Genomic DNA, 57,671 nt, shown 5'->3' with positions numbered 1-57,671 from the left:
CAGGATGTAGGTGTCATCGACCTTATCGCACTTGAGCTCCGGCATCTTCACCGGGTCCATCTTCGGCGGCGCCGCTTCACCGCTTTTCAGCAGCTTGCGGGTGTTCTTGCAGTTGGTGCAGCCGAAAAACTTGCCGAAACGACCGGTCTTGAGCTGCATTTCGCCGCCGCACTTGTCGCACTCGACGCTCGGGCCTTCGTAGCCCTTGATGCGATACGTGCCCTCTTCGATCTCGTAACCCGAGCAATCCGGGTTGTTGCCGCAGATGTGCAGCTTGTGCTTCTCATCCAGGAGGTACGCATCCATCGCGGTGCTGCAAATCGGGCAGCGATGCTTGCCACGCAATACGCGGGATTCGGACTCGCCCTCATCGTCGTCGGCAATTTCGTCGCCCGGCGTGAGGTTGACCGTGGCCTTGCAGCGCTCTTTCGGCGGCAGGCTGTAGCCCGAGCACCCGAGGAACACGCCGGTGGACGCGGTACGAATCTGCATCGGGCGGCCGCAGACCTTGCACGGGATGTCAGTCATCACCGGCTGGTTGGCGCGCATGCCGCTGTCAGGTGCTTCGGCCACTTCGAGTTTCTTTTTGAAGTCGCCGTAGAACTCGTCAAGAACGTTCTTCCAGTCGCGTTGGCCGTGGGCCACGTCGTCGAGGTTCTCTTCCATGCCGGCGGTAAAGCCGTAGTCCATCAGGTTCGAGAAGCTTTCGGACAGACGCTCGGTGACGATGTCACCCATCTTTTCGGAATAGAAACGACGGTTGTGCAGAGCCACATAACCGCGGTCCTGAATCGTCGAGATGATCGCCGCATAGGTCGATGGACGACCGATGCCGCGTTTTTCCATTTCCTTGACCAGGCTCGCTTCCGAGTAACGCGCAGGCGGCTTGGTGAAATGCTGGCTTGGATCGAGCTTGATCAGCTTCAGCTTATCGCCCTGAGCCATGTCCGGCAGTACGTCGTCATCGCCCGGCTTGCTCATTTGTGGCAGCACGCGGGTGTAACCGTCGAACTTCAGGATGCGGCCCTTGGCGCGCAGCTCGAAGTCACCGGCCGCGACGCTGACAGTGGTCGACAGGTATTGCGCAGGCGGCATCTGGCAGGCCACGAACTGGCGCCAGATCAGCTCGTACAGACGCTCGGCGTCACGCTCCATGCCGGTAAGCTTGCTTGGGTGCGTGTTGACATCGGACGGACGAATCGCTTCGTGAGCCTCTTGCGCGCCTTCCTTGCTGCTGTAGACGATCGGCGATTCCGGCAGGTACTTCTTGCCGAACTCGGTTTCGATGTAGGTGCGGGCCATGGCCACGGCGTCAGCCGACAGATTGGTCGAGTCCGTACGCATGTAGGTGATGTAGCCGGCTTCGTACAGACGCTGGGCCATCATCATGGTTTTCTTCACGCCGTAGCCCAGGCGGTTGCTCGCGGCCTGTTGCAGTGTGGACGTGATGAACGGCGCAGACGGCTTGCTGCTGGTGGGTTTGTCTTCACGCTTGCTGATGCTGTAGGCCGAGGCCTTGAGCTTCTCCAGCGCCGCCATGGCGGTCGCCTCGTTCAGCGGCTTGAAAGCTTCGCCTTTTTCACGGGCGACTTCGAAGCGAACGTTGGCGCCTTTGGCGGTGCCGAGGTCCGCGTGGATCTCCCAGTACTCTTCCGGATTGAACGCGCGGATTTCACGCTCGCGCTCTACAACGAGTTTCACTGCCACGGACTGCACACGGCCGGCCGACAGACCACGAGCGATCTTCTGCCACAGCAGCGGCGACACCATGTAGCCGACGACGCGGTCGAGGAAACGGCGTGCCTGCTGGGCATTGACACGGTCGATGTCGAGCTCGCCCGGTTTGGAGAAGGCTTCCTGAATGGCTTTCTTGGTGATCTCGTTGAAGACCACGCGCTTGTAGCGCGCATCGTCGCCACCAATGGCTTCGCGCAGGTGCCAGGCAATGGCTTCCCCTTCGCGGTCCAAGTCCGTCGCGAGATAGATGGTGTCGGCGTCTTTGGCCAGGCGGCGCAATTCGTCGATCACCTTCTCTTTGCCGGGAAGGATTTCGTACTTGGCTTTCCAGCCGTGCTCCGGATCGACACCCATGCGCGCCACGAGCTGGCGCTTGGCCTTTTCCTTGGGCGACAGCGCGGGCGCTTCGGCCACGGCCTTGCCCCGCTTCGCAGCAGGCTCTTTGGAGGCGCTAGCCGAACCGCTGGTGGGCAGGTCTCGGATATGGCCGATACTCGACTTCACCACGTACTGGTTGCCCAGGTACTTGTTGATGGTCTTGGCCTTAGCCGGGGATTCCACAATGACCAGCGATTTGCCCATGGATCGGAAAATTCCTAATGCAAGTAAAAAAGACGTCAGAGCCGTCGAGGCCCCGCTATATATAGTGGCTGAAAGGTGAGGTCAAGCAATGCTGCTGCCAGGTCCTGCTTCAGGGCCGGGGAAAAAGATCCGGTTCGGCCTGAACCAAAGCAAAGCGCGGCACTTGCTCGCCGTCAACCTCAACTGACTGCAGAAACATGCTCAAAGGGCGTACCCACAGGCCGTATTCGCCGTACAGCGCTTGATAGCACACCACTTCTTCTTCGGTCTCCGAATGCCGCGCGACACCGATAACACGGTATTCAGGGCCTTTGTAGTGACGGTAGAGACCTGGCTGTAGCGGCATGCGGGAAACCTCGGGTGTGACTGGAAAAAAAGTGGCGAAAATACATTTCCGGAAAAAAACAAAAGCCGGGGCACCAGGCCCCGGCTCGCACACTGACACCGTTAAAACTAAACGCGTTCGAACACGGTGGTGATGCCCTGACCCAGACCGATGCACATGGTGGCAACACCCAGGGTGCCGCCATTCTGCTTCATCACGTTGAGCAAGGTGCCGGAAATCCGCGCCCCGGAGCAACCGAACGGGTGACCCAAGGCGATGGCGCCGCCGTGCAGGTTAACCTTCTCGTCCATCTTGTCGAGTACTTTCAAATCTTTCAGCACCGGCAGGGCCTGTGCAGCGAAAGCTTCGTTGAGCTCGAAGTAGTCGATATCGGCGATGCTCAGCCCTGCACGCTTGAGCGCTTTCTGGGTCGCCGGAACCGGCCCGTAACCCATGATTGCGGGGTCGACACCGGCTACTGCCATCGAGCGGATCACCGCCAGCGGCTGGATGCCGAGGTCCATGGCGCGCTGGCCGGACATGACAATCATGCACGAAGCACCGTCGGTGATTTGTGACGAGGTGCCGGCCGTGACCGTACCGCCCTTGGGGTTGAACGCAGGCTTGAGGGCGGCCAGGCTTTCCAGCGTCGTCTCCGGACGAATGGTCTCGTCGAAGTCGAACATCTTCAGGAAACCGTTCTCGTCGTAGCCCTGCATCGGGATGATTTCGTCTTTGAACTTCCCTTCCAGCGTGGCTTTCTGCGCCAGCTTGTGGGAGCGCACACCGAACGCATCCTGAGCCTCACGGGTGATGCCGTGCATTTTGCCCAGCATTTCGGCGGTCAGGCCCATCATCCCGGAGGCTTTGGCGGCGTACAGCGACATGTGCGGGTTCGGGTCGACACCGTGCATCATGCCGACGTGACCCATGTGCTCGACACCGCCGATGACGAAAACGTCACCGTTGTTGCTCATGATGGCCTGCGCCGCAGTGTGCAACGCGCTCATGGAGGAACCGCACAGGCGGCTGACCGTCTGCGCAGCGGAGGTGTGCGGAATCTGCGTCATCAGCGACGCCATGCGCGCGATGTTCCAGCCCTGCTCCAGGGTCTGGTTGACGCAACCCCAGATCACATCCTCGACTTCCGCCGGATCGACCTTGTTATTGCGTTCCAGCAGTTTGCTGATCAGGTGCGCCGACATGTCTTCGGCGCGGGTATTGCGGTGCATGCCACCCTTGGAGCGGCCCATCGGTGTGCGACCGAAGTCGACAATCACGACGTCTCTCGGATTCAAGCTCATATCTTCACCTGTTCGTTGGGCACTTAGCCAAAGAAGCGTTGGCCGGTCTTGGCCATTTCACGCAGCTTCGCAGTGGGGTGGTACAGAGCGCCCAGATCAGCGTATTGGTCAGCCAGGGCAACGAATTCAGCGACACCGATCGAGTCGATGTAGCGCAGAGCGCCACCACGGAACGGAGGGAAGCCGATGCCGTAGATCAGGCCCATGTCGGCCTCGGCCGCCGTGTCGACGATGCCGTCTTCCAGGCAACGCACGGTCTCAAGGCAGAGCGGGATCATCATCCAGTTGATGATGTCTTCGTCGCTGACTTCACGCTGCTCGTAGATCACCGGCTTGAGCACTTCCAGCACGGAAGCGTCGACCACTTTCTTCGGCTTGCCCTGCTTGTCGGTCTCGTAGACGTAGAAGCCCTTGCCGTTCTTCTGGCCGAGGCGATTGGCGTCGTACAAGGCGTCGACGGCGGTGCGGCGATCGTCCTTCATGCGGTCAGGGAAGCCTTCAGCCATGACGTCGCGACCGTGGTGGCCGGTGTCGATGCCGACCACGTCCATCAGGTAAGCCGGGCCCATTGGCCAGCCGAATTTTTCCATGACCTTGTCGATGCGCACGAAGTCCACACCGGCGCTGACCAGCTTGGCGAAACCGCCGAAGTACGGGAACAGGATGCGGTTGACCAGGAAGCCCGGGCAGTCGTTGACCACGATCGGGTTCTTGCCCATCTTCTTGGCGTAAGCCACGGTGGTCGCCACGGCGACTTCGCTGGACTTCTCGCCACGAATGACTTCGACCAGCGGCATCATGTGCACCGGGTTGAAGAAGTGCATGCCGACGAAGTTTTCCGGGCGCTTGAGGGCCTTGGCCAGCAAGCTGATGGAGATCGTCGAGGTGTTGGAAGCGAGGATAGTGTCTTCACCCACCTGCCCTTCCACTTCGGCCAGCACGGCCTGCTTGACCTTCGGGTTCTCGACCACGGCTTCGACAACCAGGTCGACAGTGCCGAAATCGCCGTAGGACAGCGTAGGACGAATCGCATTGAGCGCTTCAGCCATCTTCGCGGTGGTCAAACGGCCTTTTTCGACGCGCTTGCCCAACAGCTTCGATGCTTCGCCCAAGCCCAGTGCGATGGCTTCTTCACGGATGTCCTTCATCAGGATCGGCGTGCCTTTGACCGCCGACTGATAAGCGATGCCGCCGCCCATGATGCCGGCGCCCAATACGGCAGCCTGCTTCACGTCCTTGGCGACCTGGTCGTAGACCTTGGCTTTCTTTTTCAGCTCCTGATCGTTCAGGAACAGACCGATCAGGCTCGCAGCGGCCGAGGTCTTGGCCATCTTCACGAAACCGGCCGCTTCCACTTCCAGCGCTTTATCGCGACCGAAATTGGCGGCTTTCTGGATGGTCTTGATCGCTTCGACCGGCGCCGGGTAGTTCGGGCCGGCCTGGCCTGCCACGAAACCCTTGGCGGTTTCGAAAGCCATCATTTGCTCGATGGCGTTGAGCTTGAGCTTGTCCAGCTTGGGCTGGCGCCTGGCCTTGAAATCGAACTCGCCGGAGATGGCGCGTTTGATCAGGTCCAGTGCCGCTTCCTGCAGTTTGCCCGGAGCAACCACTGCGTCGACGGCGCCCACTTTCAGTGCGTCTTCGGCGCTGTTGTCTTTGCCGGACGCGATCCACTCGACGGCGTTATCGACACCGATCAGACGCGGCAGGCGGACCGTGCCGCCGAAGCCAGGATAGATGCCGAGTTTGACTTCAGGCAGGCCAACCTTGGCGGTGGCGGACATCACGCGGAAGTCAGCAGCCAGGCACATTTCCAGACCGCCGCCCAGCGCGATGCCGTTGATGGCAGCGAGGGTCGGTACGTTGAGGTCTTCGAAGGCGCTGAAGATTTTGTTGGCTTCGAGGTTGCCGGCGACGAGTTCAGCGTCCGGCAGCTTGAAGTTATCGACGAACTCGGTGATGTCGGCGCCGACGATGAACACGTCCTTGGCGCTGGTGACGATAACGCCCTTGATCGAGCTGTCGGCCTTGATGGCTTCGATGGCCTGACTGAGGTCGTTGAGGGTGAGACGATTGAACTTGTTGACGGACTCACCCTTGAGGTCGAACTGAAGTTCGACGATGCCACTTTCAAGAGCCTTAACCGTGATGGCTTTACCTTCGTAAATCATCAACTGATCTCCACGATATGGAAGCTGAACAATACGCGTCAGACGCTGAGATCCGGCGCTATGCACGACGTTGCCGTCGAGGCGAAAACACCAAACGCCAGTCACCCCGTCGACGCGATTCGAGCGTCTGTCAGAGCGTTCCTGCGGCAAACGCTCAATTCATACGCCCGTTTGATTTGGGTGCGGCTACCTTCTGCCATATTCCAGCAATTGTCAATTCAGCAGACAGCGGGCAAAACCGGCAAATCGCAGGTAAAAGGCGCGCCTGATGCAGGGCCATTCAAGACAATGATTGCCTTGCTGATAGCCGCCACTGATCAGGGACTGGCGCCTGGAGGGGCTTGGCATGAGGGGAATAAAAAGCAACGTGCCAGCAGACAAATGCACCATTAAGGTCTACATTCAGCGCAATGCGCATCAAGACGGGTCGTTAGACCGCTGTCAGACTGGCGCGATTGACCCGGTCGCGGCATTGCACCGCCCGCACCTGAATTACGGCCTGCCTGGCCAACCCCGGCCCGATGTTGTTATCGGGCTTTTTAATGCCCGCGATTCGGGCACAGGGATGGGTTACGCCAAAGCCTTCAGCACTGCTGCAATGTGCTGCAATACTTCTGGCTCGCCACGCTCGGCCCAGTACACCGCAATCAGCTGCTTGCCCGCTTCGACCTTGTAGACGTCGGCCGGCAGCTTCATGAACTGCTCGAGCAGACGCGGGTCCTCACACGGCTCGCGCCATTGATTGACCCACACGCCCGCCTCCATCTGCCAGTACACCCAGACATCGGGCGCCCGCGCGGTACGTGGACGGTGATACTGCGGGCACGGACTCGGTGGCTCGGTGGGCAACCAATGCGGCCACTCCTGGGGGATCAGCTGCATGGCCAGGCCCATGCGCCGCGCCTGCATGCGCATGGCCATTCTGCCGCTCTGCGAGCGCGAGGGACGCAGCCAGACCAGCGGACTTAAAACCACCGCAATGATTGACAGGATGATCCACACCGTCATATTTGTACGCCCCCCGCAGCGGCCAGTGGCGGGTGAACCACATCGGCGTGCCAGAGGCGCGTGAAAAGAGACATAATCAAAACCATCGCAAACCTCAGAAGGAACACCCCATGTCCTATGAACATATCCTGGTAGCCGTGGACCTCACTGAAGAGTGCGATCCGGTCATCAAACGAGCCATGGCGCTGGCGCTGGCCGGCGGCTCGAAGCTTTCCCTGGTGCACATCGTCGAACCCATGGCAATGGCCTTCGGGGGCGACGTTCCGATGGACCTGTCGCAACTGCAGCAACAGCAGTTCGATCAGGCCAAGGAAAAGCTGGAAAAGCTAAAACTGAAATACCCTGACGTAAAAACCGGCGACAGTCATCTGACCTATGGACAGCCGCGTCAGGAAATTCACAACCTGGCGAAGGAACACCACGTCGACCTGATCGTTGTCGGCAGCCATGGCCGCCACGGCCTCTCGCTGCTGCTCGGCTCGACCGCCAACGACGTGCTGCACGGCGCACCGTGCGACGTGCTGGCCGTACGACTGGCCAAGCGCGTGGACTGATCCAGGCCTGAAAACAAAAGCCCGGCCCTTGAAAAGGACCGGGCTTTTTTATTGCCGCAGGTGACCGATCACTCGTCCAGCTCGGCCCAACGCTCGAGCAGTGCGTCCAGCTCGCCTTGCAGGCTTTCCAGCTGCGCCATTACGGCCGTGGTTTGCTCCGCAGGACGCTGATAGAAACCGGCCTCGGCCATTTCGGCAGTGAGGGCGGCCATTTGCGCTTCCACACCGTCGATTTGCGCAGGCAGTGCTTCCAGCTCGCGTTGCAGCTTATAGCTGAGCTTCTTTTTCGCGACCGGCATTTCTGCCGCTGCGACGGGTGCTGCCTGAACCACAGCAGTAGCCAGTTCGGACTTGCCAGATTTGCTGTCGGTGACGCCCAGCAGACGCGGCGAGCCGCCCTGACGAATCCAGTCCTGATAGCCACCGACGAATTCGCGGACCTTGCCCTCGCCTTCGAACACCAGGGTGCTGGTGACGACGTTGTCGAGGAATGCCCGGTCGTGGCTGACCATCAGCACGGTGCCCTTGAAGGTCAACAGCACTTCTTCAAGGAGTTCGAGGGTCTCGACGTCCAGATCGTTGGTCGGTTCGTCGAGGACCAGCAGGTTGGCCGGCTTGCTGAACAGTTTGGCAAGCAGCAGACGCGCGCGCTCACCACCCGACAACGCCTTGACCGGCGTGCGAGCCCGCTGTGGGCTGAACAGGAAATCGCCGAGGTAGCTGAGTACGTGGCGGCTCTGGCCGTCGATGTCGATGAAGTCGCGCCCTTCGGCCACGTTGTCGATCACGGTCTTTTCCAGATCGAGCTGGTGACGCAACTGGTCGAAATAGGCGACGTCCAGACGGGTGCCGACTTCCACTTTGCCGCTGGTGGGCTGAAGGTTATCGAGCATCAGCTTGAGCAGCGTGGTCTTGCCGGTACCGTTGGCGCCGAGCAGACCGATGCGGTCTTCGCGCTGCAGGACCATGGAGAAGTCCTTGATCAGCATCGGGCCGCCCGGGTGAGCGAAGCTGACGTTGTCGAGCACCATCACCTGCTTGCCGGATTTGTCCGCCGTGTCGAGCTGGATATTGGCCTTGCCGGTGCGTTCGCGACGGTCGCTGCGCTCAACGCGCAATGCCTTCAGGGCACGCACGCGGCCTTCGTTACGGGTACGACGGGCCTTGATGCCCTGACGAATCCATACTTCTTCCTGGGCCAGACGCTTGTCGAACAGCGCGTTGGCGGTTTCTTCCGCCGCGAGCATGGCTTCCTTGTGCACCAGGAAGCTGGCGTAGTCGCCGTCCCAGTCGATCAGGCCGCCACGGTCGAGTTCGAGAATGCGCGTGGCAAGGTTTTGCAGGAAGGAACGGTCGTGGGTGATGAACAACACCGCGCCCTGGAATTCCTTCAATGCTTCTTCGAGCCAGGCAATCGCGCCGATGTCGAGGTGGTTGGTCGGTTCGTCGAGCATCAGCAGATCAGGCTCGGAAACCAGCGCCTGGGCCAGCAACACGCGACGACGCCAGCCACCGGACAGTTCGGCGAGGGTCTTGTCGGCCGGCAGTTGCAGACGGCTGAGGGTGCTGTCCACCAACTGCTGCAGGCGCCAGCCGTCACGGGCTTCGAGGTCCGACTGCACGTGCATCAGCTTGTCGAGGTCTTCGGCGGTGACGATGTTCTGGCTCAGGTGGTGGTATTGAGCGAGCAGCTCGCCCACGCCATCCAGGCCTTCGGCAACGACATCAAAAACGGTACGGCCGTCAGCGACCGGCAACTCTTGGGGCAGCTCGCCGATCTTGAGGCCCGGCGCACGCCAGACATTGCCGTCGTCGGGCATCTGAATGCCTTTGACGAGCTTCAACATGCTGGACTTGCCAGTGCCGTTGCGGCCAATGATGCAGACCCGCTCACCACGGGCGATCTGCCAGGACACCTTGTCCAACAACGGCATGGCGCCGAACGCAAGGGACACATCGCTGAATTTGAGCAGGGTCATGAGCTTCTCCAAAAACCGGGCGCGCATTCTACCTGAGATAACCCGGCACAGGGGCGGCTAATCGATGACAGGAACTCGTCCGGACCCCGTGGTCGGCCGATTGCAGGCCTCGGTTTGTTTCCATCTATCACGACGGGCGAGGCAGCGCTTCAACCCGCGCGGGCAACAGGCTAAGCTAGCCGCACTTTTCACGATGCATCTGCACGGAAGTCTCATGCGCAGTCGTTTCTTCAGCCTTTTGTCCTGCCTGCTTCTGTCGGCCACCGCCGCCCAGTCCGTCCAAGCGGTCGATCTCACCACCCAGCGTCAGTATTACGATGAAGCCAAACGTGCGTTGGCCAAGGGCGACGGCGGCCCTTATCGGACGTATGCCGCGGCGCTGGCGGATTACCCCCTCGAGCCTTACCTGGCGTACGACGAACTCACCGCACGCCTGAACAGCGCGAGCAACGAGGAAATCGAAAAGTTCTTCGCCGAGCATGGCGACCTGCCGCAAGCGAACTATATGAAGCTGCGCTGGCTGCGACTGCTGGCTTCACGCGGTGACTGGCAGCCCTTCGTCAAGTATTACGACCCCAAGCTGAATTTCGTCGAGCTCGACTGTCTTTATGGCTCTTATCAGCTCGGTCACAACCAGCGCGCTGAGGGCTATGCCAACGCCGAGAAAACCTGGATGACAGGCAAGACGCTGCCAGCGGCCTGCGACACGTTCTTCACCCAGTGGGCGGTCGAAGGACAGCTCACCGAGCAGAAAAGGTGGCAGCGCGCCAAGCTCGCCGCCCAAGGGCGCAACTACGCACTGGCCAATCAACTGGTCAACAGCATGACCACCCTCGCGCCCCAGGGCCGTTTGCTGATCGCCGTGGCGCAGAAGCCGGAAATGGTCAATAACCAGGGCCAGTTCATGCCCGCCGACGAGGCGATGTCCGATGTGGTCGGCCTGGGCCTGCGTCGCCTCGCCAAGCAGGACCCGCAGCGGGCGATGGAGCTGCTCGACAGTTACGCGCCGGTGCTGCATTTCTCCCACGAAGAACAGGTTCAGATCGCCAAGGAAATCGGCCTGACGCTGGCTCGCAGTTACGACGGTCGCGCCCTTGAGGTCATGACCAAATACGACCCCGACCTGCGCGACAACACTGTTACCGAATGGCGCCTGCGCCTGTTGCTGCGGCTCGGTCGCTGGAGTGACGCCTATGAGCTGACCCGCCGTCTGCCCCAGGACCTCGCCACCACGAATCGCTGGCGTTACTGGCAGGCCCGCTCCCTGGAACTGGCCCAGCCCAACAGCCCGCTGCTGCCGGGGTTGTACAAGGCGGTGGCGAAGGAGCGTGATTTCTATGGCTTCCTTGCCGCCGACCGCACCCAGACGCCGTACATGCTCAACAACAAGCCGCTGGTGCTGAGTCAGGCGCTCATGACCAAGGTGCGAAACACCCCGGGCGTGCGCCGTGCACTGGAGTTCTATGATCGCGGGCAGATCGTCGACGGCCGCCGCGAGTGGTACCACGTCACCCGTCGCTTCAGCCGGGACGAAATGGTTGCCCAGGCCAGGCTGGCGTACGACATGCACTGGTACTTCCCGGCCATCCGCACCATCAGCCAGGCGCAGTACTGGGACGACCTCGACATCCGTTTCCCGATGGCCCACCGCGACACCCTGGTGCGTGAAGCGCAGGTCCGCGGGTTGCATTCGAGCTGGGTGTTTGCGATCACGCGACAGGAAAGTGCCTTCATGGACGATGCCCGCTCCGGCGTCGGTGCCGCAGGCTTGATGCAACTGATGCCTGCCACCGCCAAAGAGACCGCTCGCAAATTCAGTATTCCCCTGGCCTCGCCGGCGCAGGTGCTTGATCCGGACAAGAACATCCAGCTCGGCGCCGCCTACCTGAGCCAGGTCCATGCGCAGTTCAACGGCAACCGGGTGCTGGCTTCGGCAGCTTATAACGCGGGCCCTGGTCGTGTACGTCAGTGGTTGCGAGGCGCCAATCACCTGGCCTTTGACGTCTGGGTCGAGAGCATTCCGTTCGACGAGACCCGCCAGTACGTGCAGAACGTGCTGTCGTACGCGGTGATCTACGGCCAGAAGCTCAACTCACCGCAGCCGCTGGTGGACTGGCATGAACGGTTTTTTGATGATTTGTAAAAGACGGGAGTCGGGCTGGGGTTGCAGCCCATTGCACTGGCCATCGGGGCCAGATGAACCCGTAGGAGCGTCAGCAACGGTCGTGTTGTCTGAGCCGGCGCATTCGCGGGCAAGCGCGCTCCTACAATGAGTAGGCGTTAAACCCCGAGTTTGTGCTGTATGTAAATCTGTAGGAGCCGGCTTGCTGGCGAATGCGTTGGGTCAGGCGCTGCAGCAGTGAATGTTCAACCGCGTTCGCCAGCAAGCCGGCTCCTACGGTGAAATTGCCTATTCCCCGTAGGACCCGCTTTAGCCGGGAAGGCGTACGAGCAAGCGCTCGACTACTCCAGCACCTCAACCTCCATCCCCACCTCGACCCGCCCTGGTCCGTCACTCACCAGGTTCTGCCCAAACCAGATCTGACCCTCCCGCTCCCGATACGTCTTCAGCGTCGTCATCGGTTCACGGTCCGCGCTACGTTCGCCGGTTGCCGGATCTATCGTCGTCAGGATGCAGCGCGAGCAGGGCTTCAACACCCGCAATTCAACGCCGCCAATTCGAATGCGCTTCCAGCCATCCTCGGCAAACGCCTCGGAGCCGGTTACGACCAGATTCGGGCGAAACCGCAGCATCTCCAGCGAGCGACCCACCTTCTGCGACAAATCATCCAGCGACGACTGGCCGATCAACAACAGCGGGAAACCGTCAGCAAATCCGACCTTGTCTTCTATCGCGCCGTAGCCGGAAGGCAACCCGCGAGCGCGCTCTTTCGGTACATGCACCAGCCGTGTCGGCTTGCCCACCAACGCAGTCACCCAGCGCGCCGCGTCCTCCCCTGCATCCGGCACACGAAAACTGTCGCGCCAGATCGTGATGCCGCGCAGATTGGCCTCCTCATCCGCCGGCACCGGCACATCCAGACTGCCCAGACCGGGGGCCGACAACGTCACGCCGTCGGCATTCCACAGCACCGACAGCTGCGACATCTGCGGCAGCACGCGCTGGCTGTAAAACCGCCCGGTGGCCTCATCCACCAGCATCCAGCGGCGATCACCACTCATGCCCAATTCATCGAAACTGGCATGCTGCAATGACTCCGCCATGCAGGATTTGAGGGGGTACCGATAGAGTGCGCTGAGGTGAAACATGTACGCGTCCTTATGCCAGAGCGGAAAGCCACCACTCTATACGAGACGCCGTAAAACCAAGCGGTACAGATGCAAAAAAGCCCCTCCATACAGCAAGGGGCTTGAAACAGAACCGGATCAGTTGTCGAGCATGAGCCGCTCGCGGACCACATCGACCAGCTTGTCCGGCTGGAATTTGGAGAGGAAGTTATCGCAGCCGACCTTCTTGACCATGGACTCGTTGAAGCTCCCGGACAGCGAGGTATGCAGCACCACATAGAGGCCACGCAGACGAGGGTCGTTACGGATTTCCGTGGTCAGGCGGTAACCGTCCATTTCCGGCATCTCGGCGTCGGTGAAGACCATCAACAGCTTGTCGGTCATCACCTCGCCGGTGTCCGCCCAGCCCTTGAGCATGTTCAGCGCTTTCAAACCGTCACGGGCGACGTGCATCTTCACGCCAAGCTGCCCCAGGGTGTCGCGCAACTGCGAGAGCGCCACGTTGGAATCGTCCACCAGCAGCACTTCGCGGCCAATGGCGCGTGAGAGGACCGGATCGTCCAGCTTGTCGCGGGAGACCTTGGCACTGTACGGCACGATCTCGGCGAGGACTTTCTCCACGTCGATGATCTCCACCAACTGGTCATCCACCTTGCTGATGGCGGTCAGGTAGTGCTGACGCCCGGCGCTGGTCGGTGGCGGCAGGATTGCCTCCCAGTTCATATTGACGATGCGGTCGACGCCGCCCACCAGAAACGCCTGAACCGAGCGGTTGTATTCGGTGACGATGATCGTGCTCGAAGGCCCCGGCACCAGCGGACGCATGCCGATGGCCTGGGACAGGTCGATGACCGGCAATGTCTGGCCGCGCAGGTTGACCACACCGCACACGAACGGATGACGCTGGGGCATCAGTGTCAGCTTGGGCAGTTGCAGGACTTCCTGAACCTTGAATACGTTGATCGCGAACAACTGCCGGCCAGCCAGGCGGAACATGAGGATTTCCAGGCGGTTCTCACCTACCAGCTGTGTACGTTGGTCTACTGTGTCGAGAATGCCAGCCATCTGTTGCTCCTGGAGCAGGGTTCAAGTAAGTCCGCCTAATCTTTATCGGCAGCCCCATGACAGACCTTAATCGGAATAGAGCGCAAACCCAGAATTTGATATCACATTAACATCACATCTGGACGCACGACTCACCTGAACGCTGGCAGGCCGGCCAACGGCGCGGTTTTCGGACGCGCGGGCCGACCATTCGCAACAATCGGAAACGCCCTACAGACTTTCCCGTGCCTTCGACATTAACTTTGGGCCACTCGCCCCACGCGACCTGAGGTCGCCATTTGAGAAGAGTGGAGATTGCACATGCTGAACGGCAATGAATGGCAGCAGTTGCATGCAGAGTTTCTCAGCGATACCCAGACACTCATGTGCCGCGCCGATGAATGCCTCAGCCATCTGGAACTGATCAGTGATGATGGTGACGCGATGGAATGTCTGCTCAGCACATTGCACCAACTTGCCGGCAAGGCAGACACGCATGGGGTCGAAACGGTCTCTGGTTTCGCCCGGCAGTTGCGTTATCTCCTTGACTTCGCCAACGCGGCCGGCCAGTGGCAGCCAAAGGCATTGCACGCGCTCAAACGCTGCTTTGAGCTGATGGCCTGGCAGCTTGAGCTCATCGACCCCCACACCGGATCGCTGGCGCTGGACGACAGCGAGCAGCGCGCTTTGCTCGAGGCATTCGCCTGCCAGTGCGGGATCGGCACGCGGGAGCACGACGTCGCCGTCAACAAGGGCTGGTCGGTCAGTGCCGGGCAGTGGGGCGTGCTCGCATCCGAGTCGCTGGACGTCAGATGAGCGCGCGGTCGCGGCTCATCTGAGGGTTGTCGATACTCAGGCGAGCTGTCGCGTCTGACCCAGCAACGGCGAATGCGACGGCAGGTGCACGCGCAACGCACCGGCGCGCGCTTCGAAACGGGTTGCTTCGCCGCTCAGCGGTTCGCCGTCGAGGTTGATATTCAGCCCTTGGGCTGACTTGAGCTCCACCCACGGCAGCCGCGCGCGGACGAACATGTTGTCGAGACCCAGACCGCCTTCGAGCAGGCTCTTGAGCGTGCTCACCACCTCCTGGGGCGCAGGCAGAATGCTGATGTCCAACAGGCCGTCATCGGCGAGGGCTTCCGGGCACAACGGATGACCGCCACCCGCCTGACGACCATTGCCGATCCCCAGCGCCAGCATCTCGCCCTTCCAGTGAAAGTCCGGGCCGGTGAATTCGCCGTACGCGGCTTTCAGCTCGCTGAAACGGCTAAGGCCGGTGAACAGATAGGCCGCACCGCCGAGGATCTTTTTCAAGTCTTCTGAGGTGTTGGCGGTGACCTGGCTGCCAAACCCGCCGGTCGCCATATTGAGGAACATCTGTCCGCCCACTTCCCCCATGTCGACTGCCCGCGCCGGTACGTCCAACAGGTCGAGGGCCTGATCGGGTTCCAGCGGCACGCCCGCCGAACGGGCAAAATCGTTGGCGGTGCCCAATGGCATGATCACCAGACTGGCGTCGACGTCAGACAGCGCCAGCGCCTCCGCCACATCCCGCAACGTGCCATCGCCGCCACCGGCAATGATCTGCCGATGACCAGCCTCCAGCCCCTCACGTACCAGGCGCTGGGCATCGCCCGCTTCCCAGGTCACGCGAACGTCCAGTTCCCAGCCATGTTTGCGCTTGCGCTCCACCGCCTCGCGGACATCCTCGTTGAGCGCCTGCTTGCCGTGAAGAATCAGTAATGCCCTGCGCGCTGTCATATCCCTTCCTTCTGCCTGTACGAATTGATGCGTGATGTGTTGACCGCACGCGCTGCAAAAAAAGCCCGTAGGGGGGAAATCTTTTAGACCGCAGTGCTCGACAGCAAACGCATTACGAATGGCTGCAAGCCGGGCTGAAACCGGAGTTCCGGGCATCCCGTGATGGCAAAAAGCCTTGAAGGGCGGGGACTTACGCGTGCTTTCTCCGCTACGACCCTGCGTCAGCGCCAGATCGCATTGGGTTCTGCCCCCGCAAATAAAGGACGAGAGGCGTTAATTCTGCGTTACAGCCCCTTGAAATGCATCGGCGGAAAGCGCCTAATCGACAATTAATTGGCTAATTTGACCGATAACCACTGAATAGTCAGTAAATTGACTTTTGCCGTGGCGACCCGGGATGCAGCCCACTCATTCATTCATGGATCGAAGAGGCGAGAAACCCATGCAACTGATTCCCTGCATTATTGCTGGCGGCGCCGGCACCCGGTTGTGGCCTGTTTCACGGGAGGCGATGCCCAAACCCTTCATGCGTCTGCCGGACGGCGAAAGCCTGCTGCAGAAGACGTTCAACCGCGCCAGCCAGCTGGACGGTGTGGAAAGCGTACTGACCGTCACGAATCGGGAAGTGTATTTCCGCACCGTCGATGACTATCGGCTGCTGAACAAGCAGCAGCTGGCGCTCGAGTTTCTGCTCGAACCGTTCGGCCGCAACACCGCCCCTGCCATCGCCGCCGCAGCGCTGCACGTGCAGGCGCGCTACGGTGATGCCGCACAGCTGCTGATTTTGCCGGCGGACCAACTCATCAGTGACGTTGCCGCGTTCGAGGCGGCCGTGCAGAGCGCACGTAAACTGGCCGACGAGGGCTGGCTGGTGACGTTCGGGCTGATCCCCTCCCGCGCAGAGACCGGCTTCGGTTACATCGAGAAAGGCCAGGCCCTCAGTGGTGAGGCCTATCAGGTCGCACGCTTCGTTGAGAAACCCGATGCCGTCACCGCCCAGGACTATCTCGCAGGCGGTCTGCATTTGTGGAATGCCGGGATGTTCTGCATGCGCGTCGATGTGCTGCTGGGCGAACTGGAAGTTCACGCGCCGGACGTGCTGGCCGCCGTGCGCCATTGCCTGGCGCAGTGCAACAGCAAGGAAGGCCGCAACGAGTTGCAGATCGAGCTGGACAGCACGACCTTCGCCCTGGCGCCGGACATCTCCATCGATTACGCGTTGATGGAACGTTCGCAGAAGGTCGCGGTGGTGCCGTGCGAGATGGGCTGGAGCGATATCGGTTCGTGGCAGGCCATTCGCGAGCTGAGTCCGGGCGATGAAAATGGCAACCGATGCAACGGCGAGGTGGTGTTGCACGACGTGACCAACTGCTACATCGACTCGAAGAAGCGACTGGTGGGCGCGGTGGGTCTGGATAACCTGATCATCATCGACACCCCCGACGCTTTGTTGATCGCCGACGCCGATCGCAGTCAGGAGGTCAAGATCATCGCCCAGGAGCTCAAGCGTCAGGGGCATCCGGCGTACTTGTTGCACAACACCGTGACCCGTCCGTGGGGCACTTACACGGTGCTGGAAGAAGGCAAGCGCTTCAAGATCAAGCGCATCGTGGTGAAACCGCAGGCGTCTTTGTCGCTGCAGATGCATCACCACCGCAGTGAGCACTGGATCGTGGTCAGCGGTATGGCGCGCGTTACCAATGGCGAAGACGAGTTTATGCTCGATACCAATGAGTCGACGTTCATCAAACCGGGGCACACCCATCGGCTGGTCAACCCGGGGGTGATTGATCTGGTGATGATCGAGGTGCAAAGCGGCGAGTATCTGGGGGAAGACGATATCGTGCGGTTTACCGATGTGTATGGGCGGGTTCCGGAAGCTGCGAAAGCTTAGGCCGTTGTTTGTGGAGATCTAGAGCAAGATCAAGATCAAGGGCATCTGCCTGGGGGCAGACTGTTTCGCCTTCGGCGAGTTACTTGGAAAAGCACCCCAAGTAACCAAGGGTGCTTGCTCTTGGTTGGGCCCGACTTCGTCGGGTTCCCTCACTCCGACGACGCTCCGTGGGCCCTCGCCGAACGGACATCCATGTCCTAGCGGCGCTCTCGCGGCATCCATGCCGCTCGGCCCACTCCGCGTCGTCTGCGTTCGGCCTGCACCCAAGTCGCGATTTGTGTCGTCTGGGCGTTATGTGTTTGAAAATCAAGATCAAAAGCAGATCAAAAGCTTCCCGGCTAAAGCCAGTCCTAGAGGACACCGCGTGCATTCAGTGGGACCGGCTTCAGCCGGGAAAGCGTCAGTGGGCGCGCCGCGAAATTGATCGTTCCCACGCTCCGCGTGGGCATGCATCCCGTGACGCTCCGCGTCACTTCCCCAGGCCTGAATGCGCTTCGTCTGCGGGACGCAGAGCGTCCGGGGCTGCGTTACCACGCGGAGCGTGGGAACGATCAGAGATAGTGGCGGGGACCTCGACTGTAGGACCGGCTTCAGCCCGGAAGCTTCTGATCTGCTTTTGATCTTCGTACGCAAGAAGACCAGACACCACAAATCGCGACTTGGGTGCAGGCTGAACGCAGGTCTCGCGCAGTGGGCCGAGCCGCATGGATGCGGCGAGAGCGCCGTCAGGACATGGATGTCCGTTCGGCGCGGGCCCACGGAGCTAGACCGGAGTGAGGGTACTCCGACGCAGGAGGAGCCAAACCAGGAGCAAGCACCCTTGGTTACTTGGGGTGCTTTTCCAAGTAACTCGCCGAAGGCGAAATGTCTGCCGTTAGGCAGACGCCCTTGATCTTCATACGCCCTTGACGTACTCAACAAACCTAACCACCGCCGGGGCCTTCTCGTGGCGTCGGTGGATCAGCGACAACGACGAGCTCGGCTGGCAATCCTCGATCCGGCGATACACCACATTCGGCAAACGAATGTGATCAACCACCGACTCGGGCACCACCGCCACACCCTGCCCCAGACTCACCAGCGCAACCACCGACACCAGCCCTCCCGGCTGCGGACCCAGCGTCGGCGCGAAACCGCCGTGGGCCGCGACTTCCAGCGTGCCGGAAATCTGCTCGGGGAGGATGAACGTCTCGTTCTGCAGGTTCACCGTGTTGATCACCTTCAGTTTGCAAAGCCACGAACTGTCCGACAGTGCCAGGGCAAAGCCCTCCGTCAGCAACGACACGGCGCTCAAGGCATCGGGCAACTGCATGGGAGAACGGATAAAGCCCACGTCCAGCCGCCCCTCCTCAATAAGACGCGGCAGCGTAGGCATCAGGTGCTCGTTGATGCTGAACTCGACCTCCCCATAACGCTGCCGAAACTGACTGACGTGTTGCTGCAACACGCCGGAAAACACCGCGGAGGCGACGTAGCCCAATTCGATCCTGCCGGCCTCGCCACGGCCGGCGCGCTGGACGTTGTACTGCGCAGTCTCGAACTGCCGCACCGCCAGTTCGGCCTCGATCTGCAACGCGCGCCCCGCATCCGTCAGCCTCACCTCCCGTTGTTCACGGAGAAACAGTCGAGTGCCCAAGGCATTTTCCAGGTCCTGAATCTGCCGCGTCAGCGTAGGTGGTGCGATGCCCAACTGCTCGGCCGCGCGGGTGAAATGCCGATGACGGGCGACGGCCAGAAAGTAGCGAAAGTGGCGGATTTCCATGGAGCGTTACCTGACAGGTAATGAAAACGCGAGTGACGGGTAACAGAGCATAGGGCATATCCGCTTACTCTGTTCCGGCGAAGCACCACCCCGCCGCCTTTCGTAACCACCGACGTTAGCCCGCACCTAACAGACTACGGAGCACCCGAACATGTCTCGACCCAGCCCCCGCGCGACCCTGCTCACGGCCTCCGGCGTGTGCGCGTTGATCGTGCTCGACACGAACATTGTCGCTGTGACCCTGCCGAGCATCGCGCGAGACCTGGGTGCCGGGTTTGCCGACATCGAGTGGGTGGTCAGCGCCTACATGCTGGCCTTCGCCGCGCTGTTGCTGCCGGCGGGCAGCCTGGCCGATCGTTTTGGGCGCAAGCGCATGCTGATCACCGGGCTGGTGTTGTTCATTCTGGCGTCGCTGGGTTGTGGCGCGGCGCCGGACATTCTGTTCCTCGACATTGCCCGGGCGATCAAGGGCGTGGGCGCAGCGCTGCTCCTGACCTCCGCGCTGGCAACCATCGGCCACGTCTTCCACGATGAAGCCGAGCGCGCCAAGGCCTGGGCGTTCTGGGGCGCCTGCATGGGCGTGGCCATGACCGCAGCGCCCACAGTGGGCGGACTGATCGCCGACCTGATCGGCTGGCGCTGGATTTTCTACCTCAACCTGCCGGTGGGGTTGGGCTTGCTGCTGATGGTGTTGCGTAACATCGAGGAGTCGCGCAACGAGCAGTCGGCGCGTCTGGATCCCTGGGGCAGTCTGTTTTTCAGCGCCAGCCTACTGAGCCTGATCTGGGGACTGATCGAAGCCAACCGCATCGGCTGGGACCACCCGCTTACGGCCATGCGCCTGGCAGCGGGGGCCGTGCTCCTCGTGCTGTTCGTCATCGCCGAGCGCCTGCAAAAGCGGCCGATGGTCGATTTGCAGCTGTTCAACTACCCGCGCTTCATCGGCGCCCTGCTCGGCATGTTCGCCTACGCTGGCTGCGCCCAGGTGATGATGACGCTGCTGCCGTTTTATCTGCAGAACGGCCTGGGCTTCAGCGCCATTGATTCGGGGCTGGGGATGCTGCCGTTCGCGATCACCATGCTGCTGTTGCCGCGCTTCGGGCCGACCCTGTCACGCCATCTCTCGCCGGCCGCCATGATGGCCCTCGGCCTGACCCTCGTAGGCATCGGCAACCTGCTGTGCGCCTGGGCCACCGGGATTGGCGGCTACCCGGCGTTCGCCGCGGCAATGGCGGTAACCGGCGCGGGCGCAGGTTTGCTCAACGGCGACACGCAGAAAAACATCATGGCCTGCGTGCCCCGCGAACGCACCGGCATGGCGTCGGGGATGAGCACAACCATGCGTTTCAGCGCGATCATGCTGGCGATCGGCGTCTACGGGGCGCTGCTCGCCAGCCATACGCTCGGTTCGTTGAAAGACACACTGGCGACCGTCGCGCCCCACCTCCTCGATCAGGCCGAGCACATCGCCTCACGGGTGGTGGCCGGCGACATGCACGCTGCGCTGCAAACCGTCGATGCCAGCGCGCGGGGACTGATTCAGCCACTGGCCCGGGATGCCTTCGTCTCGGGCTTTGGCTCCGTGCTGTGGGTGGCAGGCTTTATAGCCCTGTTCGCGGCGATGCTGGTGGGCACGTTGATGCGCAGGCCGATTCCGCTGATGCACCTGAAAACCGCCTGATCGACGGGACTGATCAGGCCAGATTCAGCGGGCAGCAAGTGCCCACACCCGGGCCAGATCCCGAGCGCGATCATGAAGCAACGTCGCGGCGTTGGCGCAGGCGAATTCCAGCGTCATCGGCCCGCTGGTCACGGCGAAGGCGGCGCTGATGCCGTGGGCATACAGGTCGGCATAGCCCTCCCCCAGTGTCCCGGCCAGCACGATGACCGGCAGGTTGTTGCGCCGAGCCATCCGGGCGACGCCGAAGGGGGTTTTGCCGCGCAGGGTCTGGGCATCGAAGCGGCCTTCGCCGGTGATCACCAGGTCTGCGCCCTCCAGTGCCTCGGCCAGCCCGGTCAGGTCGGCAACCACCTCCACGCCAGGACGGAACGATGCATTCAGATAGGCCTTGGCCGCGAAGCCCATGCCGCCTGCCGCGCCGCTGCCGGGGTACTCGCTTTCATCGCGGCCCAGCGCCTGGGCCGAATGCTCGGCGAAATGCCCCAGCGCCGCGTCCAGCGCCAGCACCTGTTCAGGGGAGGCGCCCTTCTGCGGGCCGAAGATGTGCGAGGCGCCATGGATACCGCAGAGGGGATTGTTGACGTCGGCGGCCACTTCGAACTGCACGCTGTTCAAGCGCGGGTCGAGTCCGGTCAGGTCGATGCGTGCCAGTTGTGCCAGGGCCAGGCCACCGGGAGCGAGGGGCTGGTCGTCGTGGTCAAGGAAGCGCGCGCCCAGCGCCGACAGCATGCCGGTGCCGGCATCATTGGTCGCGCTGCCGCCAATGGCCAGAATCACTCGCTCGGCGCCAGCATCCAGCGCGGCCTTGACCAGCTCGCCGGTGCCGAACGTGCTGGTGACCGTCGCGTCGCGCTGTTCCAGGCTGAGCAGTTGCAAGCCGCTGGCCATGGCCATTTCGATGATCGCCGTGCGCGTTTCCGCCAGCCAGCCCCACTGCGCCTGCACTGGCTGAGTAAGCGGTCCGCTGACCTGATTGCTCATCCACTCACCGTCGCAGGCCGCCAATACCGCTTCAATGGTGCCCTCCCCGCCATCGGCCATCGGACACTCGACCAGTTGGGCGTCCGGCCAGACCTCGCTAAGCCCGCCGGCGATGGCACGAGCAACGCTCTGGGCGCTGAGGCTGTCTTTGAACGAGTCCGGGGCGATGACGATTTTCATTTTATTATCCTTGTCTGAAGGCCGATCTGCGCCCCGATGTTCGCACCCCTGCGCCCTATTGCCGCCTAACGTTTGCACAACGCGGAGTGGCATCCGTTGGTCATACGAACAAAGGCTGGCGCCGGGCTACCTCGACACCATCTGCGCCCCGAGGTACAGGCGCAACAGGTCTTCGGTTCGGTAGGGATCACAGCCGGTGAGTTCGGTGATTTTCTCGAGTCGGTAACGCAGGCTGTTGCGATGGATGCCGAGCGCGTCGGCGCAGGCCTGGCTTTCGCCGCTGTAATCGAACCAGGCGCGCAGGGTGTCGAGCAGCAATGTGTTCTCGTGCAAACGCTTGATGGGTTCGGCGATGCCTTCTGCCAGCCAGTCGTGGCGGTTGCGCCAGAACAGCAGCGCAACGCGATGGCTGGCCAGACGCAGCAGTTTGACGGCGGGCCGCAGGTGACGTGCGTAATCGAGCAGGTCGCGGGCGGCGGTGCAGGCGGCGCGCAGGGAGGCAAGGTCCGACGAAGGTTCGACGGTCGCCATGCGCTGCACGGGCCAGCCCTGCTCGTCGAACAGCTCCAGCAGCAAGGCGTCGTCACGGTCCCTCCCCAGCCCGCGGCACCAGTAAACCAGCCCCGGCTCGCACGGCAGGCACCAACTGTTGGCGTAACGCCCCGACAGCCACGCACTTATCGCACCGGCACAGGTCGCGCCTTCAGGCAGTTCGAGCAACACGGCCTGGCGCGGCAAATGCGGCTGCAAGCCCAACTGCTCAGCTTCGGCGACCAGATGGGCTGCGCTGTCGCCGATCAACAGGCGCGACAGCAAGTCTTCACTGCGTTGATGCCGCCACTGCTGATCAGCCTGCTGACGCTGGTGCTGCATGAGCATCTCGGCGGTCATCTTCACCAGCTCCGCGTAGACCCGCACCTCATCGGGCTCGCCGGTGATACCGAGCACGCCGATCAGTTGCTGATCCAGCAGCAACGGCAAATTGACCCCCGGACGCACGCCGTCGAGCTGCAGAGCGGTGTGCGAGTCGATCTCCACCACGCGGCGGTTGGCAAGGACTAGCTGCGCGCCCTCATGCCGGGTGTACAACCGCTCCGCCTCGCCGCTGCCAATGATGATGCCCAGGTAATCCATGACATTGACGTTGCACGGCAAAATCGCCATCGCCCGGTCGACGATGTCCTGGGCCAGGGCGTGGTCAAGGGCGAACATGAGGGATGTCTGCACAGCGAAGGGATTGAGGGTTCATACACATCAGGTCTTGTTTTTGTGGGTGGTAGGAGTCTGCCTGAATTTTTCCAAGACTTCTCGCGCCAGTCCTGAGTGCATCGATATCCAACAGCGAGAGGCCGTGGCAGAGTGCGACCGTACCTTTATGGCCCTATCGAGTAATGCCTATTTATGTTGAGAACCGCCGTCAAAAAGCTGCACCGCCTCACCCTCCTCCTCTGCGCCCTGACCCTTCAGGCCTGCGCCTCCACCGAGGTGCCTTTGGGGCAGGCGAGTTTTGCCGAGTATCGCCAGCAGACCATTGCCTGGATGGAGCAGAACCGGACCTTTCAGACGACCGATCACCCTGCCGAGCTAGAGTGGAATGCGCCTCGGGAATGGCGACCCAAAGCGCCAGCCACACGGGGGATTCTGTTGGTCCATGGCTTGGGCGACTCCCCCTGGTCGTTCAATGACGTCGGCGAGGCGCTCGCCGCGCAGGGGTTTCTGGTGCGCACAGTGTTGTTGCCGGGGCATGGCAGCAAGCCGGCGGACATGCTGGATGTGACGCTCAAGCAGTGGCAGCAGGTGGTGCGCGAGCAGACGCAGCTTCTTGAGCGGGAGGTGCCGACGGTGTATCTGGGCGGGTTTTCGACCGGGGCGAATCTGGTGCTGGATTACGCGTACGAGCACCCGAATATCGCTGGTCTGGTGCTGTTCTCTCCGGCGTTCAAACCGGCGAACACCTACGCCTGGGTCACTCAATACATCGGCTGGTTTCGGCCCTGGCTGGCGAAACCCGATGATGGCGTGCGTCCGATGCAGACGCCGGTCCGCTACCTGAACGTGCCCACCAACGGTTTCGCCCAGTTCTATCGCAGCGCGCTGCTGGCGCAGAAGCACCTCGACAAAGCGGCCTACGACAAGCCGGTCTTCGTCGCCATCACCGAGCACGATTCGGTGCTGGACACCGGTTACGTGCTGGACACCTTCAACGCGCGCTTCACCCACCCACTCAGCCGACTGATCTGGTACGGCAACGAACCGGCATCGGGGCAGAAAAACCCGAAGGTAGTGGTGCGCAACGACTTCCTGCCCGAATACCGCATCGCCCGGTTCTCGCACATGGGGCTGATGTTCTCCCCGGCAAATCCGCTGTATGGGGTAAATGGCACTCAGCGGATCTGCTGGAACGGCCAGTCATCCGCCGACATGCAAAAATGCCTGAAAGGCGAGCCGGTCTGGTATTCCGATTGGGGCCATCGGGAACCGGGCAAGGTGTTCGCACGGCTGACGTTCAATCCCTATTTCGAGTGGCAGTCGGGGGTGATGATGGAGGTTCTGGCGTACCCATAGTGGGACCGCGCACGCTTCGTAGGACCGGCTTCAGCCGGGAAGAGGCCGGTGTGAACACCACGAATTTTGCGGTGTGGCGCCCGACGCTTTCCCGGCTAAAGCCAGTCCTACAGGATGACCGCGTTCAAATAGTGGGACCGGCTTCAGCCGGGAAGAGGCCGGTGTGAGCGCCACGAATTTTGCGGTGTGACGTCCGACGCATTCCCGGCTAAAGCCGGTCCCACAGGATGACCGCGCTCACATAGTGGGACCGGCTTCAGCCGGGAAGAGGCCGGTGTAAGCGCCACGAATTTTGCGGTGTGACGCCCGACGCATTCCCGGCTGAAGCCGGTCCCACAGGATGACCGCGCTCAAATAGTGGGACCGGCTTTAGCCGGGAAGAGGCCGGTGTGAGCGCCACGAATTTTGCGGTGTGGCGCCCGACGCATTCCCGGCTAAAGCCGGTCCCACAGGACGACCGCGCTCAAATAGTAGGACCGGCTTCAGCCGGGAAGAGGCCGGTGTGAGCGCCACGAATTTTGCGGTGTGACGCCCGACGCATTCCCGGCTGAAGCCGGTCCCACAGGGTAACCGCGTTCAAACAGTGGGACCGGCTTCAGCCGGGAAGAGGCCGGTGTGAACACAACGAATTTTGCAGTGTGACGCCCGACGCATTCCCGGCTAAAGCAGGTCCCACAGGATGACCGCGTTCAAACAGTGGGACCGGCTTCAGCCGGGAAGAGGCCAGCTTGGGCGCCCTCAGATTTGCAGTGTGACGCCCGACGCATTCCCGGCTAAAGCAGGTCCCACAGGATGACCGCGCTCAAATAGTAGGACCGGCTTTAGCCGGGAAGAGGCCAGTTTGGGCACCCTCAGATTTGCAGTGTGACGGCCGACGCCTTCCCGGCTGAAGCCGGTCCCACGACGACCGCGTTCATTCAGTAAGACATAAATTTCCTTCACTCCACCGGCGCCAGTCGCTCGCGGCTGTTGCTCAGGTGAGTCCACATCGCGGCGCGGGCGGCGTCGGGGTCCTGGCGGCGGATGGCGACGAGAATGGCTTCGTGTTCGAGGTTGGCCAGATACGCGCTGTGCGTAAGGCTCGCCCCCGCCCGTTCACTGGAGGCGATGCGGCTGCGAGGGATCACGGCGATACCGAGGTTCTGCAGGATCTCCACGAAATAAGGATTGCCGGTGGCTTCCGCGATCAGCAGATGAAAGCGCCGGTCTGCCTCAACGCAGCTGTCTTCCTTGGCCAGCAGGTCCTGATAATCATCCAGCGCGGCGCGCATCGCCGTCAGTTGGGCGTGACTCCGGCGTTGCGCGGCCAGGGCGACGGCCTGGGTTTCCAGGCCCATGCGCAGCTCGATGATGTGTCGCACGCTGAACGCCGTTTCCACTTTCAGGTGCAGCCCACTCTGCTCGGAGCGCGCCAGCACGTAGGTGCCTTTGCCCTGATGGGTTTCGACCAGCCCGGACGCCTGCAATTTGGAAATCGCCTCGCGCACCACCGTACGGCTCACGCCATGCTCGCGGACGATCTCACTCTCGGACGGCAACTTCGCACCGGGCGCAATGGTGCCCATGAGAATCCGCTGACTCAGGTCGGTGACCAGGTCCGTCGCGAGGCTGTGCTGGCGTCGCTTGGCCGGCAAGGGTCCAGTGCTGTTCAAAAGAGGTCATCCTATAAGTGCTGAACAGAACGGCGCCGCCAAGGCCTGCCGTCCACTTGTATTTTCCTGACAGCCCACGCTCAAAACATGGATCAAACCACCCGCGGGAAACTCATCGCGAAACCGCCAGCCCCTATGAAAACAGAGCCACTCAGCAATGCGCGGCCACTTATCCAACTTGTCAGACAGGCCAGCCTAGCCCGACGAAATACTTCAGGCAACCCCCGCAAATCCGGTTGCCATGGCGACCATTACTTGTATGATGACTGGCAACAGGGCTGCATACCTTGTCACACACAACGTGCTTAACCACCCGCATAAAAATAATCAGTGGGAGTTACCAGAGTGAACACATCCTCATCACGGGCGGATGACGCCACCGATTCCGTCCTGCAATCGGCGGTCTCGAAAGTCAAACGACACATCCTGCCGCTGTTCGTCATCATGTTCATCGTCAACTACATCGACCGGGTCAACATCGGCTTCGTGCGTAGTCACATGGAAAATGACCTGGGTATCGGCGCGGCCGCTTACGGCTTTGGTGCCGGCCTGTTCTTCATCGCGTATGCGATGTTCGAAGTCCCCTCCAACATCCTCCTGCAGAAAGTCGGCGCCCGCATCTGGCTGACCCGCATCATGCTGACCTGGGGCATCGTCGCCGCCTGCATGGCCTTTATTCAGACCGAAACCCACTTCTATATCCTGCGCTTTTTGCTCGGCGTGGCCGAAGCCGGGTTCTTCCCGGGCGTGATCTACTACTTCACCCGCTGGTTGCCCGGCGTCGAGCGTGGCAAGGCCATCGCCATCTTCCTCAGCGGCTCGGCGTTCGCGTCGGTGATCTCCGGCCCGCTCTCCGGTCTGCTGCTGCAGATCGACGCCTTGGGCTACCACGGCTGGCAGTGGATGTACTTCATCGAAGGCATGTTCTCCGTCGGCCTGTGCTTCTTCGTCTGGTTCTGGCTCGACTCCAAACCCCATGACGCCAAATGGCTGACCGAGGCCGAGAAGGACGCGCTGGTCAACACCATTGACGCTGAACAGAAAGCTCGCGAAGCGGCCAACCCGGTCAAGCTGTCCATCGGCAAACTGCTCAAAGACCCGCAGATCATCCTGTTCTGCCTGATGTACTTCTTCATCCAGCTGACGATCTACGCGGCGACGTTCTGGCTGCCGAGCATCATCAAGAAGATGGGCGACCTCACCGACTTTCAGGTGGGGATGTTCAACTCGATCCCGTGGTTCATCGCCATCGTCTGCATGTACGGCTTCGCCTCGCTCTCGGCCAAGTGGAAACACCAGCAGGCGTGGGTCGCGGTGGCTCTGTTGATCGCAGCAGCCGGGATGTTCATGTCGACCACGGGCGGTCCGGTGTTCGCCTTCGTTGCCATCTGCTTCGCGGCGATGGGCTTCAAGTCGGCATCATCGCTGTTCTGGCCGATCCCCCAGGGCTATCTGGATGCACGGATCGCTGCGGGCGTCATCGCCTTGATCAACTCGGTGGGCAACCTCGGCGGCTTCGTTGCGCCGACCACCTTCGGCATCCTTGAACAGCAGACCGGTTCGATCCAGGGCGGCCTGTATGGCCTGACCGTCACCTCGATCATCGCCGCGATTCTGGTGTTCACCGTGCGCACCACGCCCAAGCCCGGCGCGGTGCCAGTGGCCAAGGTCGACGTGACGCCCAGCCACACCTGAGCCAGGCGATCTGAACCCTGAGCTCTGAACCCGTAAAGACGGCGCCCTCGCCGCGCCTGGTATTACCAAGGATTTAGCCATGAACACACAGACTTCCGGCAGCACCCCCGTCATCACCGACATGCAGATCATTCCGGTGGCCGGCCACGACGACATGCTGCTCAACCTCAGCGGCGCCCACGGCCCGTATTTCACCCGCAACATTGTCATCCTCAAAGACAACGCCGGGCACACCGGCGTGGGTGAAATCCCCGGCGGCGAAAAAATCCGCCAGACCCTCGAAGACGCCCGTTCCCTGGTGGTCGGCAGCAGCATCGGCAATTATCAGAAGATCCTCAACGACGTGCGCCGTACCTTCGCCGAGCGTGATGCCGGCGGGCGCGGCCTGCAGACCTTCGACCTGCGCATCACCATCCACGCGGTCACCGGCATCGAAGCCGCCGTGCTGGATCTGCTTGGTCAGCACCTGGAAGTGCCGGTCGCCGCGCTGCTCGGTGAAGGCCAGCAGCGTGACGAAGTGAAGATGCTCGGTTATCTGTTTTACGTCGGCGACCAGACGAAAACCAACCTGCCCTATCGCACCGAAACCGACGCGGACAACGAGTGGTTTCGGGTTCGTCACGAAGAAGCGCTGAACCCCGAAGCAGTGGTGCGTCTGGCCGAGGCGGCTTATGCGCAATACGGTTTCGAGGACTTCAAGCTCAAGGGCGGCGTGCTCAGCGGCGATGCGGAAATCGAAGCGGTCACGGCACTGGCCGAACGGTTCCCGAAAGCGCGCATTACCCTCGACCCGAACGGCGCCTGGTCGCTGAAAGAAGCGGTGCGTCTGTGCCGCGATCAGCACAAGGTGCTGGCCTACGCCGAAGACCCGTGTGGCGCAGAAAACGGTTACTCGGGGCGCGAAGTCATGGCTGAATTCCGTCGCGCCACCGGCCTGCGCACGGCCACCAACATGATCGCCACCGACTGGCGCGAAATGGGTCATGCCATCCAGCTTCAGTCGGTGGACATTCCCCTGGCCGATCCGCATTTCTGGACCATGCAGGGTTCGGTGCGCGTCGCGCAGATGTGCAACGAGTGGGGCCTGACATGGGGTTCGCACTCCAATAACCACTTCGATATTTCCCTGGCGATGTTCACCCACGCGGCCGCCGCTGCGCCGGGCAACATCACAGCCATCGACACCCACTGGATCTGGCAGGACGGCCAGCGCCTGACCAAGGCACCGCTGCAGATCATCGGCGGCAACGTGCAAGTGCCGAAGAAGCCCGGGCTGGGTGTCGAGATCGACATGGACCAGGTCGCCAAGGCCCACGAGCTGTACAAGGGCATGGGGCTGGGTGCGCGGGATGACAGCGTGGCGATGCAGTTTCTGCTGCCAAACTGGACGTTCAACAACAAGCAGCCTTGTCTGGTGCGCTGATCCACTGATTTCAACCGGTCGGGCCGTCGTTGAAAACACGGCTGCACGGCCGGCTGAACAGATTCACCTAAACTGCCAAATGGCGACCGGCGCGTAACCCCTTGCGCGCCGTTTTTCTTCATCTTCTGCTGTAGCGGCCGCGTGCTACTGTTCGCGCATCTCACTGCCGTGAAGTCCTCCATGTCCCGCCTTGCCAAGACCCACCCTCGCCTGACCATCGCCACCCTGGTCGGCGTCGCCGCCGGTATCGCCTCCGCCTTCGTTGCTCCCGACATCTCGGTGATCAGTAAATGCCTGATCGGCTGGAACGTCGCCGGCTGGCTGTACATGGCGATGATCATGCGCCGCACCTTCAAATCCACCGCGGAAGACGTGCGCCGGGTGGCGGAAATCGAGGACGAGAATGCTGGCGTGGTGCTGTTCGTCGTGTGTGTGGCGGCCATTGCCAGCCTGGCGGCGATCATTCTGGAACTGGCCGGTATCCAGGACATGAAGAACGCCGACAAAGCGCTGCATTACGCCTTCACCGGTTTCACCATCCTCGGCTCCTGGCTGCTGATCGGTGTGGTCTTCAGCCTGCATTACGCCCGGGTCTTCTACACCTGGAGCGGCGAAAAGCCGGCGCTGCGCTTTGCCGACGGCGAAGAAAACCCGGACTACTGGGACTTTCTGTACTTCTCCTTCACCTTGAGCGTCGCCGTGCAGACCTCCGACGTCGGCGTCGCCACACGCGGCCTGCGCAAGGTGGTGCTGGCCCAGTCGCTGATCGGTTTCGTGTTCAACACCTCGATTCTGGGGTTTTCGATCAACATCGCGGCGGGGCTGTTTAACTGACGCTCTTGCAGGGGCGGCTTGCCAGCGAACCCATAGTGTCATCCGATTTCTTCATCTCTGACCCGACGCGTTCGCCAGCAAGCCGGCTCCTACGGATCGAGTTGAAACGGTCGACTTCGCAAAGACGCGTTTTCAGAGTGGGGGCGGGGTTCCAGACAAAGCCACTCAAGCGTACTGTGAGCGCCACAAAATCCAACATCGCTGCTGAACGAGGCCTCGCTCAATGACTCAGGATTCCGGGCTGAAGATTGCCGTACTCGACGACTGGCAATCGGTTGCTGAAAACGTTGTGGACTGGACTGTGTTGAAGCCGATCGGCGAGGTCAGTTTTCTGCATGACTACCCGGCGGATACGGACGCGATGGTCGCCCGCCTCAAAGACTTCCAGATCCTCTGCGTGATGCGCGAGCGCACGGTTTTCGATGACGCCCTGCTCAGTCAACTGCCGAATCTGAAACTGCTGGTCACCGGCGGCATGCGCAACGCGGCGCTGGACCTGAAGGCCGCCGCGCGCCTGGGCATCACCGTGGTCGGCACCGACAGCTACAAGTACGCGGCGCCGGAGCTGACCTGGGCGCTGATCATGGGCGTGACCCGCAATCTGGTCGACGAAGCCAACTCCCTGCGCGCGGGCGACTGGCAGATCGGCATCGGCAGCGACCTGTATGGCAAGACCCTGGGCATCGTCGGCCTGGGCAGCATCGGCCAGAAGATCGCCCGCTACGGCAAGGCCTTCGACATGAACGTGATTGCCTGGAGCGAGAACCTCACGGCTGAACGCGCCGCCGAGCATGGCGTGACCTACGTCAGCAAACAGGCACTGTTCGAGCAATCGGACGTGGTGTCGGTGAATCTGGTCCTTAGCGAGCGCAGCCGCGGGCTGGTCGATGCCGAGTCGCTGAACCGCATGAAGCCGACGGCGTATCTGGTAAATACCGCCCGCGGGCCGATCGTCGACGAAGACGCGCTGATCGAGGTACTCAGGCAGAAGAAAATCGCCGGTGCCGCGCTGGACGTCTACAGCGTCGAGCCGTTGCCGGCCGATCACCCGTTCCGCACGTTGCCGAACGTCCTCGCCACACCCCACGTGGGCTACGTGACCGAGAACAACTACCGGATGTTCTTCAGCCAGATGATCGAGGACATTCAGGCCTGGCACGCCGGCGCGCCGATCCGCGTGTTTGCCTGAGCGCGCTCCGAACTCATTGCCTCAAGACTCACTGCAGCAAGGACTCAGATGATGACCACACCGCTTTCCCGATTGCCCTCCGCCCCCCGTGCCGCATTGCTGGTGATCGACATGCAATACGACTTCATGCCCGGCGGCGCGCTGGCCGTGGCCGAAGGCGATGCACTGGTGCCGCTGATCAACCGCCTCGGCGCGCAGTTTCGCAACGTGGTCATGGCCCAGGACTGGCACCCGCGCGGGCACGTGTCGTTTGCCTCGAGCCACGCAGGCCGCGCGCCGTTCGACAGCATCACCCTGCCCTACGGCGCGCAGACGCTGTGGCCCGATCACTGCGTGCAAGGCAGCCACGGTGCCGAGCTGCACGCCGATCTGGACATCACCCATGCGCAGCTGATCCTGCGCAAGGGCTGTAACGCCGGCATCGACAGCTATTCCGCATTCGTCGAAGCCGACCGCACCACGCGCACCGGGCTGGCCGGGTATCTGAGCGAACGTGGCATCGACAGTGTGTTCGTGGTGGGCCTGGCCCTGGATTTCTGCGTGGCCTGGACCGCGCTGGACGCTCGGGCGGCGGGGTTCAATACCTGGGTGATCGCCGACGCGTGCAAGGCCATCGACCTGAACGGCTCGCTGGACCAGGCATGGAAAGACATGGCCCTGGCGGGGGTCAACCGGATCGACAGCGTAGACCTCGCTGACTGAGCACAAACCCCTACGGATTGACCGCGCAGATCTATCTGACTGAACGCAAGCCCCTGTAGGAGCGCGCTTGGTCCCGTTCAATATCGGGGCTCAAAGCTCGATGAGTGCTCCTGCATAAACGCCTCAACCCTCTTCCAACGCAAAGCGCTTCAGCCCTTCCCCCTCCATCCGGTAACGCACCCACTCGTCCTGGGGCTCGGCGCCAATCGACTTGTAGAAGTCGATCGCCGGCTGGTTCCAGTCCAGCACGCTCCATTCCAGACGGCCGCAGCCGCTGTCGTGGGCGATCCGCGCGAGATGACGCAACAGCTTCTTGCCTGCTCCGACACCCCGTTGCGCGGCAGACACGTACAAATCCTCCAGGTACAGGCCCTTGCGGCCCAGCCAGGTGGAATAACTCAAAAAGTACACGGCGAAGCCAATGGGCTGGCCGTCCAGCAGGCAGATCAGCGCCTTGGCCGGCGAGGCTTCGTCGAACAGGCTGCGCTCGATGTCGGCAACGCTGGCCTTGACCTCGTGCTCGGCTTTTTCGTAGATCGCAAGCTCGGTGATGAAGCCCAGAATGACGGCGGCGTCGGCACGGGTGGCGTCGCGAATGTGAAGGGTCAAAAGAGGTTCTCCCGGGTCAGTGAAAAGGCTGCCGCCGTTGGCGAACGACGGGTTACGGATTGTGTCTCAAGCAGCAGCGCCGCGCAGCAAGCATGTACAAGCGAACCGCCGCCTACCGAGCGCTCTTTTACCGGGCACTCTCCGAAAGAACACGCTTAGACGTGCATTGACCCATCCAAAGGATCGCCATGGAACACGAACCAGACGGCAAGACCCCCGGCCTGACGCCGGAAGAAGAACGCGACATCGACGAAAACCAGCCGCCCCGTGCCGCCGTCCTCCATGAAACGATCCGCATGCAGGGCGATCAGGAACTGGAGCGTAACGTCGCTGCACTGTTCTGGTCGGCCCTCGCTGCCGGGTTGACCATGGGCCTGTCATTGATGGCGATGGGGTTGTTGAACTCGCGGCTGCCCGACGCCGAGGGCTTCAAGGTCATAGCCAGCCTTGGCTACTGCGCAGGCTTTCTGGCGGTGATTCTTGCCCGTCAGCAGCTGTTCACCGAAAACACCCTGACTGCCGTATTGCCGGTGATGAGCAAGCCGACGCTGAACAATGTCGTGCGTCTGTTGCGGCTGTGGACCGTGGTGCTGGTGGGCAACCTGTGCGGCACATTGCTGGTGGCCTACGTCATGCTGCACCTGCCGATCTTCGACACCAAGACCGATCAGGCCTTTCTCGAAATCGGCCGTAAGGTGATGGAGAACGACACCTGGCAAATGTTCTCCAAAGGCATCATTTCCGGCTGGATGATCGCCACCATGGTGTGGATGATTCCGTCCATGGAATCCGCCAAGGTCGCCATCATCGTGATGATCACCTACCTGATGGCGCTGGGTGATTTCACCCACATCGTGGTCGGCTCGGCGGAAGTCTCGTATCTGGTGTTCGCCGGGGAACTGCCGTGGAAGGATTTCTGGATGATCTTCGCCGGCCCGACGCTGGCCGGTAACATCATCGGCGGCAGCTTCATTTTCGCGTTGATCAGCCATGCGCAGATCCGCAGCGAAGGCGAAACGCCGGAAAAGAAAGGCAAGAAGAAAGCGCTGGACGAAAAGCTGAAGCAAGAACTGCGTGAGCCCAAAGCCGAGTCCGATCGCAAAGGCGTGTGACCTGTAGGAGTGAGCTTGCTCGCGATGGCGTACAGCCTGACATGCAAGAGTCGCCTGGCAGAACGCGTTCGCGGGCAAGCGCGCTCCTACACTGAGCCGCGACAGAGGCGGCTTAGCCCTCCTCTCGGCACGCTGGCTAGCATCAAACAAGCCGTTCTGCCCTTCTTAAATTATTTTTAAGAAATCCCGACTACGTTTAAAGGCAAAATGCAGTCTCCTGTCCTCTTACGTGGTCCTGACCTCACATGACGCGAATTCTGACAATCGAAGACGATGCCGTCACCGCGAAGGAAATCGTTGCCGAACTGAGCAGCCACGGCCTGCAAGTGGACTGGGTGGACAACGGTCGCGAGGGCCTAGTCCGCGCGGTCAGCGGCGATTACGACCTGATCACCCTCGACCGCATGCTGCCGGAAGTTGACGGCCTGGCGATTGTCACCACCATGCGCGCCCTGGGCATTGCCACCCCGATCCTGATGATCAGCGCGTTGTCGGACGTCGACGAACGCGTGCGCGGGCTGCGTGCCGGCGGGGACGACTACCTGTCGAAACCCTTCGCCTCCGACGAAATGGCCGCGCGGGTGGAAGTCCTGCTGCGCCGCAGCAATCCGGGGACCCAGGCCGAGACCATGCTCAAGGTCGCCGACCTCGAACTCAATCTGATCACCCGCGAAGCCAGCCGCGCCGGGCAGCCGCTGAACCTGCTGCCGACCGAATACAAGCTGCTGGAATTCCTGATGCGCAACAGCGGGCAGATCATCACCCGCATGATGATTTTCGAAGAAGTCTGGGGTTATCACTTCGATCCCGGCACCAACCTGATCGACGTCCACATCGGTCGCTTGCGCAAGAAAATCGATCCCCCTACCCTGACGCCGCTGATACGTACCGTTCGAGGCTCAGGTTATGTCATTGCCGAACCCGTCTAAGGGCTGGCGCTCCTCCAGCAGCCGGCTGCTGGCGCTGTACAGTTTCCTGTTTGTGGCCTGGAGCAGCATCCTGATGGGGGTGCTGTACTGGGAAGTCACCAGTTACCTCAACACCCTCGCCCGTCACTCGTTGATGCAGCGCCAGCAGTTGTTCTCGCGCTTTGAAGGCGCGCAGCTGGACGACGCGTTGCGCAGCAGCGACAAATTCGACATACGCTCGGTCGACGCATACGGCCTGTTCGACAAGAACATGCAACCCATCAGCGGCCCGATCCAGAGCATTCCCGACGGCCTCAAGCTGACCGGGGAAATCCAGGAACTGGACACCTGCATCGATTCCGACGACCCGGACCTGCCCAGCTCGGGCTGCGACGCCGTGGCGATCCATACGCTGGATGATCGCTGGCTGATTCTGGTGCGCGATAACGGTTCGTTGTTCGCCGTGACCACGCTGATCCTGCGCGCGCTGCTGTGGGGGATTTCGCTGACCATCATTCCGGGTATCGCCGGCTGGCACTTGCTGGGGCGCCGCCCGCTGCGACGCATCCGCGCGATCCAGGCCAGCGCCGAAGCGATCGTCACCGGAGACCTGGCCCGCCGCCTGCCGGTGTCGGACCGCCGCGACGAACTGGACATGCTCGCCGACATCGTCAACGCCATGCTCGACCGCATCGAGCGCCTGATGAATGAGGTCAAGGGTGTCTGCGACAACATCGCCCACGACCTGCGCACGCCACTTACGCGCCTGCGTGCGCAGCTTTATCGAATCCAGCAACAGTCACCGGAAGATTCTGCCCTGGGCGAGCAGATGGCCCAGGTGATCGCCGACGCCGACACGCTGATGGCGCGCTTTCGCGGATTGCTGCGGATCTCCGAACTGGAAGATCACCAGCGGCGCTCGGCGTTCGGCCCGCTCGATCCGCAGCCGCTGTTGCAGGAATTGCACGATTTCTACCTGCCGCTGGCCGAAGAAGGCCGCGTTTCGTTGCAACTGAAAGTCGCCGAGCGCCTGCCGCCGATGGTGGGTGATCGGGCCTTGCTGTTCGAGGCGCTGTCGAACCTGCTAAGCAACTCGATCAAATTCACCCCGCCGGGCGGGCAGGTCCTGCTCATCGCCCGCGCCGAAGGTGACACCACCTTCATCGAAGTACAGGACACCGGCCCCGGCATCCCCGACGCCGAACGCGAGGCCGTGTTCAAGCGTTTCTACCGAAGCGAAAACGGCAATCAGCAAAGCGGCTTCGGCCTGGGATTGTCCATCGTCGCCGCGATCGTCAACCTGCACGGCTTCAAACTGCGCATCGGCAGCAGCCCTTCAGGCGGCGCGAGCCTGGTGCTGGAATGCAGGCGGGTGCTGGCGTTGGGGTGAGGCGTTGAGCTGCAAGCTGCAAGCTGCAAGCTGCAAGCTGCAAGCTAAGACGACAAAGCCGCCTCAAGGGCGGCTTCGTCTATGGAGGGGCGTTACATTTTCCGGGATTGCTCGATGATCTTTTCCTGCCGCGCCCAGGCTTTCTCCATGACCTCCAGATAAACCCGCTCCTTCTCCTCGAAGGTGGCGTTGCGGACGAAATCGGAAAATGGCGTCGACTTCACCGTTTTGAGTTTTTGTGGACCAGTCATTATTCGTACCTCCTGGAATTTAGCCTGCGCTCAAGCGATGCCCGATCATAGATTTCGGGTATGTGAGTGTCAATTTGCTGGATGTTCTGCCGGTAAGCCTTGGTAGAGCCGTCATGATTCTTGATAAAAATATCGACGGTCACTGCATGGCCGAACTCGTATTTCAAACGATTCACCATTTCCCGGGCGGCAAAGTATTGGTCCACGAAGCCGTGCATCGGGATATTCCGGCCCTCCACTTTTTCTCGCGCCTGAACAAACTCCCAGGCTCTCTCGGGATTTTGATAAACGTAGAGCACTAACACAAAACGACCCCGCTTGAGCGAGCGCCGGATGTTGAGTGAAACCGTATCGAAATTTGATGCGGTGCCGTCCAGCAGAAATGATTGCTGCAGCCGCAACGCCTCGTCGTGAACGGCAGACACCAATACAGAAACCGCTCGTTGAAAAAGCGAAGAATTACTACCCGTGTACCCGGGCAATTCGGCGCGATAGGTATCCGGATCGATGCGCAGCACACTACCGCCGAATCGAGTGAGAAACTCCAGAGATGCCTCAGTTTTACCGGCCCCAGGTGAGCCCGCCATAAACACCGATACGGGCGAATCCTCTGAGAGGTAAACCAAAGGATCCGTCAGCCTCTTTGCTATCTCCTTCCTGTTCGCCTTGGCAAAGGCCACAGCCTCTTCTGAAATTCGTCGATCATCCGTATTCACAGCCACATCCATCCTTTTTATGAAGTCACGACAATCCAGCGCCGCGCAGTATTCGCGAGGGTTTGGACTACGCCTATCCGACGTCACAAAACGAAACAGGATGCGCTGGTGAGCATTCACAGCTCCGCATCAGCGGATGCGATGCCTTGCCGAACAACGGTTACCGGTTACCTCGCGCATCCGTAGGAGCCGGCTTGCTGGCAAACCAGCGTTAGCCGCCACCCTCAACGTGACTGACACGCCGCGTTCGCCAGCAAGCCGGTTCCTACAGTGGATTTCGGCAGAGCCCAAAATCAGAGTCGAACCGCAGGGGTGTAGGAGCGCGCTTGCCCGCGAATTGCGGTGTGTCAGGCGAGTACGATGTTGAGTCTGCCGACGTCTTCGCGGGCAAGCGCGCTCCTACAGTGGATTTCGGCAGCGCCCAATATCCGTGGAGAAAAAACAACGCCTCCACAAGGGAGGCGTTGGTTATGACGCGCTGAAGGCTAAAGACGCCTGACCTCAGGCAAGATCAAAGCGGTCCAGCTCCATCACTTTGGTCCACGCGGCGACGAAGTCCTCGACGAACTTCTGCTGACCATCCGCACTGGCGTACACCTCAGCGACGGCACGCAATTGAGCGTGCGAGCTGAACACCAGGTCGACCCGGGTCCCTGTCCATTTGAGTTTGCCGGTAGTGCGATCACGGGCTTCAAACAGCTCATTGCCGCCCGACACGCCCTTCCACTCCACGCCCATGTCCAACAGATTCTTGAAGAAGTCATTGGTGAGAACACCTGGCTTCTGGGTCAGGACGCCGTGCTGACTGTGCCCGACATTGATGTCCAGCACGCGCAGCCCGCCGACCAGGACGGTCATCTGCGGAGCCGTCAGGGTCAGCAGTTGGGCTTTATCGACCAGCAGCTTCTCCGCCGAGACGCGGTAGCGACCCTTGAGGTAGTTACGGAAACCATCGGCGATGGGCTCCAGAAAGCCGAACGACTCGACGTCGGTCTGCTCTTGGGAAGCATCTGCGCGGCCCGGGGTGAACGGCACTGTGACGTGATGACCGGCATCTTTCGCCGCCTGTTCGATCCCCGCGCTGCCGCCGAGGACGATCAAGTCAGCCAGCGAGATCTGCTTGCCGCCAGACTGGGCACCGTTGAATTCACTGCGAACACGCTCCAGCGTTTGCAGCACGCTAGCCAGATTGGCCGGGTGGTTGACCGCCCAGTCTTTCTGTGGGGCCAGACGCAGACGGCCGCCGTTGGCACCGCCGCGCTTGTCGGAGCCACGGAAAGTGGACGCCGCTGCCCAAGCCGTGGAGACCAGTTGCGAAACCGACAGCCCTGAGGCAAGGACTTTTGCCTTAAGCGCAGTCACATCGTTGTCGTCCACCAGCGGGTGGTTGACCTCGGGAATCGGGTCCTGCCAGAGCAGTTCTTCAGCAGGCATTTCCGGACCAAGGTAACGAGCCAGCGGCCCCATGTCACGGTGGGTCAACTTGAACCAGGCGCGGGCGAACGCATCCGCCAACTGGTCAGGGTTTTCCAGGAAGCGACGGGAGATCAGCTCGTAGGCAGGGTCCACGCGCAGGGCCAGGTCGGACGTCAGCATGCGCGGTTCCTGGCGCTTGGCCGGATCATGGGCATGAGGAATCTTGCCCGCGCCCGCGCCATTTTTCGGCCTCCACTGATGAGCTCCTGCAGGACTCTTGGTCAACTCCCACTCGAAGCCAAACAGGTTTTCCAGGTATTCGTTGCTCCACCGGGTCGGGGTCGACGTCCAGGTCACTTCCAGGCCACTGGTGATGGTGTCGCCGGCCTTGCCGGAGCCGAAACTGTTACGCCAGCCCAGACCTTGCTCTTCAAGGCCCGCTGCTTCCGGCTCTGCGCCTACGTTGTCAGCAGGTCCGGCACCGTGGGTCTTGCCGAAGGCGTGGCCGCCTGCGATGAGGGCCACGGTTTCTTCGTCATTCATGGCCATGCGGCCGAAGGTCTCGCGGATGTCTCGAGCGGATGCCGCAGGATCAGGCACGCCTTCCGGGCCTTCAGGGTTCACGTAGATCAAGCCCATCTGCACGGCGGCCAGCGGGTTTTCGAGATTGCGCTCACCGTTGGCGGTGCGGGTCTCCTCTTCGCTGTGGTGCTCGGGCTCTGCAACCAGCGTGCCCTCGCCCGGCTGTTGCATGTCTTTGTGCGCGCCGTAGCGGTCTTCACCGCCGAGCCAGGTGGTTTCGGCGCCCCAGTACACGTCCTCGTCCGGTTCCCAGACATCGGCGCGTCCACCAGAGAAGCCAAAGGTTTTGAAGCCCATGGACTCCAGCGCCACGTTGCCGGTGAGCACGATCAGGTCGGCCCAGGAAATCTTGCTGCCGTATTTTTGCTTCACCGGCCAGATCAGGCGGCGCGCCTTGTCGAGGTTGACGTTGTCCGGCCAGCTGTTGAGCGGCGCGAAACGCTGCTGACCGGCGCCTGCGCCGCCACGGCCGTCACCGGTGCGATAGGTCCCGGCGCTGTGCCAGGCCATGCGGACGAACAGTGGACCGTAATGCCCGAAGTCGGCAGGCCACCAGTCCTGGGATTGTGTCATGACCTCAAGCAGGTCGCGTTTGACGGCGGCAAAATCGAGGCTTTTGAATTCGTTGGCGTAATCGAAGCCCTCGCTCATCGGGTCAGACAACGAGGAGTGCTGATGAAGAATCTTGAGATTCAGCTGGTTCGGCCACCAGTCGCGGTTTGTCGTCCCGCCTCCAGCTGCGTGGTTGAACGGGCATTTCGATTCTGTCGACATGGTCTAATCACCTTCTTGTTTACTTTTTACGTATTCGGCCATCAACGAGACAGCCCAGGCTAGCACCCGCACAAGATTAGCCGACTCTGACCTGCCGTCTAATAGGCAAATGTTTGGGCGACGATAGAGTGATTGTGTTAGCGGAGTATTTAACGGAGGTGCTTGTATTTTCTGGCGCTTGAGCCTAACTCTGAATACAGAATCAAGTGCAGAGCCGGCGTCGACCGGCGTCTTGATCACCGTGGCAATCTCCAGGAGATTCAGGCATGGCCACCACCGCTTCACTGGCCCCGTTGTTCCGGCAATCAGTGGGCTTTGATCGCTTCAACGATTTTTTTGAATCTGCCCTGCACAGCGAGATAAACGCCAGCGGCCCCCCTCATAACGTCGAACGATACGGCACCGATCATTACCGGATCGTGATCGCCACGGCAGGACTCACCGCCGCTGACCTTGACCTGACCCTGGAAAGAAACGTGCTCACTGTTTGCGGGGGTGAGGCGCACACCGACGGCGGCGTGACGTACCTGCATCAGGGCATCGCCCACGGCCCGTTCCGCCTGGTTTTTCATCTGGCCGATCACATCGAGGTACAGGGCGCGACCTTCAAGAACGGCTTGCTGATCGTCTTCCTGCTGCGCGTCGAACCCCAAGGAGCCAAGGCCCGGCGGATCAGTATTCACAGCCCGCGGGACGATCCCGACCGGCCGTACATCAGCCGGCCTTGAGCGAGATGACCAACCGATAGATTCACCGGATCAGGCCTTGATCAGGTGGCGGTCAGCGCGAAATCAAACAGTACCTGGGGCGCCTCGATCAGCAGGGAATGCATCAATTGCGCGGTGCAGCCCAGCGCCTGCAGCTGTTCGACCACAGAACCATAGCTGACACTGCGTTCATGCTGGGTATGGGGCCAGTCACTGCCCCAGACCAGCCGCTGCTGACCGAACGTATCGACCAGCAGCGGCATGGCGGCGCGAGCGAAATCGAGATTCTCTTGCGCGTTGCCCTCCAGACGGTAAATCCCCGACACCTTCATCCACAGTTGCCCGCTGCGGCCCAGCTCCAGCATCTGCCGAAACCCCGGTTGATCGAAGCCCAATCGGGCATCGGGGCGACCCAAGTGATCGATCACGATCTTCATCCCGAACGGCATCAGCCCGGCCAGCAGCGCCGGCAGGTCCGCGACTTGGCGGTGCACTTCAACGTGCCAGTCGAGGGCGGCGATGTGCCCGAAAAACACCCGCCACTGTGGCTCGGAGAAGTCCGGCAGCGCCTTGCCCATCAGGTTCAGACGCACGCCGACGACGCCCAGCCGATCCATCTCTTCCAGCGCGGCACGGCTGATGTCGCGCTCGACCACCACCACGCCGCGCAGTTGATCCGGCGCCTGTTGAAGGGCGTCGAGCAAGTAGCGGTTATCCGTGCCGAGAAAGCTCGGCTGCACCAGCACGCCGTGGCTCAGGCCGTGCTGATGAAGTTGATGTCGGTACATCGCCAGCGTGGCGTCGTAGTCAGGTGAATAGCGTCGTGCCGATGTCAGGTCCAGCTCTCTGCTGAAGACGTGTGCGTGACCGTCGATGCCAAGGATCGACGCGGGAGAGGTGGAAAAGAGGTCGGACATGGATCTCATCTGTCAAAAGAGGCGCAACGCAAAGGGCGCCGCGCGGAATCAAAAATCAGGCGCTGGCTGCTTCGCTGCGTGGGTCTGCGGAGGCGCCGGCAGTCGGGATCGCTTCCAGGCTGCGACCGCGGGTTTCCGGCAGGCACAAGGCGGCAATCACAGCAACGCCATAGGCGATCCCGGCGTCGATGCCGATGGCCGAACCCAGCGACATCGATTCGCTCATGTGGCCCACCAGAAACGGGAACACGGAGGACAGCACGCGGCCGAAGTTGTAGCAGAAGCCCACCCCTGCCCCGCGCACGTCAGCCGGGTACAGCTCGTTGAACAGCGCGCCGAGGCTGGCCGGGATGCCGGCGGCAAAGAAGCCCAGCGGGAAACCCAGGAACAGCATCTGCGTGTTGGTCAGCGGCAGGAACACGTAGCACTGCACAGTGATGACGCAGCACAGGGCGAACAGCACGATGTTCATGCGTCGGCCAATGCGGTCGATCAGAAAGCCGCTGGCGATGCAGCCGCACCAGAACGCGACGATGATCACCGCCAGGTAGCCCCCAGAGTTGAGGACCGACAGGTTGCGTTCGGTTTTCAGGAACGTCGGCAGCCAGGTCATCACCGCGTGATAACCGCCGTGGGCGCCGAGGCCGAGCAATCCGCCCAACAGCGTCACGCGGATCAGTTCCGGGCGGAAGATGCCGGCCAATGACTTGAAAAAGCTCTGGGGGATGGCGTTGTCTTTTTGCAAGCGCTGGAAGCTGTCCGGCTCCTCGACGTTGCGGCGCACCCAGATGATCAGCAGCGACGGCAGCAGTCCGACCAGAAACATCACTCGCCAGGCCATGTCCTGAGGCACAAAAGAATAGATCAGGGTAAACACCCCGACGGCCAGGCCCCAGCCCACTGCCCAGGCGCTCTGTACGGTGCCCATGACCTTGCCGCGGTATGTCGGGTTGATGGTTTCGGCCATCAACACGGCGCCTGCCGCCCACTCGCCGCCGATGCCGAAGCCCTGCAGCGCCTTGACGATCAGCAGCGAACTGAAGCCGGTGACGAACGCCGACAGAAAGGTGAAGAACGAGAACCAGAGGATCATCCACTGCAGCGTGCGCACCCGGCCGTAGCGGTCCGACAGCGTGCCGCCCACCCAGCCACCCAGCGCCGAGGTGATCAGCGTCACGCCACTGATCAGGCCGGCGTCGCCCTTGCTCAAGGCAAACGCGGCGATCAGCGCCGGAATCGCCAGGCCGAACATCTGAACTTCGAGGGCGTCCAGCGACCATCCGCCGAAGCAGGCCCAGAACGTCTTGCGCTCCCGAGGAGTGACTTGGCGATACCAGTTGAACATGGTTTTTGTCCTTATGAGGGTGATGCGGCAGATGTTCTCGGGCCCGTTCTGCGTGACGGGCTCGGGTGCAGCTGTTGGCGCTCGACGGCGCGGCTCAGCGGATGTCGACGCTGTAGCGGAAGTGGCTGGCATGGCCGCGGGAACGGCGCCATTCCAGCGGTTGTCCGGCGTAGTTGCGCGCCAACCGCTCGATCACCACCACCGGGCTGTTGACCGGCACTTGCAGCAGCCGCGCGTGGGTCTCGTTGATGGCTTCAGCGGTCAGGGTCTCTTCGGCGTAGGCCACGACCTGGCCGCACTGCTCTTCGTAAATGGGATAGAGCAGCGGGCCCTGGCGGCTGAGGTCGATTTCCAGCAGTGTCTGAAATTGCACTTGGGGCAGCCAGATTTCTTCGGCGAGGACGGGCTGAGCGTCGAGCAAACGCAGGCGGATCAGGCGAATCACTTGCGCGTCCAGCGGCAGACCGAGGGCGTGGGAAACGGCCGATGGCGCGGTGACGGCTTCGATGGAGAGGATGCGGCTCTCCGGCACCTGGCGTTCGCCGGAGGCGCTTTGAAAACGGAAGAAGCGGAACAGCGAGGACTGGAACTGTGGCCGGCGAATGAAGGTGCCGCGGCCCTGTTGGCGTTCCAGGATGTTTTCGTTGACCAGCATGTCGATGGCTTTGCGCACCGTGCCAGTGGACAGGCAGTACTCGCTGGACAGCGCGGCTTCGGTGGGAATGGCCTCACCCGGCCGCCAGCGGTTGTTGGCGATCTGTTCGGCGAGCTGGTCGCGCAGGCGTTGGTAGAGCGGCAAGCGGACATCACTGGAGAGTCGGTTCATGGAGGTGCTTCGCTGTTGTAGTTATTTAGTCATCTATATGAATCTGCGCCGAGTATTGTCCCGTTACAAATGGCCGTCAAGGGAGGGGATGGGGGTTGGCGGATGAATGGCGACTGGGGGTTTGGGGTTTGGGGTTTGGGGTTTGGGGTTTGGGGTTTCACGTTTTTCAGGGGAACGCGGAAACGGCAGAGTTGTGTCTGCCGTCAGGGGGCGGGGAGCGCGGGGGTGATCAGGTCGGGGAGATTGTGGCGAGCGCGCCGATCATGAGTGTCAGGGCGAGAAAGCCGAACAGGAAGATTGCGAGCTTGGCCATGGGTTTCTCCTACACAGGTATGAAGTACTGGGGATTCGAGCCGGATGATGGCGACCGGTCGGCTTGATCGGTCTGCCGGGAGTGAAGTGATTTTGAGGGTTGCCGCTGTTTCAGTACAGATTCAGCTAAGGCTTATAAATACGGATCAGATGAGTCGCGGCAGTTGTTTAGGTCAAGAGCATCTGCCTAACGGCAGACGTTTCGCCTTCGGCGAGTTACTTGGAAAAGCACCCCAAGTAACCAAGGGTGCTTGCTCCTGGCTAGGTTCCTCCTGCGTCGGAATTCCCTCACTCCGACGACACTCCGTGGGCCCGCGCCGAACGGACATCCATGTCCTGACGGCGCTCTCGCGGCATCCATGCCGCTCGGCCCACTGCGCGTCGTCTGCGTTCGGCCTGCACCCAAGTCGCGATTGGCGGTGTCTGGACCTTCTGCGTATGAAGATCAAAAGCAGGTCAACAGCAGATCAACAGCTTCCCGGCTAAAGCCGGTCCTACGGTCGGGGGTGACCGCACTTTCACTCTGATCGTTCCCACGCTCCGCGTGGTAACGTCGCCCCGGACGCTCCGCGTCCCGCAGACGACGCGCATTCAGGCTGGGGTAGGTGACGCGGAGCGTCACAGGATGCATTCCCACGCAGAGCGTGGGAACGATCAAGGATCTCTGACACAACGCGCACATCGTAGGACCGGCTTTAGCCGGGAAGCCGTTGCCGTTGCCGTTGCCGTTGCTTTTGATCTTCATGCGCAAAAAGCCCAAACACCGCCAAACGCGACTTGGGTGCAGGCTGAACGCAGGTCTCGCGGAGTGGGCCGAGCGGCATGGATGCCGCGAGAGCCGCCCCCCGCCATGGATGGCGGATGGCGGCGGGCCCACGGAGCGAGACCGGAGTGAAGGAACCCCGACGCAGGAGGGGCCAAACCGGGAGCAGGCACTTTTGCTTACTTTTGGTGCTTTTCAAAAGTAACTCGCCGAAGGCGAAACAGTCTGCCCCCAGGCAGACGCTCTTGATCTAAGAAGGTGCCCCATGCCCACCATCCGCCCCATGACCCTGGACGATTACGACGCCATCACCCAACTGATGCGCGACACACCGGGCATTTCCTTGCGTGACGCAGATTCCCGGGAGTCCACCGAGCGGTATCTGTTGCGCAACCCCGGATTGAGCTTCGTCGCAGAGGAAGATTCGCGCATCTTCGGCTGTGTCATGTCGGGTCATGACGGTCGGCGCAGGTATTTGCAGCATTTGCTGGTGCTGCCTGAGTATCGGCGGCAAGGGATCGGGCAGGCATTGGTCGAGCGCTGCCTGGCCAGGCTTGAAGCGGAAGGCATTCACAAATGCCACATCGACGTGCTCAAGACCAACCCGGCCGCAGCAACCTATTGGGCGAATCAGGGCTGGCAACTGCGGGTCGATATCCACCGCTTTTCCTTCACCCGTCCTGGCAATGAGAACGCCTGACACCCCTTAATCCCGGATCAGAGCTGGCTCGCAGGCGCCACGGGTTGGCGTCTGGCGTAAACCATCAGGCCGCTGATGAAGACAAGCCCGATGCCAAACATCGAGGCACTGCCCGGGTAGTTGCCGAACAGCAGAATCCCGTAAGCCACCGCGAAGATGATCTGCAGGTAACCCAGCGGTGCGAGCACGGACGAGGACGCGTAGCGGTAGGATTTGGCCATCAGAAAATGCGCGCACAAACCCAGACCGCCGAGCACGAGCAGCAAGCCCAACTGGAGCCAATCGGGATCGGCCCAGTAGAACGGCACAATCGCGCTGAGGATAAGGGTGCAAAAAACGCCGACGTAGAAGCTGCACACCGACGGGCTGTCGGTCTCCCCCGCCAGTTGCGTGAGCAGTTGATACAGCGCAAAGAACAGCGCGGTCGCCAAGGGGAACAGCATCCACAGTGAAAAGGCATCGCTGGCCGGGTTGATGATCACCAGCACGCCGATGAAGCCAAGCACCACCGAGCCCCACTGCCAGCGATCCGCCTTGATGCCGAAGATCAGCGGCGACAGGATCGTGACGAATGCAGGCGCCAGGAAGACCACCGCCGTGGATTCGGCAATCGGCACGTGGGTCAGGCCAAACAGGAAAGACAGGCTGTCGGCGAGCAGGACCACCGCCCGCAGCAGGTGCAGCCAGGGCCGTCGGGTGTGGAAGACTTTTGCGCCGCCGTTGCGCAGCAGCACGGTGGTCACCAGCGTCGAGTGAACGAGGTAGCGCGCCCACGCGACGAAGATCACCGGCAGGGAATAGATCAGCGTCTTGGAAATCGCGTCATGACTGGCGAACATCAGCGCCACGCCCGCCATCAACCACATGCCGATGACTTGCCGGTGCGCGCCATGATGGGGAGTCATTGCAAGGCCTGCCACGAAAATGATGCGCAGGAGTTAACCACAGAAGTCGGCCCAGGCGCCCCGCGCAATTTGCCTTAAGAGCGCCGCCCACTTTATCCAGGGCAATAAAAAACCCGCCTGAGCGGGTTCTTTTCTATCAACACCATTCCAACATCCTGTCAGCAGCCGTCCCGGCAAATGGTGGATCATCCATGACCTAAGAAGCACATCCAGCGCCTCCGTTGATGGGTTTAAGATTGCGCTCGTCGAGGGTCTCTGTACAGGGCGACATTGCCTGACGTCGTGTAAGCCTTTCGCCATAGCACGTGTCCGGCGACCGCCAACTTCCTGAACGGTGCCGACATTGAGCCCCAGCGCAAGCCTCGCGACAAACACAGGGCGAAGGCATAATGTGCGTCACACGAATACGCCTGTCGACCTGAGCCGCGTTGCACACCCACGCCTTAGTTCGGCTTCAAACCAGCCCGGCCCTGCCGCGCAACGGGAAGCGATATGCCAACGTTTATTCTGACACCTTGCCCTCCACTCCCCGGCTCATGGTCGTTACAGTCATGATCGAAGTCACCGAAGTCTCGATCAAACATCTGCGCGCCGCACTTGAAGCCGGCCAGACCACCGCCGTCGAACTGGTCCAGGCCTACCTCGCCAGAATCGATGCCTATGACGGCACCAACACCGCTACCGCGCTCAATGCCGTGGTCGTGCGCAATCCAAAAGCACTTGAGGAAGCCCGGGCTTCCGATGAGCGTCGAGCGCGAGGCGAAACCCTCGGCCCCCTCGACGGCATTCCCTACACCGCCAAAGACAGTTATCTGGTCAAGGGGCTCACGGCCGCGTCGGGCAGCCCGGCGTTTGCCGAACTGGTCGCCCACCGCGACGCGTTCACCATCGAGCGGCTGCGTGGCGCCGGCGCGATCTGTCTGGGCAAAACCAACATGCCGCCGATGGCCAATGGCGGCATGCAACGTGGCGTGTATGGCCGCGCCGAAAGCCCCTACAACGCGGGCTTCCTGACGGCGCCGTTTGCGTCCGGTTCGTCCAATGGCGCCGGCACTGCAACGGCGGCGAGTTTCGCGGCGTTCGGCCTCGCCGAAGAAACCTGGTCGAGCGGCCGTGGCCCTGCATCGAATAACGGCCTGTGCGCCTACACGCCGTCGCGCGGGGTGATTTCGGTGCGCGGCAACTGGCCGCTGACGCCGACGATGGACGTGGTCGTGCCCTTCGCCCGGACCATGGCTGACCTGCTCGAAGTGCTGGACGTGGTGGTCGCCGAAGACCCCGACACCCGCGGCGACCTGTGGCGCTTGCAGCCGTGGGTGCCGATTCCCTCGGTCGACACCGTGCGCCCGGCGTCCTATGCCGAGCTTGCCGCCAGCCCGCAAACCCTGGCGGGCAAACGCTTCGGCGTGCCGCGCATGTACATCAATGCCGACCCGCAAGCCGGTACGTCGGAAGCACCGGGCATTGGCGGCCCTACCGGCCAGCGCATCATGACCCGCGCGTCTGTGATCGATCTGTGGGAACAGGCGCGCAAGGCACTCGAAGCCCAGGGCGCTGAAGTCATCGAGGTGGATTTCCCGCTGGTCTCCAACTGCGAGGGCGATCGCCCCGGCGCGCCGACGGTGTACAACCGCGGCATTGTCTCCAAGGAGTTTCTGCACCACGAACTGTGGGACCTCACCGCCTGGGCCTTCGATGACTTTCTACAAGCCAACGGCGACTCGAAACTGAATCGCCTGGCCGACGTCAACGGCCCGCTGATTTTCCCCCACGACCCCGGCACCCTGCCCAACCGCGAGGGCGATCTCGCCGCGGGCATGGACGAGTACGTGAAGATGGCCCAGCGCGGCATCACGCCGTGGGACCGGATCGACACCCTGGCGGACGGCTTGCGCGGGCTGGAACATACGCGCCGCATTGACCTCGAAGACTGGATGCAGAAGCTCGGGCTGGATGCGGTGCTGTTCCCGACCGTGGCCGACGTGGCCCCGGCTGATGCCGACGTCAATCCGGCCTCGGCGGATATCGCCTGGAGCAACGGCGTGTGGGTCGCCAACGGCAACCTCGCGATCCGTCACCTGGGCGTGCCCACCGTGACCGTGCCGATGGGCGTCATGGCCGACATTGGCATGCCCGTGGGCCTGACCTTCGCCGGCCGGGCTTACGACGATTCCGCCCTGCTGCGTTTCGCGTCGGCGTTCGAAGCCATCGGTAGCAAGCGCCAGATCCCGCCGCGCACGCCACCGCTGTCTTCTGCTCGATAAACATCGTTAAAGGGTCGGGGCCAGCGCGCCTCGATTCTTCCCGCTAAAACTGACCCTCAGGAGAAGTGTTCAATGAGCAAGGCACCTTACGTCCCGCCTACCGTGTGGAAGCACGAAGCGCCCTCCGGCGGCCAGTTCGCCAGCATCAACCGCCCGACGGCCGGGCCGACCCACGAAAAGCTCCTGCCGGTCGGCAAGCATCCGCTGCAGCTGTATTCACTGGCCACGCCCAACGGCGTCAAGGTGACGATCCTGCTGGAAGAGCTGCTCGCCCTCGGCCACAGCGGCGGCGAATACGACGCCTGGCTGATTCGTATTGGCGAGGGGGATCAGTTCGGCAGCGGCTTCGTCGACATCAACCCCAATTCGAAAATCCCGGCGCTGCTGGATCGCAGCGTTGAACCCAACATTCGCGTGTTCGAGTCCGGTTCGATACTGCTGTATCTGGCGGAGAAGTTTGGCGAGTTGCTGCCCAAGGACCTGGCCGGCCGCACCGAAACCCTGAACTGGCTGTTCTGGCAGATGGGCGCTGCGCCGTATCTGGGTGGGGGCTTCGGGCACTTTTATGTGTACGCACCGGAGAAGTTCGAATACGCGATCGACCGCTTCACCATGGAAGCCAAGCGTCAGCTGGACGTGCTGAATCGGCGCCTCAGCGAAAGCCCTTATCTGGCCGGCGACAGCTACACGATTGCGGACATCGCCGTGTGGTCGTGGTACGGGCAAGTGGTGCGCAACACCGTGTACGGCGCCGCCGAATTCCTCGCCGCCCACGAATACACCCACGTGCAACGCTGGGCCGAAAGCATTGCGCAACGCCCGGCAGTGATTCGAGGAATGCGGGTCAACAGGACCTGGGGCGATAAAGCCACCCAGGTACCGGAACGGCATGATGCGTCGGACCTCGATTGAAGCAACTCCAGGCGGTGAGTGAGGCTCTGACACACCGTCGATCCCTGTGGGACCGGCTTCAGCCGGGAAAGCGTCAGTGGCCACACTGAAAATCTGAGGGCGTTCACACCGGCCTCTTCCCGGCTAAAGCCGGTCCCACAAGGACACCGCATCCATCCAGATGCACCGCATATGCTGGATGTAGGACCGGCTTCAGCCGGGAAAGCGTCGGTCGTCACACTGCAAAACCGATGCTGTTCACTCCGGCCTCTTCCCGGCTAAAGCCGGTCCCACAAGGACACCGCATCCATCCAGATGCACCGCATATGCTGGATGTAGGACCGGCTTCGGCCGGGAAGGCGTCAGTGGCCACACTGCAAATCTGAGGGCGTTCACACCGGCCTCTTCCCGGCTAAAGCCGGTCCCACTGACAGCACGCATTCCTCTAGTGGGACCGGCTTCAGCCGGGAAGGCGTCAGGCGCCCTGCCCGTCGAGTTCGGCGAGCATCTCTTTTGGAATCACCAGCTCGGCGGCCGTGAGGTTCTCGTGCAGATGCGCCACCAAGGAGGTGCCCGGGATCAACAGCAGGTTGGGCGCACGCTGCAGCAGCCACGCCAGGGCCACGCACATCGGCGAGGTATCGAGGCGTGTGGCGACAGCCGACAGCGTCTGCGACTGCAAGGGCGTGAAGCCACCCAGCGGGAAGAACGGCACGTAGGCGATGCCCTGTTTGCCAAGCTCGGCGATAAGTTGCTCATCAGCGCGGTGTGCCAGGTTGTAGTGGTTCTGCACGCAGACCACCTCGGCAATGCTCTGCGCCTCGGCGACCTGCTTCGCGCTGACATTGCTCAGGCCAAGATGCTGAATCAGGCCCTGACGCTGCAACTCGGCCAACGCGCTGAACTGCTCGGCAATCGACGTCTCGTCCGGCGAATGCCCGGTGCCCCACGCCCTGAAATTCACCACGTGCAGCGCTTCGACGCCGAGATTGCGCAGATTGTCGTGCACCGCACTCACCAACTCCGCCGGGCTGTTGGCGGCATTCCATGAAGCGTCGGTGCCTCGCGATGCGCCCACCTTGGTGACAATCAACAGCTCGTCGGCATAAGGGTGCAGGGCCTCGCGGATCAGCCGGTTCGTCACATGGGGGCCGTAGAAGTCGGCAGTGTCGATATGGTTGACGCCGGCCGCCAGCGCTTCACGCAGCACCGCGATGGCGGCAACGTGGTCTTTCGGCGGTCCGTAAACACCCGGTCCGGCGAGTTGCATGGCGCCGTAGCCCATGCGGTTGACGGTGCGACCGCCGAATGAAAAGTGTCCTGCTTTGCTGGCCTGGCTCATGGGTGACGCCTCGTGATCAAGTGTGTGCAGCGACTATAGGCGTTGACCGATGCGCTGATAATCAGGTGCAATCGGCACGGGTTGTACGAGCGAGCGGACAATGGCAACAGACATTCAGGATTTGCTGGCCTTCGTGGCCGTCGTCAATGCAGGCGGCTTTCGTGAGGGGGCACGGCTGAGTGGCAAGTCGGCGTCGAGCCTCAGCGACGCCGTTCGACGCATGGAATCGCGCCTGGGCGTTCGCTTGCTCAATCGCACCACCCGCAGCGTCGTGCCGACGGAAGCCGGCGCGCGTCTGATGGAACGGATTGTCCCGGCCCTCGGCGAAGTCGAATCGGCACTGGACGTGGTCAATGATTTCCGCGACCGCCCTTCCGGCACGCTCAGGCTCAACGTACCGGTCAGCGCAGCCCGCTTGATATTGCCAGGGATCATCACGCCGTTCCTGCAAGCGCACCCGGACATCCGCATGGAAGTGGTCACAGAGGAAAGCTTCGTCGACATGCTCGCCGCCGGCTGCGACGCGGGCATCCGCTACGACGACCGCCTGGAACAGGACATGATCGCCGTGCCCATCGGCCCGCGCGTTCAGCGCTTCGCCACCGCTGCATCGCCCGAGTACCTCGACGCCCGGGGCCGGCCCGAGCATCCACGGGACCTGCTCAACCACAGTTGCCTGCGCGGCAAATTCCCCAGCGGCTCCGTGCCGCTTTGGGAATACGAGCGCGACGGCGAAGTGGTTCGTGTCGACCCGACCGGCCCATTGACCGTGCGAATTGGCGGCGCGGTCGACCTCGCCGTGCAAACCGCCATCGACGGCCTGGGCATCGTTTCATTGTTCGAAGACTGGTTGCGCCCCCATCTCGACAGTGGCTTGCTTGAGCCGGTGCTCGAACCCTGGTGGCCAAGTTTCAGCGGGCCCTTTCTGTATTACCCGGGGCGGCGCTACGTGCCATCACCGCTGAGAGCATTTCTGGAGTTCATCCATGGGCAGCATGCAAAGGGTAATCACGCCCTTAAATAAATAAGCTGCCGGCGTACGTTCAGGCTCAATGAAAGTGATATTCCCGCTAGATAATCACGCAAAAAAAAAAACGCTGCATCCAATGCAGCGTTTCTTTTATAGCGTTTGTGATTGAAGCCGCCAGGGCACTGGCGATCAACCATTTTGGCGACCGTAACCCATGATGGTGTAATCAAGGCTGTGAGTCACGCCAGCGTGGTCAACATAAACCATGGTGGATTGCACCGGACCATCAACTTTTTGTGGGTCTTGGGCATTTTTGATGCTGATCACTTTAGCCACGTCGATGCCTTTGTGACGGTTGTATTGTTCAACCTGAGTCAGGGGCTGCTGTTGGGTGGCCGGGCGTTCGCCGGCAGCGGCGAATACACTGACAAGGGACAGGGCAGCGAAGGTTAATACTTTCATGGTCAATCTCCAGAAGTTCATGAGTAGTGATTAAGCAAAGGGCTTGTCGTTTGCTTCTGGGGCCATTCTGTTCGTGATCGGCGCAGATAATAAATACTTACAATCGATACCACCCATCACTGTCATCGATGCGCGTATTCATTAGATCAAATCCCGTAATAGTCCTTTGCATATGCCGTTACCCCACAACTTTATGTGCCACTGATGAACGCTTTGCCAATACCCATTACAGTGCGGCAGATCCGGGCGCTGCACTTTCCCGGAGCGCGTCATGTTGTCGCGGGTCATTTAACAGCGCCTGGGAAATATTTTCCCCGCAATCAAACATTTCCAACGATGAACGTACTACCATTCATCCCGCTGACTCGTCCCGACCGAACCTGTCCGAGCAGACCTATATAAAGCGCTGGCCACTGGCACGGCGCTATTTTTTCAAACAAACCGAAGCCTTGATGCCGCCTCACGACCCTGCTCGTGACGCAGTGCGTCAACCGTGATGACCGTCTGAGGTTGTGTGATGCAGAAATTGATGATTAACGGCCAGGAGCACGACCTGGATGTCGCCGACGACATGCCATTGTTGTGGGTCCTGCGCGACGTGATGGGCCTGACCGGCACCAAGTACGGCTGCGGCATTGCCCAGTGCGGCGTGTGCACCGTGCACCTGGACGGCCAGGCCGTGCGTTCATGCGTACTGCCGGTCAGCGCCGTGGCGGGCCGCAAGGTCACGACCATCGAAGCCGTCGGCGAGCAGGCTGTGGGCCAGGCGGTACAGAAAGCCTGGCTGGACCATGAAGTCGTGCAATGCGGCTACTGCCAGCCGGGGCAAATCATGTCCGCCGTCGCGCTGTTGCAGGAACACCCCAAAGCCAACGACGAGCAGATCGTCAACGCCATGTCGGGCAACCTCTGCCGCTGCGCTACTTACACCCGCATTCGCGCCGCCATCAAAAGCGTCAGCCAGGCCTGAAGGAAGTCATCATGTCCGAATCACAATCATCTGCCGCGATGCTCTCGCGTCGCGGGCTGCTCAAAGGCAGCGCGCTGCTGGGCGGACTGGTCATCGGCACCTACCTGCCGGCGTCAGTCACCCGTAGCTTCGCCGCCGATCTGGTAAAGGGCGCGAGCCTGGGCGACAACGCCGAGCAGGGCTATGGCGCGTTCGTGCGCATTGATCACAGCGGCGCCGTCACGCTGATTTCGCCGAAGATCGAAATGGGCCAGGGCGTGCAGACCGGCATCGCCATGATGGTCGCCGAAGAGCTCGAAGTGCCGTTGAGTCAGATCACCATCACCGAGGCGCCGCCCAATGCAGCGCTGTACACCGACGCGCTGCTGAGCTTTCAGGCCACCGGCGGTTCCACCTCCACCCGCTACAGCTGGGAGCCCCTGCGCAAGGCCGGCGCCGGCGCGCGCATCGTGCTGGTTCAGGCCGCGGCGATGCGCTGGAAAGTCGCGCCGAGCCAGTGCCATGCCGAGAACGGTCGGGTCATCGGCCCGAACGGTCAGAGTGCCGGTTACGGCGAGCTGGTGGATGCCGCCGCGAAGTTGCCGCTGCCGACCGACATCCCGCTCAAGGCCGTCAGCGAATTCAAGCTGCTGGGCAAACCGGTCCAGCGCCTGGACACCCCGAACAAGGTCAACGGCACCGCGAAATTCACCATCGACCTGCAAGTGCCGGGGATGCTGATTGCCTCCACCCTCACCTGCCCGGTCCACGGCGGCAAACTACGCGGCGTGAAGAACGAAGACGCTGCACGCAATATCCCCGGCGTGCGCGATATCGTGCGGCTCGACAACGCGGTGGCGGTGACGGCGAGCAATTTCTGGTCCTGCCAGCAAGCGCTCAAGGCGCTGGCCATCGACTGGGACCTCGGCCCCCATGCCGGCCTGGATTCAGCGCAGCTGGACAAATCGCTGTTCGAGGCGAGCGCAGGCGACGGTGTGTTCGCACACCAATCCGGTGACATCGCCGGCGCGCTGAAAAACGCCTCCAGCCGCTTCGAAGCCATCTACGAACAACCCTTCCTGTCCCACTCACCACTGGAGCCGATGACCTGCGTCGCCCACGTGCGTGCTGACGCCTGCGAGTTGTGGGTGGGCTGCCAGGCGCCGGGGATGGCCCAGGCGGGCGCTGCCAAAGTCTGCGGCATGCCGGTGGAAAAAGTGGTGATCCACAACCAGTTGATCGGCGGTGGTTTCGGCCGTCGTCTGGAGTCTGACTACATCTTCCAGGCCGTGGACATCGCGCGCCAGTTGAGCTACCCGATCAAGCTGATCTGGAGCCGCGAAGAGGACATGACCCACGACCGTTATCGTCCGCACTACGTCGACCGGCTCAATGCGGCGCTGGACAAAGACCTGCGCCCGGTGGGCTGGGAGCATCGCATCGCCGGTGCTTCGGTGGTCGCCGCCTACATCGGCGCATTGCCGGCTGACGGCGTCGATGGCGATGCCGTCGAAGTGGCGAAGGACCCGATCTACACCCTGCCCAACTTAGAGGTGCGCTACATCCGTCACGACCCGGAAGTGATTCCGGTCTCATGGTGGCGTGGCGTCGGGCCGCTGCGCAGCACCTATGCCATCGAGTGTTTCATCGACGAGCTGGCGCACAACGCCAAGGTCGATCCGGTGAAATACCGCCTGGCGCTGATGCAGTCGCAACCCCGTGCCCAATCGGTGCTGACCAAGGCCGCGCAACTGGTGGAGTGGGACAAGCCGCTGCCAGCCGGTTCAGGCCGTGGCGTGGCCGTGACGGCGGTGTTCGGCAGCTTCGTCGCGACCATCGTCGAGCTAGAGAAGGAAGGCGAGAAAGGCCTGCGCATCAAACGGCTGGTGACGGTCATCGATTGCGGTTTCGCTACCAACCCGACCTCCGTGGCGTCGCAGATGGAAGGCGGCACGCTGTTCGGTCTGTCGGCTGCGCTGTTCAACGAAATCCTCGTCGAGAAGGGTCAAGTGCAACAGACCAACTTCCACGAGTATCGGCAGATCCGCATGAGCGATGCGCCACCGGTGGAGGTGCACATCGTCGAGAGCGTCGAGCCCCCTGGCGGTGTCGGTGAGACCGGTGCCGTGCCCGCTGCGGCCGCGCTGGTCAACGCGGTATACGCCGCAACCGGTGTGCGTGAGCGTCGTTTGCCGTTGAGCCGCTTTGGCTATTTCACTGTTTAAGGAGCGCGTCATGAACGTTTTCAACACTGCGCTCGGACTTGTGGCCGGTTTGCTGGCCAGCACCGTTTACGCGAGCGACACCCCGGCCATGAGCAAGGGCGAATACCTGACCCGTGCCGCTGATTGCGTGGCCTGCCACGTCGTGCCGGGCGGCAAGCCGTACGCCGGCGGGCTGGAATTCAAGTTGCCGTTCGGCAGCCTGTATTCGCCCAACATCACCCCGGACAAAGAGACCGGTATCGGCAACTGGACCGACGACGAGTTCGTCGACGCTCTGCAGAAGGGCGTGGGCAAGGACGGCAAGCATTACTATCCGGCCTTCCCTTACACCTCGTACACGCTGATGTCCCGGGAAGACATTCTGGCGATCAAGGGTTACCTTTTCAGCCTTGAGCCGGTGAAGCAGATGCCGCCCGAGAACAAGATTTCGTTCCCGTTCAATCAGCGCTGGGGAATGATGTTCTGGAACGCGATCTTCGCGTCCAACGAACGCTTCGTCCCGGACAGCAAGCAATCGGCTGAATGGAATCGCGGCGCGTACCTGGTGCAGGGCCCGGGCCACTGCGGCGAGTGCCACACGCCACGCAATATCTTCCAGGCGATGAGCACCGGTAACTCGCTGGCGGGTGCTGAACTGGGCAACTGGATGGCCTACAACATCAGCTCCGACGCGAAATACGGCATCGGCGCCTGGCCGGAAGACGCCATCGTCAGCTACCTGTCGAAGGGCTACGCGGCCGGTTTCGGCGGCGCGGGCGGTCCCATGGGTGACGCTGTCGAGCACAGCCTGCGCTATCTCGACCCGGCTGACCTGAAAGCCATCGCGGTGTACCTCAAGAGCACGCCGGCCAGAAGCGAAGGCATTCCTCGCCCGACCATGGCAGTGAATGACGCGGCGCTGCAAAAGGGTCTCGGTCAGAAGCTCTTCAACGACACCTGCGTGGCCTGTCACCAGATCGACGGCAGTGGCCGGCAATCACCGGCAGGCGGGTTGGCCGGTTTGAAAACCGTCAACGACCCCAAAGGCCGAAACGTGATGGCGACACTGCTGGAAGGTCACACGCCAACCGCAGCACGGGTCGACCAGCGCATGCCTGACTTCGCCCGCAGTTACAGCGACGCTGAACTGGCTGCGGTGAGCACCTTCGTGCTGCGTCGGTTCGGTCAGAGCAACGGTGAGGTCAAAGCCGAGGACGTTGCGAAAAACCGCGCCAGCGCGTTGCATTGATGCACCGGTGGCGCTGCTGACTCTTCCTCCGAGTCAGCCGCGCTGCCAGGCCGTTCGGCGGTTCAGGACTTCGGCACCTGCGCCGCCACTGCCGCCTTGTCGATCACTGACTCGACATTGATGATACGTCCCGCCTCAAACGTGTAGAACACGTTCTCGGTAAACCTCACCCTCCTCCCGTTGACCGGGATATCGAACAACTCGCCCACCGGCGTGCAATCGAACGTCAGCCGCGCGGCGATGTGCGGTGGTTCTGCGATCAGCAGATCGATGACGAAACGCAGGTCAGGGATGGCGCGAAAATCCCGCTCCAGCATTTTTCGGTAGCCCGCCAGGCCGACGCGCTCGCCGTTGTAACGCACGTCCTCGCCGACGAAGTCTCCCAAGGTTGCCCAGTCCTGGCGATTCAGGCAGGCGATGTAGCCGGTGTAGGCGTCTTTGAGTGCCTGGTTGTTCATCGTTTCTCCCGGGATGGGTGGTGACATGAATGTTAGTACCACTGGATGCCCGCGATGCTTTTAGTAGGACTGGCTTTAGCCGGGAAGAGGTCAGTATGAACACCGTCAAATTTGCAGTGTGACCGCTGACGCCTTCCCGGCTGAAGCCGGTCCCACTGGATGACTGCGGTGTGTCAGTTTCATCGGGACCACACCGATTCCGCTGGATGCACGCGATGCTGTTAGTAGGACTGGCTTTAGCCGGGAAGAGGTCAGTATGAACACCATCAAATTTGCAGTGTGACCGCTGACGCCTTCCCGGCTGAAGCCGGTCCCACTGGATGACTGCGGTGTGTCAGTTTCATCGGGACCACACCGATTCCGCTGGATGCACGCGA

The 57,671-nt window shown here is 61.6% G+C and carries 47 protein-coding genes (1 of these 47 running past the window's edge); 23 read left to right on the top strand and 24 right to left on the bottom strand.

What is annotated here, in order from left to right; genetic code table 11:
* The 4 genes from topA to fadB all read right to left on the bottom strand — a co-directional run.
* On the bottom strand, nt 1-2,319 hold the 5' portion of the coding sequence (gene topA, locus ACYAR8_RS10370; RefSeq protein WP_108119650.1) for a type I DNA topoisomerase. It extends 285 nt beyond the left edge of the window; the window shows 2,319 of its 2,604 coding nt (coding positions 1-2,319); it begins with the start codon at nt 2,317-2,319; its stop codon lies off the left edge, out of view.
* A gap of 109 nt (nt 2,320-2,428) precedes the next feature.
* Nucleotides 2,429-2,665 (bottom strand): DUF1653 domain-containing protein, encoded by a 237-nt coding sequence (locus ACYAR8_RS10365; protein WP_065988576.1) that lies wholly within the window; start codon nt 2,663-2,665, stop codon nt 2,429-2,431.
* A 107-nt stretch (nt 2,666-2,772) separates the two neighbouring features.
* A complete protein-coding gene (gene fadA / locus ACYAR8_RS10360) occupies nt 2,773-3,948 on the bottom strand; it encodes an acetyl-CoA C-acyltransferase FadA (RefSeq protein ID WP_463579808.1) in 1,176 nt (391 codons plus the stop codon).
* Nucleotides 3,949-3,971: 23 nt separating this feature from the next.
* Nucleotides 3,972-6,119 carry a fatty acid oxidation complex subunit alpha FadB gene (gene fadB / locus ACYAR8_RS10355; protein ID WP_074885297.1) on the bottom strand — a complete coding sequence of 716 codons (2,148 nt, stop codon included), beginning with the start codon at nt 6,117-6,119 and terminating at the stop codon, nt 3,972-3,974.
* Nucleotides 6,120-6,179: 60 nt separating this feature from the next.
* On the opposite strand from fadB, the gene ACYAR8_RS10350 reads away from it, so the two are divergent.
* Nucleotides 6,180-6,512: a hypothetical protein gene (locus ACYAR8_RS10350; RefSeq protein ID WP_108119648.1), complete on the top strand. Its 333-nt coding sequence runs from the start codon at nt 6,180-6,182 to the stop codon at nt 6,510-6,512.
* Nucleotides 6,513-6,689: 177 nt separating this feature from the next.
* Here ACYAR8_RS10350 and ACYAR8_RS10345 read toward each other — a convergent pair whose 3' ends face one another.
* Entirely contained in the window at nt 6,690-7,127 is a 438-nt protein-coding gene (locus ACYAR8_RS10345; protein WP_463579807.1) for a hypothetical protein, read from the bottom strand.
* A gap of 110 nt (nt 7,128-7,237) precedes the next feature.
* Between ACYAR8_RS10345 and ACYAR8_RS10340 the strand changes: the two genes are divergently transcribed.
* Nucleotides 7,238-7,681 carry a universal stress protein gene (locus ACYAR8_RS10340; RefSeq protein WP_074885310.1) on the top strand — a complete coding sequence of 148 codons (444 nt, stop codon included), beginning with the start codon at nt 7,238-7,240 and terminating at the stop codon, nt 7,679-7,681.
* Between the two features lie 68 nt (nt 7,682-7,749).
* Here ACYAR8_RS10340 and ACYAR8_RS10335 read toward each other — a convergent pair whose 3' ends face one another.
* Entirely contained in the window at nt 7,750-9,660 is a 1,911-nt protein-coding gene (locus ACYAR8_RS10335; protein ID WP_074885313.1) for an ATP-binding cassette domain-containing protein, read from the bottom strand.
* A gap of 214 nt (nt 9,661-9,874) precedes the next feature.
* On the opposite strand from ACYAR8_RS10335, the gene ACYAR8_RS10330 reads away from it, so the two are divergent.
* Nucleotides 9,875-11,803, top strand: coding sequence for a transglycosylase SLT domain-containing protein (locus ACYAR8_RS10330; RefSeq protein WP_074885317.1), 1,929 nt, complete (start codon nt 9,875-9,877; stop codon nt 11,801-11,803).
* A gap of 320 nt (nt 11,804-12,123) precedes the next feature.
* On the opposite strand, the gene ACYAR8_RS10325 is transcribed toward ACYAR8_RS10330, so the two are convergent.
* The gene (locus ACYAR8_RS10325) at nt 12,124-12,930 is read right to left on the bottom strand and encodes an MOSC domain-containing protein (RefSeq protein ID WP_074893220.1); all 807 of its coding nucleotides are present in this window, start codon (nt 12,928-12,930) and stop codon (nt 12,124-12,126) included.
* 117 nt (nt 12,931-13,047) lie between these two features.
* Nucleotides 13,048-13,974: a chemotaxis protein CheV gene (locus ACYAR8_RS10320; RefSeq protein WP_074893218.1), complete on the bottom strand. Its 927-nt coding sequence runs from the start codon at nt 13,972-13,974 to the stop codon at nt 13,048-13,050.
* Nucleotides 13,975-14,274: 300 nt separating this feature from the next.
* On the opposite strand from ACYAR8_RS10320, the gene ACYAR8_RS10315 reads away from it, so the two are divergent.
* Nucleotides 14,275-14,769 carry a hypothetical protein gene (locus tag ACYAR8_RS10315; protein ID WP_463579806.1) on the top strand — a complete coding sequence of 165 codons (495 nt, stop codon included), beginning with the start codon at nt 14,275-14,277 and terminating at the stop codon, nt 14,767-14,769.
* Nucleotides 14,770-14,805: 36 nt separating this feature from the next.
* On the opposite strand, the gene yegS is transcribed toward ACYAR8_RS10315, so the two are convergent.
* Nucleotides 14,806-15,714, bottom strand: coding sequence for a lipid kinase YegS (gene yegS / locus ACYAR8_RS10310; RefSeq protein ID WP_463579805.1), 909 nt, complete (start codon nt 15,712-15,714; stop codon nt 14,806-14,808).
* Nucleotides 15,715-16,156: 442 nt separating this feature from the next.
* Between yegS and ACYAR8_RS10305 the strand changes: the two genes are divergently transcribed.
* Nucleotides 16,157-17,608: a mannose-1-phosphate guanylyltransferase/mannose-6-phosphate isomerase gene (locus ACYAR8_RS10305; protein ID WP_463579804.1), complete on the top strand. Its 1,452-nt coding sequence runs from the start codon at nt 16,157-16,159 to the stop codon at nt 17,606-17,608.
* A gap of 895 nt (nt 17,609-18,503) precedes the next feature.
* Here ACYAR8_RS10305 and ACYAR8_RS10300 read toward each other — a convergent pair.
* Nucleotides 18,504-19,370: a LysR family transcriptional regulator gene (locus ACYAR8_RS10300; RefSeq protein WP_074893208.1), complete on the bottom strand. Its 867-nt coding sequence runs from the start codon at nt 19,368-19,370 to the stop codon at nt 18,504-18,506.
* Between the two features lie 151 nt (nt 19,371-19,521).
* On the opposite strand from ACYAR8_RS10300, the gene ACYAR8_RS10295 reads away from it, so the two are divergent.
* A complete protein-coding gene (locus tag ACYAR8_RS10295; protein ID WP_463579803.1) occupies nt 19,522-21,051 on the top strand; it encodes an MFS transporter in 1,530 nt (509 codons plus the stop codon).
* A gap of 24 nt (nt 21,052-21,075) precedes the next feature.
* On the opposite strand, the gene ACYAR8_RS10290 is transcribed toward ACYAR8_RS10295, so the two are convergent.
* The gene (locus ACYAR8_RS10290) at nt 21,076-22,212 is read right to left on the bottom strand and encodes a glycerate kinase (protein WP_463579802.1); all 1,137 of its coding nucleotides are present in this window, start codon (nt 22,210-22,212) and stop codon (nt 21,076-21,078) included.
* A 126-nt stretch (nt 22,213-22,338) separates the two neighbouring features.
* Nucleotides 22,339-23,424 carry a sugar diacid recognition domain-containing protein gene (locus ACYAR8_RS10285; protein WP_463579801.1) on the bottom strand — a complete coding sequence of 362 codons (1,086 nt, stop codon included), beginning with the start codon at nt 23,422-23,424 and terminating at the stop codon, nt 22,339-22,341.
* A 189-nt stretch (nt 23,425-23,613) separates the two neighbouring features.
* Here ACYAR8_RS10285 and ACYAR8_RS10280 point away from each other — a divergent pair, with 189 nt between their 5' ends.
* Complete coding sequence (locus ACYAR8_RS10280; protein WP_463579800.1) at nt 23,614-24,777, top strand: alpha/beta hydrolase; 1,164 nt, start codon at nt 23,614-23,616, stop codon at nt 24,775-24,777.
* A gap of 938 nt (nt 24,778-25,715) precedes the next feature.
* Here ACYAR8_RS10280 and ACYAR8_RS10275 read toward each other — a convergent pair.
* On the bottom strand, nt 25,716-26,429 hold the full coding sequence (locus ACYAR8_RS10275; protein ID WP_463579799.1) for a FadR/GntR family transcriptional regulator: 714 nt from the start codon (nt 26,427-26,429) through the stop codon (nt 25,716-25,718).
* 345 nt (nt 26,430-26,774) lie between these two features.
* On the opposite strand from ACYAR8_RS10275, the gene ACYAR8_RS10270 reads away from it, so the two are divergent.
* From ACYAR8_RS10270 to pncA, 5 genes are all read left to right on the top strand, one after another.
* Nucleotides 26,775-28,124: an MFS transporter gene (locus tag ACYAR8_RS10270; RefSeq protein ID WP_463579798.1), complete on the top strand. Its 1,350-nt coding sequence runs from the start codon at nt 26,775-26,777 to the stop codon at nt 28,122-28,124.
* Between the two features lie 79 nt (nt 28,125-28,203).
* Nucleotides 28,204-29,547 (top strand): glucarate dehydratase, encoded by a 1,344-nt coding sequence (gene gudD / locus ACYAR8_RS10265; RefSeq protein WP_463579797.1) that lies wholly within the window; start codon nt 28,204-28,206, stop codon nt 29,545-29,547.
* A 180-nt stretch (nt 29,548-29,727) separates the two neighbouring features.
* Nucleotides 29,728-30,381: a DUF1345 domain-containing protein gene (locus tag ACYAR8_RS10260; protein WP_108119631.1), complete on the top strand. Its 654-nt coding sequence runs from the start codon at nt 29,728-29,730 to the stop codon at nt 30,379-30,381.
* Between the two features lie 223 nt (nt 30,382-30,604).
* A complete protein-coding gene (locus ACYAR8_RS10255) occupies nt 30,605-31,570 on the top strand; it encodes a D-2-hydroxyacid dehydrogenase family protein (protein WP_463579796.1) in 966 nt (321 codons plus the stop codon).
* A gap of 51 nt (nt 31,571-31,621) precedes the next feature.
* Nucleotides 31,622-32,272: a bifunctional nicotinamidase/pyrazinamidase gene (gene pncA, locus ACYAR8_RS10250; protein ID WP_463579795.1), complete on the top strand. Its 651-nt coding sequence runs from the start codon at nt 31,622-31,624 to the stop codon at nt 32,270-32,272.
* A 123-nt stretch (nt 32,273-32,395) separates the two neighbouring features.
* On the opposite strand, the gene ACYAR8_RS10245 is transcribed toward pncA, so the two are convergent.
* Nucleotides 32,396-32,881, bottom strand: a complete 486-nt coding sequence (locus tag ACYAR8_RS10245) for a GNAT family N-acetyltransferase (protein WP_463579794.1) — start codon at nt 32,879-32,881, stop codon at nt 32,396-32,398.
* Between the two features lie 188 nt (nt 32,882-33,069).
* On the opposite strand from ACYAR8_RS10245, the gene ACYAR8_RS10240 reads away from it, so the two are divergent.
* The 3 genes from ACYAR8_RS10240 (at nt 33,070) to ACYAR8_RS10230 (ending at nt 36,291) form a co-directional block, all read left to right on the top strand.
* Nucleotides 33,070-33,993: a formate/nitrite transporter family protein gene (locus ACYAR8_RS10240; protein ID WP_074893185.1), complete on the top strand. Its 924-nt coding sequence runs from the start codon at nt 33,070-33,072 to the stop codon at nt 33,991-33,993.
* 245 nt (nt 33,994-34,238) lie between these two features.
* Nucleotides 34,239-34,922 (top strand): response regulator transcription factor, encoded by a 684-nt coding sequence (locus tag ACYAR8_RS10235; protein WP_062387311.1) that lies wholly within the window; start codon nt 34,239-34,241, stop codon nt 34,920-34,922.
* Complete coding sequence (locus ACYAR8_RS10230) at nt 34,900-36,291, top strand: sensor histidine kinase (RefSeq protein ID WP_074893184.1); 1,392 nt, start codon at nt 34,900-34,902, stop codon at nt 36,289-36,291. Before ACYAR8_RS10235 ends, ACYAR8_RS10230 begins: the two co-directional genes overlap by 23 nt.
* Nucleotides 36,292-36,383: 92 nt before the next feature.
* On the opposite strand, the gene ACYAR8_RS10225 is transcribed toward ACYAR8_RS10230, so the two are convergent.
* From ACYAR8_RS10225 to katG, 3 genes are all read right to left on the bottom strand, one after another.
* Nucleotides 36,384-36,542 carry a hypothetical protein gene (locus ACYAR8_RS10225; protein WP_463579793.1) on the bottom strand — a complete coding sequence of 53 codons (159 nt, stop codon included), beginning with the start codon at nt 36,540-36,542 and terminating at the stop codon, nt 36,384-36,386.
* On the bottom strand, nt 36,542-37,258 hold the full coding sequence (locus tag ACYAR8_RS10220; RefSeq protein WP_463579792.1) for a zeta toxin family protein: 717 nt from the start codon (nt 37,256-37,258) through the stop codon (nt 36,542-36,544). The genes ACYAR8_RS10225 and ACYAR8_RS10220 overlap by 1 nt, the downstream gene beginning before the upstream one ends.
* A gap of 501 nt (nt 37,259-37,759) precedes the next feature.
* The gene (gene katG, locus ACYAR8_RS10215; RefSeq protein ID WP_463579791.1) at nt 37,760-40,030 is read right to left on the bottom strand and encodes a catalase/peroxidase HPI; all 2,271 of its coding nucleotides are present in this window, start codon (nt 40,028-40,030) and stop codon (nt 37,760-37,762) included.
* A 266-nt stretch (nt 40,031-40,296) separates the two neighbouring features.
* Between katG and ACYAR8_RS10210 the strand changes: the two genes are divergently transcribed.
* Nucleotides 40,297-40,758: an Hsp20 family protein gene (locus ACYAR8_RS10210; protein WP_463579790.1), complete on the top strand. Its 462-nt coding sequence runs from the start codon at nt 40,297-40,299 to the stop codon at nt 40,756-40,758.
* Between the two features lie 41 nt (nt 40,759-40,799).
* On the opposite strand, the gene ACYAR8_RS10205 is transcribed toward ACYAR8_RS10210, so the two are convergent.
* The 3 genes from ACYAR8_RS10205 to ACYAR8_RS10195 are packed head-to-tail and all read right to left on the bottom strand — an operon-like array spanning nt 40,800 to nt 43,825.
* Nucleotides 40,800-41,654 carry an amidohydrolase family protein gene (locus ACYAR8_RS10205; RefSeq protein WP_463579789.1) on the bottom strand — a complete coding sequence of 285 codons (855 nt, stop codon included), beginning with the start codon at nt 41,652-41,654 and terminating at the stop codon, nt 40,800-40,802.
* A gap of 55 nt (nt 41,655-41,709) precedes the next feature.
* Nucleotides 41,710-43,131, bottom strand: a complete 1,422-nt coding sequence (locus tag ACYAR8_RS10200) for an MFS transporter (protein ID WP_463579788.1) — start codon at nt 43,129-43,131, stop codon at nt 41,710-41,712.
* Nucleotides 43,094-43,825 (bottom strand): GntR family transcriptional regulator, encoded by a 732-nt coding sequence (locus ACYAR8_RS10195; protein WP_074893321.1) that lies wholly within the window; start codon nt 43,823-43,825, stop codon nt 43,094-43,096. Before ACYAR8_RS10195 ends, ACYAR8_RS10200 begins: the two co-directional genes overlap by 38 nt.
* 1,340 nt (nt 43,826-45,165) lie before the next feature.
* Between ACYAR8_RS10195 and ACYAR8_RS10190 the strand changes: the two genes are divergently transcribed.
* On the top strand, nt 45,166-45,600 hold the full coding sequence (locus ACYAR8_RS10190; protein WP_463579787.1) for a GNAT family N-acetyltransferase: 435 nt from the start codon (nt 45,166-45,168) through the stop codon (nt 45,598-45,600).
* Nucleotides 45,601-45,617: 17 nt separating this feature from the next.
* On the opposite strand, the gene ACYAR8_RS10185 is transcribed toward ACYAR8_RS10190, so the two are convergent.
* The gene (locus ACYAR8_RS10185) at nt 45,618-46,505 is read right to left on the bottom strand and encodes a DMT family transporter (protein WP_108119622.1); all 888 of its coding nucleotides are present in this window, start codon (nt 46,503-46,505) and stop codon (nt 45,618-45,620) included.
* Nucleotides 46,506-47,056: 551 nt separating this feature from the next.
* Between ACYAR8_RS10185 and ACYAR8_RS10180 the strand changes: the two genes are divergently transcribed.
* On the top strand, nt 47,057-48,769 hold the full coding sequence (locus ACYAR8_RS10180; protein WP_463579786.1) for an amidase: 1,713 nt from the start codon (nt 47,057-47,059) through the stop codon (nt 48,767-48,769).
* Between the two features lie 72 nt (nt 48,770-48,841).
* On the top strand, nt 48,842-49,681 hold the full coding sequence (gene yghU, locus ACYAR8_RS10175; protein WP_463579785.1) for a glutathione-dependent disulfide-bond oxidoreductase: 840 nt from the start codon (nt 48,842-48,844) through the stop codon (nt 49,679-49,681).
* A gap of 454 nt (nt 49,682-50,135) precedes the next feature.
* Here yghU and ACYAR8_RS10170 read toward each other — a convergent pair whose 3' ends face one another.
* Nucleotides 50,136-51,002 (bottom strand): aldo/keto reductase family oxidoreductase, encoded by an 867-nt coding sequence (locus ACYAR8_RS10170; protein ID WP_463579784.1) that lies wholly within the window; start codon nt 51,000-51,002, stop codon nt 50,136-50,138.
* 100 nt (nt 51,003-51,102) lie between these two features.
* Between ACYAR8_RS10170 and ACYAR8_RS10165 the strand changes: the two genes are divergently transcribed.
* On the top strand, nt 51,103-52,026 hold the full coding sequence (locus tag ACYAR8_RS10165; protein WP_463579783.1) for a LysR family transcriptional regulator: 924 nt from the start codon (nt 51,103-51,105) through the stop codon (nt 52,024-52,026).
* Between the two features lie 135 nt (nt 52,027-52,161).
* Here the strand turns inward: ACYAR8_RS10165 and ACYAR8_RS10160 are convergent, their stop codons facing one another.
* Nucleotides 52,162-52,434, bottom strand: coding sequence for a DUF2790 domain-containing protein (locus ACYAR8_RS10160; protein ID WP_074893338.1), 273 nt, complete (start codon nt 52,432-52,434; stop codon nt 52,162-52,164).
* A 517-nt stretch (nt 52,435-52,951) separates the two neighbouring features.
* Here ACYAR8_RS10160 and ACYAR8_RS10155 point away from each other — a divergent pair.
* Genes ACYAR8_RS10155 through ACYAR8_RS10145 form a run of 3 tightly spaced genes read left to right on the top strand, consistent with a single transcriptional unit; the run spans nt 52,952 to nt 56,836 of the window.
* Nucleotides 52,952-53,404, top strand: a complete 453-nt coding sequence (locus ACYAR8_RS10155) for a (2Fe-2S)-binding protein (protein ID WP_065988623.1) — start codon at nt 52,952-52,954, stop codon at nt 53,402-53,404.
* An 11-nt stretch (nt 53,405-53,415) separates the two neighbouring features.
* Nucleotides 53,416-55,608 carry a xanthine dehydrogenase family protein molybdopterin-binding subunit gene (locus ACYAR8_RS10150; RefSeq protein ID WP_463579782.1) on the top strand — a complete coding sequence of 731 codons (2,193 nt, stop codon included), beginning with the start codon at nt 53,416-53,418 and terminating at the stop codon, nt 55,606-55,608.
* 10 nt (nt 55,609-55,618) lie between these two features.
* Nucleotides 55,619-56,836, top strand: coding sequence for a cytochrome c (locus ACYAR8_RS10145; RefSeq protein WP_074893343.1), 1,218 nt, complete (start codon nt 55,619-55,621; stop codon nt 56,834-56,836).
* A 62-nt stretch (nt 56,837-56,898) separates the two neighbouring features.
* Here the strand turns inward: ACYAR8_RS10145 and ACYAR8_RS10140 are convergent, their stop codons facing one another.
* Nucleotides 56,899-57,294 (bottom strand): ester cyclase, encoded by a 396-nt coding sequence (locus tag ACYAR8_RS10140; RefSeq protein WP_463579781.1) that lies wholly within the window; start codon nt 57,292-57,294, stop codon nt 56,899-56,901.
* Between the last annotated feature and the right edge of the window lie 377 nt (nt 57,295-57,671).

The organism is Pseudomonas sp. HP_01, from assembly GCF_055284355.1.
The sequence above is the reverse complement of the archived record's forward strand: the minus strand, read 5'-3'. Positions and strand labels throughout refer to the sequence as shown.

Bases quoted from the DNA above. Each gene is read 5' to 3' on its own strand.
- ACYAR8_RS10365 (WP_065988576.1), bottom strand. From the start codon at position 2,665: ATGCCGCTACAGCCAGGTCTCTACCGTCACTACAAAGGCCCTGAATAC.
- fadA (WP_463579808.1), bottom strand. From the start codon at position 3,948: ATGAGCTTGAATCCGAGAGACGTCGTGATTGTCGACTTCGGTCGCACA.
- fadB (WP_074885297.1), bottom strand. From the start codon at position 6,119: ATGATTTACGAAGGTAAAGCCATCACGGTTAAGGCTCTTGAAAGTGGC.
- ACYAR8_RS10350 (WP_108119648.1), top strand. From the start codon at position 6,180: ATGCACGACGTTGCCGTCGAGGCGAAAACACCAAACGCCAGTCACCCC.
- ACYAR8_RS10345 (WP_463579807.1), bottom strand. From the start codon at position 7,127: ATGACGGTGTGGATCATCCTGTCAATCATTGCGGTGGTTTTAAGTCCG.
- ACYAR8_RS10340 (WP_074885310.1), top strand. From the start codon at position 7,238: ATGTCCTATGAACATATCCTGGTAGCCGTGGACCTCACTGAAGAGTGC.
- ACYAR8_RS10335 (WP_074885313.1), bottom strand. From the start codon at position 9,660: ATGACCCTGCTCAAATTCAGCGATGTGTCCCTTGCGTTCGGCGCCATG.
- ACYAR8_RS10330 (WP_074885317.1), top strand. From the start codon at position 9,875: ATGCGCAGTCGTTTCTTCAGCCTTTTGTCCTGCCTGCTTCTGTCGGCC.
- ACYAR8_RS10325 (WP_074893220.1), bottom strand. From the start codon at position 12,930: ATGTTTCACCTCAGCGCACTCTATCGGTACCCCCTCAAATCCTGCATG.
- ACYAR8_RS10320 (WP_074893218.1), bottom strand. From the start codon at position 13,974: ATGGCTGGCATTCTCGACACAGTAGACCAACGTACACAGCTGGTAGGT.
- ACYAR8_RS10315 (WP_463579806.1), top strand. From the start codon at position 14,275: ATGCTGAACGGCAATGAATGGCAGCAGTTGCATGCAGAGTTTCTCAGC.
- yegS (WP_463579805.1), bottom strand. From the start codon at position 15,714: ATGACAGCGCGCAGGGCATTACTGATTCTTCACGGCAAGCAGGCGCTC.
- ACYAR8_RS10305 (WP_463579804.1), top strand. From the start codon at position 16,157: ATGCAACTGATTCCCTGCATTATTGCTGGCGGCGCCGGCACCCGGTTG.
- ACYAR8_RS10300 (WP_074893208.1), bottom strand. From the start codon at position 19,370: ATGGAAATCCGCCACTTTCGCTACTTTCTGGCCGTCGCCCGTCATCGG.
- ACYAR8_RS10295 (WP_463579803.1), top strand. From the start codon at position 19,522: ATGTCTCGACCCAGCCCCCGCGCGACCCTGCTCACGGCCTCCGGCGTG.
- ACYAR8_RS10290 (WP_463579802.1), bottom strand. From the start codon at position 22,212: ATGAAAATCGTCATCGCCCCGGACTCGTTCAAAGACAGCCTCAGCGCC.
- ACYAR8_RS10285 (WP_463579801.1), bottom strand. From the start codon at position 23,424: ATGTTCGCCCTTGACCACGCCCTGGCCCAGGACATCGTCGACCGGGCG.
- ACYAR8_RS10280 (WP_463579800.1), top strand. From the start codon at position 23,614: ATGTTGAGAACCGCCGTCAAAAAGCTGCACCGCCTCACCCTCCTCCTC.
- gudD (WP_463579797.1), top strand. From the start codon at position 28,204: ATGAACACACAGACTTCCGGCAGCACCCCCGTCATCACCGACATGCAG.
- ACYAR8_RS10260 (WP_108119631.1), top strand. From the start codon at position 29,728: ATGTCCCGCCTTGCCAAGACCCACCCTCGCCTGACCATCGCCACCCTG.
- ACYAR8_RS10255 (WP_463579796.1), top strand. From the start codon at position 30,605: ATGACTCAGGATTCCGGGCTGAAGATTGCCGTACTCGACGACTGGCAA.
- pncA (WP_463579795.1), top strand. From the start codon at position 31,622: ATGACCACACCGCTTTCCCGATTGCCCTCCGCCCCCCGTGCCGCATTG.
- ACYAR8_RS10240 (WP_074893185.1), top strand. From the start codon at position 33,070: ATGGAACACGAACCAGACGGCAAGACCCCCGGCCTGACGCCGGAAGAA.
- ACYAR8_RS10235 (WP_062387311.1), top strand. From the start codon at position 34,239: ATGACGCGAATTCTGACAATCGAAGACGATGCCGTCACCGCGAAGGAA.
- ACYAR8_RS10230 (WP_074893184.1), top strand. From the start codon at position 34,900: ATGTCATTGCCGAACCCGTCTAAGGGCTGGCGCTCCTCCAGCAGCCGG.
- ACYAR8_RS10225 (WP_463579793.1), bottom strand. From the start codon at position 36,542: ATGACTGGTCCACAAAAACTCAAAACGGTGAAGTCGACGCCATTTTCC.
- katG (WP_463579791.1), bottom strand. From the start codon at position 40,030: ATGTCGACAGAATCGAAATGCCCGTTCAACCACGCAGCTGGAGGCGGG.
- ACYAR8_RS10210 (WP_463579790.1), top strand. From the start codon at position 40,297: ATGGCCACCACCGCTTCACTGGCCCCGTTGTTCCGGCAATCAGTGGGC.
- ACYAR8_RS10205 (WP_463579789.1), bottom strand. From the start codon at position 41,654: ATGTCCGACCTCTTTTCCACCTCTCCCGCGTCGATCCTTGGCATCGAC.
- ACYAR8_RS10200 (WP_463579788.1), bottom strand. From the start codon at position 43,131: ATGCCAGCCACTTCCGCTACAGCGTCGACATCCGCTGAGCCGCGCCGT.
- ACYAR8_RS10195 (WP_074893321.1), bottom strand. From the start codon at position 43,825: ATGAACCGACTCTCCAGTGATGTCCGCTTGCCGCTCTACCAACGCCTG.
- ACYAR8_RS10190 (WP_463579787.1), top strand. From the start codon at position 45,166: ATGCCCACCATCCGCCCCATGACCCTGGACGATTACGACGCCATCACC.
- ACYAR8_RS10185 (WP_108119622.1), bottom strand. From the start codon at position 46,505: ATGACTCCCCATCATGGCGCGCACCGGCAAGTCATCGGCATGTGGTTG.
- ACYAR8_RS10180 (WP_463579786.1), top strand. From the start codon at position 47,057: ATGATCGAAGTCACCGAAGTCTCGATCAAACATCTGCGCGCCGCACTT.
- yghU (WP_463579785.1), top strand. From the start codon at position 48,842: ATGAGCAAGGCACCTTACGTCCCGCCTACCGTGTGGAAGCACGAAGCG.
- ACYAR8_RS10170 (WP_463579784.1), bottom strand. From the start codon at position 51,002: ATGAGCCAGGCCAGCAAAGCAGGACACTTTTCATTCGGCGGTCGCACC.
- ACYAR8_RS10165 (WP_463579783.1), top strand. From the start codon at position 51,103: ATGGCAACAGACATTCAGGATTTGCTGGCCTTCGTGGCCGTCGTCAAT.
- ACYAR8_RS10160 (WP_074893338.1), bottom strand. From the start codon at position 52,434: ATGAAAGTATTAACCTTCGCTGCCCTGTCCCTTGTCAGTGTATTCGCC.
- ACYAR8_RS10155 (WP_065988623.1), top strand. From the start codon at position 52,952: ATGCAGAAATTGATGATTAACGGCCAGGAGCACGACCTGGATGTCGCC.
- ACYAR8_RS10150 (WP_463579782.1), top strand. From the start codon at position 53,416: ATGTCCGAATCACAATCATCTGCCGCGATGCTCTCGCGTCGCGGGCTG.
- ACYAR8_RS10145 (WP_074893343.1), top strand. From the start codon at position 55,619: ATGAACGTTTTCAACACTGCGCTCGGACTTGTGGCCGGTTTGCTGGCC.
- ACYAR8_RS10140 (WP_463579781.1), bottom strand. From the start codon at position 57,294: ATGAACAACCAGGCACTCAAAGACGCCTACACCGGCTACATCGCCTGC.